The 57,671-nt window shown below is 40.8% G+C and carries 47 protein-coding genes, 1 other RNA gene and 1 pseudogene (1 of these 49 running past the window's edge); 39 read left to right on the plus strand and 10 right to left on the minus strand.

Annotated features, from left to right (window positions below; translation table 11 throughout):
* The 7 genes and pseudogenes from FTU03_RS10230 to FTU03_RS10260 all read left to right on the plus strand — a co-directional run.
* A pseudogene (locus FTU03_RS10230) lies at positions 1-107 on the plus strand (IS5/IS1182 family transposase); the annotation flags it as partial.
* Positions 108-339: 232 nt separating this feature from the next.
* On the plus strand, positions 340-1,758 hold the full coding sequence (locus tag FTU03_RS10235; protein WP_179992930.1) for a phosphomannomutase/phosphoglucomutase: 1,419 nt from the start codon (positions 340-342) through the stop codon (positions 1,756-1,758).
* 10 nt (positions 1,759-1,768) lie between these two features.
* The gene (gene argB, locus FTU03_RS10240) at positions 1,769-2,677 is read left to right on the plus strand and encodes an acetylglutamate kinase (protein ID WP_159123314.1); all 909 of its coding nucleotides are present in this window, start codon (positions 1,769-1,771) and stop codon (positions 2,675-2,677) included.
* Between the two features lie 268 nt (positions 2,678-2,945).
* The gene (locus FTU03_RS10245) at positions 2,946-3,794 is read left to right on the plus strand and encodes a class II glutamine amidotransferase (RefSeq protein ID WP_179992931.1); all 849 of its coding nucleotides are present in this window, start codon (positions 2,946-2,948) and stop codon (positions 3,792-3,794) included.
* Positions 3,795-4,088: 294 nt separating this feature from the next.
* Positions 4,089-4,544 carry a bacteriohemerythrin gene (locus tag FTU03_RS10250; RefSeq protein ID WP_004783243.1) on the plus strand — a complete coding sequence of 152 codons (456 nt, stop codon included), beginning with the start codon at positions 4,089-4,091 and terminating at the stop codon, positions 4,542-4,544.
* Positions 4,545-4,703: 159 nt separating this feature from the next.
* Positions 4,704-5,783, plus strand: a complete 1,080-nt coding sequence (locus FTU03_RS10255; protein ID WP_179992932.1) for a hypothetical protein — start codon at positions 4,704-4,706, stop codon at positions 5,781-5,783.
* Positions 5,783-6,112, plus strand: coding sequence for an RnfH family protein (locus FTU03_RS10260; RefSeq protein ID WP_005221123.1), 330 nt, complete (start codon positions 5,783-5,785; stop codon positions 6,110-6,112). The genes FTU03_RS10255 and FTU03_RS10260 overlap by 1 nt, the downstream gene beginning before the upstream one ends.
* 103 nt (positions 6,113-6,215) lie before the next feature.
* Here the strand turns inward: FTU03_RS10260 and FTU03_RS10265 are convergent, their stop codons facing one another.
* Positions 6,216-6,614, minus strand: coding sequence for an outer membrane protein assembly factor BamE (locus FTU03_RS10265; RefSeq protein ID WP_004783238.1), 399 nt, complete (start codon positions 6,612-6,614; stop codon positions 6,216-6,218).
* Positions 6,615-6,726: 112 nt separating this feature from the next.
* On the opposite strand from FTU03_RS10265, the gene fur reads away from it, so the two are divergent.
* Positions 6,727-7,164 (plus strand): ferric iron uptake transcriptional regulator, encoded by a 438-nt coding sequence (fur, locus tag FTU03_RS10270; RefSeq protein WP_004783237.1) that lies wholly within the window; start codon positions 6,727-6,729, stop codon positions 7,162-7,164.
* 66 nt (positions 7,165-7,230) lie between these two features.
* Here fur and FTU03_RS10275 read toward each other — a convergent pair whose 3' ends face one another.
* Both FTU03_RS10275 and FTU03_RS10280 read right to left on the minus strand, forming a co-directional pair.
* The gene (locus FTU03_RS10275; RefSeq protein WP_004783234.1) at positions 7,231-8,352 is read right to left on the minus strand and encodes a PilT/PilU family type 4a pilus ATPase; all 1,122 of its coding nucleotides are present in this window, start codon (positions 8,350-8,352) and stop codon (positions 7,231-7,233) included.
* Between the two features lie 27 nt (positions 8,353-8,379).
* On the minus strand, positions 8,380-9,417 hold the full coding sequence (locus FTU03_RS10280) for a type IV pilus twitching motility protein PilT (protein ID WP_004783232.1): 1,038 nt from the start codon (positions 9,415-9,417) through the stop codon (positions 8,380-8,382).
* 123 nt (positions 9,418-9,540) lie between these two features.
* Between FTU03_RS10280 and FTU03_RS10285 the strand changes: the two genes are divergently transcribed.
* Entirely contained in the window at positions 9,541-10,230 is a 690-nt protein-coding gene (locus FTU03_RS10285) for a YggS family pyridoxal phosphate-dependent enzyme (protein ID WP_179992933.1), read from the plus strand.
* 31 nt (positions 10,231-10,261) lie between these two features.
* Here the strand turns inward: FTU03_RS10285 and FTU03_RS10290 are convergent, their stop codons facing one another.
* From FTU03_RS10290 to FTU03_RS10300, 3 genes are read right to left on the minus strand one after another with little or no spacing between them, the layout of a single operon-like run.
* Complete coding sequence (locus FTU03_RS10290; RefSeq protein WP_179992934.1) at positions 10,262-11,368, minus strand: acyltransferase; 1,107 nt, start codon at positions 11,366-11,368, stop codon at positions 10,262-10,264.
* A gap of 3 nt (positions 11,369-11,371) precedes the next feature.
* Positions 11,372-14,983: an AAA family ATPase gene (locus tag FTU03_RS10295; protein WP_179992935.1), complete on the minus strand. Its 3,612-nt coding sequence runs from the start codon at positions 14,981-14,983 to the stop codon at positions 11,372-11,374.
* Between the two features lie 8 nt (positions 14,984-14,991).
* Complete coding sequence (locus tag FTU03_RS10300; RefSeq protein WP_179992936.1) at positions 14,992-16,245, minus strand: exonuclease SbcCD subunit D C-terminal domain-containing protein; 1,254 nt, start codon at positions 16,243-16,245, stop codon at positions 14,992-14,994.
* Positions 16,246-16,874: 629 nt separating this feature from the next.
* Here FTU03_RS10300 and FTU03_RS10305 point away from each other — a divergent pair.
* The gene (locus FTU03_RS10305) at positions 16,875-17,321 is read left to right on the plus strand and encodes an ABZJ_00895 family protein (protein ID WP_179992937.1); all 447 of its coding nucleotides are present in this window, start codon (positions 16,875-16,877) and stop codon (positions 17,319-17,321) included.
* Positions 17,322-17,516: 195 nt separating this feature from the next.
* Entirely contained in the window at positions 17,517-18,422 is a 906-nt protein-coding gene (locus tag FTU03_RS10310; RefSeq protein WP_179992938.1) for a TIGR01777 family oxidoreductase, read from the plus strand.
* Here FTU03_RS10310 and thiO read toward each other — a convergent pair.
* On the minus strand, positions 18,411-19,532 hold the full coding sequence (gene thiO / locus FTU03_RS10315; RefSeq protein ID WP_179992939.1) for a glycine oxidase ThiO: 1,122 nt from the start codon (positions 19,530-19,532) through the stop codon (positions 18,411-18,413). The two genes, FTU03_RS10310 and thiO, sit on opposite strands and share 12 nt — an antisense overlap.
* Before the next feature lie 20 nt (positions 19,533-19,552).
* Complete coding sequence (hemB, locus tag FTU03_RS10320; protein WP_175966866.1) at positions 19,553-20,566, minus strand: porphobilinogen synthase; 1,014 nt, start codon at positions 20,564-20,566, stop codon at positions 19,553-19,555.
* A gap of 105 nt (positions 20,567-20,671) precedes the next feature.
* Between hemB and FTU03_RS10325 the strand changes: the two genes are divergently transcribed.
* The 3 genes from FTU03_RS10325 (at position 20,672) to FTU03_RS10335 (ending at position 24,111) form a co-directional block, all read left to right on the plus strand.
* Entirely contained in the window at positions 20,672-21,169 is a 498-nt protein-coding gene (locus FTU03_RS10325; protein WP_034703122.1) for a thioesterase family protein, read from the plus strand.
* 263 nt (positions 21,170-21,432) lie between these two features.
* On the plus strand, positions 21,433-22,578 hold the full coding sequence (locus FTU03_RS10330; RefSeq protein ID WP_179992940.1) for an HlyD family efflux transporter periplasmic adaptor subunit: 1,146 nt from the start codon (positions 21,433-21,435) through the stop codon (positions 22,576-22,578).
* Positions 22,579-22,584: 6 nt separating this feature from the next.
* A complete protein-coding gene (locus tag FTU03_RS10335) occupies positions 22,585-24,111 on the plus strand; it encodes a DHA2 family efflux MFS transporter permease subunit (RefSeq protein ID WP_159123303.1) in 1,527 nt (508 codons plus the stop codon).
* A gap of 49 nt (positions 24,112-24,160) precedes the next feature.
* Here FTU03_RS10335 and glpK read toward each other — a convergent pair whose 3' ends face one another.
* Entirely contained in the window at positions 24,161-25,645 is a 1,485-nt protein-coding gene (gene glpK, locus FTU03_RS10340) for a glycerol kinase GlpK (protein ID WP_179992941.1), read from the minus strand.
* Positions 25,646-25,775: 130 nt separating this feature from the next.
* Between glpK and ssrA the strand changes: the two genes are divergently transcribed.
* From ssrA to codA, 21 genes are all read left to right on the plus strand, one after another.
* Positions 25,776-26,135: a transfer-messenger RNA gene (ssrA, locus tag FTU03_RS10345) on the plus strand.
* 183 nt (positions 26,136-26,318) lie between these two features.
* Complete coding sequence (locus FTU03_RS10350) at positions 26,319-27,455, plus strand: tyrosine-type recombinase/integrase (RefSeq protein WP_179992942.1); 1,137 nt, start codon at positions 26,319-26,321, stop codon at positions 27,453-27,455.
* A 254-nt stretch (positions 27,456-27,709) separates the two neighbouring features.
* A complete protein-coding gene (locus tag FTU03_RS10355) occupies positions 27,710-30,163 on the plus strand; it encodes a hypothetical protein (RefSeq protein ID WP_179992943.1) in 2,454 nt (817 codons plus the stop codon).
* Positions 30,164-30,606: 443 nt separating this feature from the next.
* Entirely contained in the window at positions 30,607-31,476 is an 870-nt protein-coding gene (locus tag FTU03_RS10360) for an inovirus-type Gp2 protein (RefSeq protein ID WP_179992944.1), read from the plus strand.
* Between the two features lie 105 nt (positions 31,477-31,581).
* Positions 31,582-31,860 (plus strand): hypothetical protein, encoded by a 279-nt coding sequence (locus tag FTU03_RS10365; protein WP_179992945.1) that lies wholly within the window; start codon positions 31,582-31,584, stop codon positions 31,858-31,860.
* Positions 31,861-31,882: 22 nt separating this feature from the next.
* Positions 31,883-32,914, plus strand: a complete 1,032-nt coding sequence (locus FTU03_RS10370; protein ID WP_179992946.1) for a DUF932 domain-containing protein — start codon at positions 31,883-31,885, stop codon at positions 32,912-32,914.
* Positions 32,915-33,089: 175 nt separating this feature from the next.
* Complete coding sequence (locus FTU03_RS10375) at positions 33,090-34,148, plus strand: YqaJ viral recombinase family protein (protein ID WP_179992947.1); 1,059 nt, start codon at positions 33,090-33,092, stop codon at positions 34,146-34,148.
* Between the two features lie 195 nt (positions 34,149-34,343).
* Positions 34,344-35,228 (plus strand): hydrolase or metal-binding protein, encoded by an 885-nt coding sequence (locus FTU03_RS10380; protein ID WP_179992948.1) that lies wholly within the window; start codon positions 34,344-34,346, stop codon positions 35,226-35,228.
* A gap of 79 nt (positions 35,229-35,307) precedes the next feature.
* Positions 35,308-35,538: an AlpA family transcriptional regulator gene (locus FTU03_RS10385; protein ID WP_004279307.1), complete on the plus strand. Its 231-nt coding sequence runs from the start codon at positions 35,308-35,310 to the stop codon at positions 35,536-35,538.
* Between the two features lie 72 nt (positions 35,539-35,610).
* Positions 35,611-36,195 (plus strand): bifunctional 2-polyprenyl-6-hydroxyphenol methylase/3-demethylubiquinol 3-O-methyltransferase UbiG, encoded by a 585-nt coding sequence (locus FTU03_RS10390; protein ID WP_039902002.1) that lies wholly within the window; start codon positions 35,611-35,613, stop codon positions 36,193-36,195.
* Positions 36,188-37,195 carry an HNH endonuclease domain-containing protein gene (locus tag FTU03_RS10395; protein WP_179992949.1) on the plus strand — a complete coding sequence of 336 codons (1,008 nt, stop codon included), beginning with the start codon at positions 36,188-36,190 and terminating at the stop codon, positions 37,193-37,195. Before FTU03_RS10390 ends, FTU03_RS10395 begins: the two co-directional genes overlap by 8 nt.
* A gap of 17 nt (positions 37,196-37,212) precedes the next feature.
* Positions 37,213-38,226 carry a competence protein CoiA family protein gene (locus FTU03_RS10400; protein ID WP_179992950.1) on the plus strand — a complete coding sequence of 338 codons (1,014 nt, stop codon included), beginning with the start codon at positions 37,213-37,215 and terminating at the stop codon, positions 38,224-38,226.
* A 102-nt stretch (positions 38,227-38,328) separates the two neighbouring features.
* On the plus strand, positions 38,329-40,782 hold the full coding sequence (locus FTU03_RS10405; RefSeq protein WP_179992951.1) for a type I restriction-modification system subunit M: 2,454 nt from the start codon (positions 38,329-38,331) through the stop codon (positions 40,780-40,782).
* The gene (locus tag FTU03_RS10410) at positions 40,782-42,125 is read left to right on the plus strand and encodes a restriction endonuclease subunit S (protein WP_218949859.1); all 1,344 of its coding nucleotides are present in this window, start codon (positions 40,782-40,784) and stop codon (positions 42,123-42,125) included. Before FTU03_RS10405 ends, FTU03_RS10410 begins: the two co-directional genes overlap by 1 nt.
* 34 nt (positions 42,126-42,159) lie before the next feature.
* Complete coding sequence (locus tag FTU03_RS10415) at positions 42,160-44,025, plus strand: DUF262 domain-containing protein (RefSeq protein WP_179992952.1); 1,866 nt, start codon at positions 42,160-42,162, stop codon at positions 44,023-44,025.
* Positions 44,022-47,114, plus strand: a complete 3,093-nt coding sequence (locus FTU03_RS10420; protein WP_179992953.1) for a type I restriction endonuclease subunit R — start codon at positions 44,022-44,024, stop codon at positions 47,112-47,114. The genes FTU03_RS10415 and FTU03_RS10420 overlap by 4 nt, the downstream gene beginning before the upstream one ends.
* Positions 47,111-47,815 carry a M48 family metallopeptidase gene (locus FTU03_RS10425; RefSeq protein WP_179992954.1) on the plus strand — a complete coding sequence of 235 codons (705 nt, stop codon included), beginning with the start codon at positions 47,111-47,113 and terminating at the stop codon, positions 47,813-47,815. The genes FTU03_RS10420 and FTU03_RS10425 overlap by 4 nt, the downstream gene beginning before the upstream one ends.
* Before the next feature lie 23 nt (positions 47,816-47,838).
* The gene (locus FTU03_RS10430) at positions 47,839-48,228 is read left to right on the plus strand and encodes a hypothetical protein (RefSeq protein WP_179992955.1); all 390 of its coding nucleotides are present in this window, start codon (positions 47,839-47,841) and stop codon (positions 48,226-48,228) included.
* A gap of 583 nt (positions 48,229-48,811) precedes the next feature.
* The gene (gene codB, locus FTU03_RS10435) at positions 48,812-50,086 is read left to right on the plus strand and encodes a cytosine permease (protein WP_004730473.1); all 1,275 of its coding nucleotides are present in this window, start codon (positions 48,812-48,814) and stop codon (positions 50,084-50,086) included.
* A 4-nt stretch (positions 50,087-50,090) separates the two neighbouring features.
* Complete coding sequence (locus tag FTU03_RS10440) at positions 50,091-51,302, plus strand: PucR family transcriptional regulator (RefSeq protein ID WP_179992956.1); 1,212 nt, start codon at positions 50,091-50,093, stop codon at positions 51,300-51,302.
* A gap of 20 nt (positions 51,303-51,322) precedes the next feature.
* Positions 51,323-52,588, plus strand: coding sequence for a cytosine deaminase (codA, locus tag FTU03_RS10445; protein ID WP_179992957.1), 1,266 nt, complete (start codon positions 51,323-51,325; stop codon positions 52,586-52,588).
* 124 nt (positions 52,589-52,712) lie between these two features.
* On the opposite strand, the gene FTU03_RS10450 is transcribed toward codA, so the two are convergent.
* Positions 52,713-53,444: a Fic family protein gene (locus FTU03_RS10450; RefSeq protein ID WP_179992958.1), complete on the minus strand. Its 732-nt coding sequence runs from the start codon at positions 53,442-53,444 to the stop codon at positions 52,713-52,715.
* Positions 53,445-53,837: 393 nt separating this feature from the next.
* Here FTU03_RS10450 and FTU03_RS10455 point away from each other — a divergent pair, with 393 nt between their 5' ends.
* The 4 genes in view from FTU03_RS10455 to FTU03_RS10470 are tightly spaced (at most 48 nt apart) and all read left to right on the plus strand, a layout consistent with a single transcriptional unit that may run on beyond the window.
* The gene (locus FTU03_RS10455; protein WP_114541535.1) at positions 53,838-54,194 is read left to right on the plus strand and encodes a cation efflux protein, CzcI-like; all 357 of its coding nucleotides are present in this window, start codon (positions 53,838-53,840) and stop codon (positions 54,192-54,194) included.
* A 48-nt stretch (positions 54,195-54,242) separates the two neighbouring features.
* Positions 54,243-55,571 (plus strand): TolC family protein, encoded by a 1,329-nt coding sequence (locus tag FTU03_RS10460; RefSeq protein ID WP_179992959.1) that lies wholly within the window; start codon positions 54,243-54,245, stop codon positions 55,569-55,571.
* Positions 55,555-56,805 (plus strand): efflux RND transporter periplasmic adaptor subunit, encoded by a 1,251-nt coding sequence (locus FTU03_RS10465; protein ID WP_179992960.1) that lies wholly within the window; start codon positions 55,555-55,557, stop codon positions 56,803-56,805. The genes FTU03_RS10460 and FTU03_RS10465 overlap by 17 nt, the downstream gene beginning before the upstream one ends.
* Positions 56,795-57,671 carry the start of an efflux RND transporter permease subunit gene (locus FTU03_RS10470; RefSeq protein ID WP_179992961.1) on the plus strand. Its footprint extends 2,288 nt past the window's final position, so the window shows 877 of its 3,165 coding nt (coding positions 1-877); its start codon is at positions 56,795-56,797; its stop codon lies beyond the right edge, outside the window. Before FTU03_RS10465 ends, FTU03_RS10470 begins: the two co-directional genes overlap by 11 nt.

Below are 57,671 nucleotides of genomic sequence, written 5' to 3' on the forward strand. Positions count from 1 at the left end.
TGAAAAGATTTAGAATACTAAGTGAACGCTATCGAAATAGACGGAAAAGATTCGGTTTACGCATTAACTTAATCGCTGCACTGGTAAACCGGATGAACTTGCAATAATGACTTTCGCAAGAGATCTAATGCAAGAAGTCATTTTTAGTCAGGTTTATTTATTTTACTAGTTATACAAATTAAATACATAAAAGATTAATAATTATACTTTTATAATTGATTGTCACATTCAATTCATATAAAAATACAGAGTCTTAAAACAAAAACAAATGTTTAAAGTCATGATGATTGCTTAATCATTATTTTATCTCCTTATATTCAATAGTGAAAAGAACAGTTTATGGGATCCATGAATCAACCCTTTCCGGCTCACATTTTTCGTGCCTACGATATCCGGGGTAAAGTCAGTTTACTCAGTACAGGTGTGATTGATGCTATTGCGCATGGTCTGGCTCAGCAATATCAAGCTGCGGGGCAGACTCGGGTTGCGATTGGCTATGATGCCCGCATCAGCAGTCCGGCTTTTGCTGAAACCATTCGCCGTATTTTTCAGGACTATGCTATTGAAGCTGCCATTATCGGCTGTTGTTCCAGTCCGATGTTGTATTACACAGCGCGTCAGTTTGATGGTAATGGTGTGATGGTCACGGCCAGCCATAATCCTAAAGAAGATAATGGAATTAAATGGATTATTGTAGGGGAGCCGCCTTGTCCCGAGATGATTCAGCAGGTCGCACAAAAAGCAAAACTTCATGTAAATAGTTCTTTATCGTGTTTGAATGATTTGCCTCACCAAATTATTCCCGAATTTTGTCTGCAATATCAGCAGGAAATGCTTGAAGATATTCAGTTGAAGCGCCCATTTAAAGTAGTGCTGGACGGTCTGAACGGTTCAGCAGGACGTTGTGCCAACTTGGTGCTGCAAAAACTAGGTTGTGAAGTTACCGCCTTACGTTGTGAAGCCAATGGGCATTTTCCGGATCATGCGCCTGATCCTTCTCAGGAAGCGCATTTACAAACCTTGCGTCAGGTTGTCATGCAACAGCAGGCGGATCTGGGTATTGCCCTAGATGGTGATGGGGACCGGTTGGTACTGGTGGATGAGCAGGGTGTCATTATTAGTGCTGATCAGCTTCTCTGTTTATTCGCAGAAATTTGTATGACTGGCACAAAAGCATGTCAGTTTGTTTATGACGTTAAATGTTCAACCCTGATTCGCGATACAGTTCAACGCCTGGGCGGAAAACCGGTGATGATTCGTACTGGTAGCTCATTCCTGCGAAAATATCTGGCGCAGTCCCAGCATCAGGCCATTTTTGGTGGTGAATATGCCGGGCATTATGTTTTTAATGACGGACGTGGCTGGGGCTATGATGACGGTCTTTATGCAGCGCTTCGGGTCATGGAATATCTGGATCAGAAAAGTATGACTTTAAGTAAGGCCTTGCGCGCTTATCCAAAACGTCATGGGACTGAAGATTTATATATTTCCACTCATCAGGTGCAGCCTGTTGAGCTTTTAAACTTTGTTGAGCAGCAATCTACGCAATTAAATGCACAAATCAGTAAAATTGACGGGATACGTCTTGATTTTGATGATGGTTTTGGCATCATTCGAGCATCCAATACGGGTGAATATTTCACGGTGCGCTTTGATGCCAATGATGCACAAGGCCTGAATGAAATTCGACATCTGTTTGTATCCATGTTGCGTGACCGTTATCCACAGATCGCTCAAGACATTTTAGATGCTCAATAAGGAGAGGCGAATGCCAAATCAGCATACAGGCATCGACAAAGCACAAATTTTGACTGAAGCTTTGCCGTATATCCAACGCTTTGCGGGTAAAACCCTGGTGGTAAAATACGGTGGCAACGCGATGACGGATCCTGAGCTAGAAAGCTCTTTTGCACGTGACATCGTTTTATTAAAAACAGTCGGTTTAAATCCGATTGTGGTACACGGCGGTGGTCCACAAGTCGATTCTATGCTGAAACAGCTAGGTCGTGAATCTGACCGTATTGATGGTATGCGCGTGACAGATCCGGCAACCATGGAAGTGGTCGAGATGGTTCTGGGCGGTAGCGTAAACAAATCAATTGTGAACCTGATCAACAAACATGGTGGCCGTGCAATTGGTTTAACCGGTAAAGATGGCAACCTGTTACGCGCCAAAAAGCTGTTAATGGAAAAGACGGCTGAAGACGGTTCAATCCAAAAAGTAGACCTGGGTATGGTCGGCGAAGTCGTTGGGGTGAAAACTGATGTGCTGGAAATGTTTACCAACAGTGATTTCATTCCAGTGATTGCACCACTCGGTGTCGATGAAGAAGGCAATACCTATAATATCAATGCGGATCTGGTTGCGGGTAAAGTGGCAGAAGCATTAGGGGCAGAAAAGCTGATTCTTCTGACCAATATTACGGGGGTGCTCGACGAAAATAAAAATCTGCTGACCGGTTTAACGACGCAGGAAGTTGATCGTCTGATCGAAACGGGTGTGATCTATGGTGGCATGATTCCTAAAGTCGGCTGTGCGCTTGATGCAGTAAAAGGCGGCGTGATCAGTGCACATATCGTGGATGGTCGTGTACCACATGCGAGCCTGTTAGAAATCTTTACTGATCATGGTGTAGGAACTTTAATTACCAATCGTTCTAATCCACATCGTCCATAAAGATAAATTGAATATCAAAGAGTCTCACTTGAGGCTCTTTTTTATTTCTTTTATTTTAAGATTTTGATCACTAGAAATATGAAAGTTAAATCTAAAGTATTTATTTTTAAGCTAAGTTTTGAAGCTTAAACTCCTTTTGCTAAATTAAATATAAAAAAATAGTTTATTAGCATTTTTAGCGCATAGCATTGCAATGATCGAGATTTGAAAAGGTTCAGCCTGTGATGCACAATAACCTTAAGAACACTCTGTGACCTGAATGAAGATTATGTGCCAGCTACTTGGAATGAATTGTGCGACACCAACAGATATTACCTTTTCATTTCGAGGTTTTTCTCAGCGGGCGGGGATTACCTCAGATCATTCTGATGGTTTTGGGATTGCTTTCTTTGAGGATAAGGCCTGCCGATTATTCGTTGATAATCAGTCTGCTGTTGAGTCACCGATTGCAGAACTAGTGCGCAATTATCCAATCAAATCCCGTAATGTAATTGCACATATCCGTAAAGCGACACAAGGCAAAATTAATCTGGAAAATTCGCATCCGTTTAGCCGTGAATTATGGGGACGACAATGGATCTTTGCTCATAATGGTGATTTAAAAGATTTTTTACCTGAGCTTTCTGGACGTTTTACGCCAGTCGGTAACACTGACAGTGAGCGTGCTTTCTGTTATTTGCTGGATCAGCTGGTGAAACATTTTGGTTATGATGAACCGAAGCTGGATCAGGTTTTTGATTTGTTGGCCGAGATTTCTCCATCCATTGCAGAGCATGGCACTTTTAATTTCTGTTTATCCAATGGTCAGGCTTTATTTACCTATGCAACGACTAAACTGCATTGGCTGGTTCGTAAATATCCATTTAAGCCAGCCCAACTGATTGATATCGAAGTTGAAGTTGATTTTAGCCAAGTCACCACGCCTGAAGATCGAGTCGCTGTGATTACCACAGAGCCGCTAACGCAGAATGAAGAATGGACAGCATTTCAGGAAGGTGAAATGATTTTGTTCAGAGATGGAGCCAAATATCGTTCCCAATTGACACATGTCGCCCGTCTGGAAAGAGAACGTTTGGATCCTTCGCTTAAAAGAGTGACTAAAGCAGATTTATATTAAATCTGGTTAAAATTCGATATTAGAAAACAGGACATCGCTCCTGTTTTTTTGAATTTGATATTTATTTTATAGTGAAATCATTAAAATAAATAAACCATGAAATATAAAATCGATCAAAAAATACTTTATTCTTGTAGTCGGGTTTAAAATATAATTGATTGGATAAACAATGATTTACATTAATTAAGTAGAAAATAAACTGAAAACCAACCGATTTACTTCATTTTTATTTAAATCAATTAGATATATGATCTTTTTCAAGCGATAAATCATTAATATCAATAGGTGGTCGTAATGAAAATGAAATGGGTTCCAGATTATAATACTGGTATCGATGTGATTGACGATCAGCACAAACGAATTCTCGATTATATCAATGAGATTGATGGAATTGATGCCAATACCGATCGTGCTCGTATTAAACAGATTCTAGAAAATATTATTGATTATACCCAGTCTCATTTTACCTTTGAAGAATCACTTCAGGAAGAAGCGGGTTATAAATATCGTGTGCCACATAAACGTGTGCATGACCTGTTTATTAAAAAGATTGAATCTTATCGTGACCGTTTTGAATTGGGCCAATCTATTGAAGCGGAATTACATGAAGTATTATCTAAATGGCTGATCAATCATATTCAGCATGATGATGCGGATTATGTCGGTGCGGTAAAAGAAAATATGATGGGAATCATTAAAGATAAAGAAAAGAAAAAGGGTAAAAACTGGTTTGCCCGTTTCTTCTCATAACTCGATTGTTGTTAAAATAAAGATAAATCGGGAAAATAAAAAATAAAGCTTAATAATAAATTTGCGCAGCAAATCACGGGCATGGTGGTTTGCTTTTTTGTTTTTGATTTTCATCGCCTCACAAGGCAAAATAGCGCTAGATTTTTATAGGAATACATCATGCAGGACAATGCTATGTCAAAATGGTTATCGCCTCTGATGGCTTTCTGTTTATCCTTTCTTATTATTGCGACACTCGCACCGATAACAGGTATTCAGATTGACCGTCAGCTTGATTTCTGGATGTTGTGGTTAGCGACCATGCTAATACTGGCCCTTCCAGTCTGTTATCTGGAAATTGCTCTGGCGAAACGCTCAAAAACCACTGCATTACAGGCATTGTCGAGCCTTACCCGTGAAGCTGATAGTTCTCAGCGCTGGCGGATCGTCGGCTGGCTGGCGGTTGTATTTATCCCATTCCTTGCGGGTGCGATGCTCAATCATGCTTCTAATGTGATTGCAGTTACCAATTTCGATGTTCAGCAGCCAGTGATTTTTGCGGTGCTGGCAATTGCTGCATTTGTCTTATCGCTGGTGCCACGTTTAATTCTGGTTGGGATTACCACGATCGGCGTACTTGCATCTTTGATCATGGCGAATGTGATGGGAACTGAATTACCGGCTTGGCAGGTAACACCCGTCCAATTCGTAGAGTGGGGCAATGCCACTGTATTGGCTTTGGTGGCGAGTGGTCTAGGTATGGGGCTGTATTGGCAATCAAGTCTGGCTGTCGTAAAACAGCAGGATGTTGCGACTAAAACAGCCTTACCGATTTGGGTGGCGCAGCTATTAGCGATCATCGCCTTTGGTTTCTTTGCAGTAAAAGCTGAAATCCCTGCATTTGCTTTAATCGCAGCCATTGTCGCAGCCGCTGCTTTGCTTATGCAAATGGCACGTGAGCAATTACAGCAACGTCAAATGAATATTATCATTCAGTGGGCGATTGTGATCGCTGCCACCTTGGTCTGGTTAATTCCAAATGTTGCTCCAATTTTCAATAATCTGCTGATTCTTTGGGGACTGGTGATCAGTCTGATTTATGCCTTGTTTGCTGGCTGGATCATGAAAATCAGTCATTTGCGTAAATCGATGAACTTCAGTTCAGAAGCGGTGTATAACATCTGGCGTATCGCAGTGCGCATCGTCTTGCCAGTTTCAATTATTCTGGCGATTGTTGCGGTATTAGGACAATTTTTCTGATGACTGAGGCAATGATCTGGGTGGCCTATGCTACCCCGGAACAACAGTTTCATATTGCCGTACCTTTCCAGCCCGGCATGACCGCATTGGATGCAATCGAGCAAAGCGGAATCCGTGCACAGGTGGAATTGCCTGAACCTCTGAATCTGGGTATTTTTGGCGCTAAGTTACAGGATCATACCCAGCCATTGGCAGCAGGGGACCGGGTAGAGATTTATCGTGCTTTAACCATTAATCCCAAGGATATCCGCCGTAAACGCGCTGAGAAGAATCCGGTAGGACGTTATGCCAAAGGTAACCGTTTCAAGCAAAATAAACGTTCCGATTAGTGGAATGTGGCTTTATTGAACAGATGGTCTGATTATTTGATAAATCAATCTATTTAATTAAAAAAACCCCTGATCATACAGGGGTTTTTTTATGCAAAAGCGATTATAGTGGTGGGGCATTTAAGATCGCTTCTTTGGAACCTGGTAGACCTGGTTGAGATTCTGGAATGGTTTCCAGACCTTCAATACGCTCTACGATACCAGACTGATTAAAGTAAATTTTTAGATGCTGGCCTTGGGCTGCTGGGATCTTGGCTTTTTTAGCATAGGTTCCTGGGGTATAGTTGTAGATGTAGTCCCAGCGTAGCGGATTGAGCGGATCAGATACTGTTGGACTACCGAGCAGGAAACGCACCTGTTGGTGGCTCATTCCTACCTGAATTTTAGAGGCTTGTGCTTGAGTTAAAGGTGTTCCTTGAGGAATATCAACTTTGTACACACCTAATGTCGAACAGCCGACAAGCAATGAAGTGACGAATAACGTCAGCATGATTTTTTGCATTTTGCTACACTATCCCAAATTAATTATGATGCATTTGATCCAAGGATAGATCATACTGCATCTAAACTTTGTTGCCTATTCCAACTTTGATTTTGTTGAGAGACCTTTTTACATGCCTATTTCAAACCAAGATTTACGAAAAGCTGGACTGAAAGTTACCCTTCCACGAATTAAAATATTAGAACTATTAGAAAACTCTAGACGGCATCACCTTAGCGCTGAAGACATTTATAAGACTTTACTCGAACAAGGGGAAGATGTGGGTCTTGCAACTGTGTATCGTGTGTTAACACAATTTGAGGCAGCAGGGATTATCGAGCGTCATAATTTTGAAAATAATCACTCAGTTTTTGAAATTATGCAGGAAGATCACCATGATCACTTGGTTTGTCAAAATTGCAACAAAGTCGTTGAATTTACAAATGATGTGATTGAACATGAACAGCACGAAGTTGCGAAGAAATTTGGTTTTGCATTGACTGGACATTCACTTAATCTTTACGGTTATTGTGACGCGCCTGAATGTCAGGAAGCTTACCGTAAGAAATAATTCAGCTTTAGGCTGAAATAAAAACAGGCTTTATTAAAAGCCTGTTTTTTTATGCTTTGAAAATGATCAGGTTTGACCATCAAAAGTAATATTGGAATGCGCACGTAATAAATGCTCGCCACCTTCTTCTGACAGTTTGATTTGCAGACGCAGGTCATTTGGTGAGTCGGCATGTTTTAGTGCATCTTTATAGCTAATCTGCTTAGCCTTATACAGGTCATATAATGCCTGGTCGAAGGTTTGCATGCCCAGTTCGCGTGAACGTTTCATCAAATCCTTGATTTCATGCACATCGCCTTTACGGATCAGATCCGCAATCAATGGTGAATTGATTAGGATTTCAATCGCTGCACGGCGGCCATTGCCATCAATGGTGGGAATTAGCTGCTGTGCCACAATGGCTTTCATGTTTAGGGATAGATCCATAAACAGCTGGCTGTGACGGTCGGCTTCGAAGAAGTGAATGATACGGTCGATGGCCTGGTTGGCGTTGTTGGCGTGCAGGGTCGCAAAAACCAGGTGACCGGTTTCCGCAAAGGCAATTGCATAGTCCATGGTTTCACGAGAACGGATTTCACCGATCAGAATCACATCTGGTGCCTGACGCAGGGTATTTTTCAATGCCACTTCAAAGGAGTCAGTATCAATACCGACTTCGCGTTGGGTAATGATACAACCCTTATGCTGGTGCACAAATTCGATCGGGTCTTCAATGGTAATGATATGACCTTTGGAATTTTCATTACGGTAGCCAATCAAAGAGGCGAGGGAAGTCGATTTACCCGTACCGGTTGCACCCACAAAAATAATGATGCCGCGTTTGGTCATCGCCAGTTCTTTTAGAATAGGCGGTAACTTCAGCTCATCCATAGTCGGAATGACGGTTTCAATACGGCGCAATACCATGCCTGGCTGATCGCGTTGCTGGAATGCGCTGACACGGAAACGTGCCGATTTGTCCGGGTTGCTGATGGCGAAGTTACACTCGCGTGTGTCCGCAAATTCCTTGCGCTGCTTCTCGGTCATGATTGAGTTAAGTAGCTGTCCCACAGCTGCACCCGGTAATTTTACCGAGCCAATCGGTACAATCTGACCATTAATTTTGATAGAGGGTTCAACATCGGCTGTAATGAACAGATCCGAGGCCTTTTTCTCTACCATGTAGTTGAGTAAGCCGTTAAAGTCCATGATAAAACCCCAAAAAATTAATTATTCTTATAAGAATGATTCAGGCTGTTTTGCTGCAGTACGGGCGACTTGCGGACTGATAATCCCTTTCGATACCAGCGTTTTCAGGCTTTGATCCAGCGTGGTCATGCCATAGTTGGCACCGGTTTGAATCGCAGAGTACATCTGTGCCACTTTGTTTTCACGGATCAGGTTACGGATCGCCGGAATACCGATCATGATTTCGTGTGCAGCCACACGCCCCCCCCCATTTTTCTTCAATAGGGTTTGCGAAATAACAGCTTGCAGCGATTCTGACAACATGGCACGCACCATGTCTTTTTCTTCAGCAGGGAACACGTCAATCACACGGTCAATGGTTTTTGCCGCTGAGGTGGTATGCAGGGTACCGAAGACCAAGTGACCGGTTTCCGCAGCAGTGAGTGCCAGACGGATGGTTTCAAGGTCACGCATCTCACCGACCAGAATAATATCCGGGTCTTCACGTAATGCAGAACGTAATGCTTCATTAAATCCATGCGTATCACGATGTACTTCACGCTGGTTGATCAGACATTTTTTTGATTGGTGTACAAATTCGATTGGATCTTCGACGGTCAGAATATGGTCATAGCGGTTGTCATTGATATAGTCCAGCATTGCCGCCAGCGTCGTTGATTTACCCGAACCGGTTGGTCCTGTCACCAGTACAATACCACGTGGATATTCACAGATATCTTTAAAGATCTGGCCCATACCTAGATCTTCAATGGTCAGTACTTTAGATGGAATGGTACGGAATACTGCGCCTGCACCGCGGTTCTGGTTAAATGCGTTCACACGGAAACGGGCTACGCCTGGAACTTCAAAAGAGAAGTCAGTTTCCAGATTTTCTTCATAATCACGGCGTTGCTTGTCATTCATGATGTCGTACACTAGTTTGTGTACTTCTTTATGTTCTAGTGCAGGCAGGTTGATGCGGCGTACTTCCCCGTCTACACGAATCATGGGTGGTAAACCTGCTGATAAGTGTAAATCCGACGCACCATTTTTAGCAGAAAAGGCTAACAGTTCTGTAATATCCATAAGGTCCCCGAGTTCATTAAAATGTTATTTATTTTGCTAGAATAATAAGGCTTTCCCACAGCTTAACCAACACTTAGTTGATGAGCAAGGGAAAAAAATCCGCACGAAATGAGAACCCCATCAATGAATATGCTGCAACAGTCACGAAATCAGGTTTTAGCTCAGATCCAGTCCACCTGCGCTCTGGCGGGGCGTGAGCCGGATTCGGTGCAACTTCTGGCCGTCTCCAAAACCCAGCCCAGCCCTGTGCTGGCAGAAATGTATCAGGCTGGTCAGCGTGCTTTTGGTGAAAACTATTTACAGGAAGCGCTGGAAAAAATCACGGCACTCAAAGACCTGGATATTGAGTGGCATTTTATTGGTCATGTGCAGCGCAACAAGACCAAACATCTGGCAGAAAATTTTGCCTGGGTGCATGGGGTGGATCGTCTGATTATTGCTGAACGTTTATCTAATCAGCGTAGTGATTCTCAAGCTGCGCTTAATATCTGTCTGCAAGTCAATATTGATGGGCAGGATAGCAAGGACGGTTGTCAGCCTGAGGAAGTGGCCGATCTAGTAGCACAGATCAGTCAATTACCGAATTTGCGCTTACGTGGTCTGATGGTCATTCCTGCGCCAGAAAATACTCAGGCTTTCGCAGATGCCAAAGCCTTGTTCGAGCAGGTCAAAAGCCATCATGCAAAACCTGAAGACTGGGATACTTTAAGTATGGGGATGTCTGCCGACATGACCGAGGCGATTGCAGCAGGTTCTACCATGGTACGTGTGGGAACTGCCTTGTTTGGCGCACGTCCTAAAAAAACGGACTGATTTATACTGACAATTGAGTTTTGGGAAAGCGTTATTGCAGAGTAGTTGATAACGCTTTTTTTCTTTGGGGTTCCAGCCATTTGGCCATGAACCAGGCAAAGAAAATTAAGCTGCACATGCTCATAAATAAAGATAAAACGGCACCCTCAAGACCATGATCAAGCGTTGCAGGAAAGCAGCCTAGAATAAAAAGCAGTAAAGGAAAATGGGTGACATAAAGTGTATAGGAGAAATTTGCAGACTGAGGCCAAACTGGTTGATATTGGCTTTGTTGATGTTGCAGCTGCACAATCCAGCAGACAAAGGCGAGCCCCATACACAGGTTAAATGGCACAAAATAATTTACACGATATAAGTCAGCCTGTTCAATGACATGAAACTGGTAAGCATCCGCACAGGCAATCATAAATGCTAGACCAAATAGGCCCAATTTAATGGGTTGTAGTCGACTTAAAAAACGCAGCTGGATCTGCCGGAATGAATTGGCAAAGGCAACTAGCCAGAGCAGGAAATAAAACAGAAACTGATAGTTCAGTAGAGAAAGCCCTAGAAGCAAGATAAAAAAGCCGATTTTAGCGATTTCAGAATTTTTTAAAAAAGGCAGAAATCCGGCCAGTACATAAAACCAGACTTCAAAGCTCAGGCTCCAGAGCGGCGCATTGGCAGATACCGTCGGTGTAATAAAGCCGTTTAGAAAGAATAAAGAACCTAAAAAATCCTGAGTGTCAATGTTATATGCAGTCCGAATCATCATGCCAAAACTGTTCTGGAACTCATGGCTATGTGAAGCAAAAAATGTAGGTGCTAGCGCATATAGAATCAGACTGAAAGCGGATGCAAACAGAAAGGGCGGTAAAATGCGCCGATAACGCTGCCGTATATACTGCCGCAGATTAAAATTTTCATGTTGTTGGATGTTGTTCTGGATCGAAGTCCCGATTAAATAGCCACTGAGCACAAAAAAGATCATCACAGCAGCCTGGCCTAATAGACGTACCCAGGAATATAGGCTCAGATCAAAAGGCGCGATAAAAGCCTGAAAACTATGACTGAATAGCACCACAATGGCACTGATACCCCGTAAGCTCTCAAGTTGTAAGCTGAAATAGGGCGAGAGCTTGTTCGGGATAGAGTTCATGCTTTAACCTATAATCTGAATGGTACTGGCACCGGCACCGACCGGTTTAACCTGAATCTGAACCGGAATCCGTTCATGCATCTCCTGTACATGTGAAATTAGCACCACTTTACGGCCCTGACTCTGCAAATGATCCAGTGCATTCATGACCATATGTAAGGAAGCCGGGTCTAAAGTACCAAAACCTTCATCAATAAATAGCGATTCTAGTTTCATTGAGCCGGAAGCCATATTGGCAATCGCCAAGGCCAGAGCCAGAGAGACCAGGAAGGTTTCACCGCCAGAGAGTGACAGGACAGGACGCACTTCGCTGTTCATATCCAGATCGATAATCGCCAGACTTAAACTGTCTGGAATCCGGTACAGCTGATAACGCGGAGCCAGGGGCTGTAATTGCTGATTGGCATATTCGACCAGAATATCCAGGTGATGTTCCTGCGCGATTTTCTGGAATTTGGTGCCTTCCTTATGGCCGATCAGGTCATAGATCCGACCCCAACGATATTCTTCAGCTTTGACCTGTTCAATCTGATGCTGGTAGCGTTGTAAGGTCGATTGGTTATTGGCATGTATTCTTAATTTGGTGGCAACCTCATTACAGGCATTTTCCTGTTCAGCTTTTTCCTGTGCCAGACTACTTAAGCGCAGTTCAACTTCTTCAAAGCTAAGTTCAGGCTTGGATTTCAAATGATACTGATATTGTTCTTCCAGAATGTCCCAAGCCGTTTTGGCATTTTCAACCACCTGATGTTGTGCCTGTAATTGCTGGCGAATTTGCTGATGCTGTTGCAAGTCAATATTCAGGCAATGCTGGATATGCTCGGCATCAAACGCAGGATGTATATTTTGCCAGTTCTGAATAGATTGCTGGCATTGCCTAATCTGCTGTTCTAGTTGCTGAATCTGGGTGATGAAACTCTGCTTTTTCAGTTCAGCCTGTTGTAAACGCTGATCATGCTGCTGGGTCATCAGACTCTGTGCCCGTAATTGTTCATCCAACGCCTGTTGTTGTTGCTCCAAACGGTCACGCCATTCTTGTGCCTTAGGATATGTCCGACCGGCATGGGTAAGGGTCAGATGGTTGAGCTGTTCACGTAGCGCTTTACCCATATTCAGCGCCGTATCCATCTTTTGCTGTAACTGTGCATCATATTGTTGATGCAGGCTGAGCTGATCACGTGTTTTTTCAATCTGCTGGTTTAAGCTTTGGATGTGAGTCTCTAGGGTTTTGAATTCCTGAGACTGTTTCTGACGTTGTTGCAGTTGTTGGGATAACTGCTGACAGCTTGATGAGGCATCAGTAATCCAGGATTTCTGCAAGGACTCAGGCAGTAGATTAAGAACCGGATGAATCATTTGTTCTAGCTGTAAATGCTGCTGCATGCTAAAAAGTAGCTGATCCCGCTGTTGCTGTTGCTGACGCCACTGTTTCCAGTCACTTTGCTGATTTTGCAGGGTCTGGACTAGCTGCTGTTGTTCTTGTTGAAGTTGAAGCACATGCTGACCAAGCTGTTGCTGCAAATGATCTGTACTCTGGCTTAAATCCAACAGCAAATCAAATTGCTGAAGGTCCTGATTCAACTGAATCTTCTGCTGTTGTAGTGTCGTATTGAGCTGACTGCTGCGTTGCTGATGTTGCTCAATTAAGGTTTGTAGTTGAGATTGCTGGATTTGTGCTTGCTGATATGCCTGAGTCAGTTGCTGTAGTTTTTTCTGAGCTTCCTGAAGCTGCTGATCATGTAATTGTTGCAAAGCATTTTCTAGCAGTTCCTGATGCTGTACAAAAGGATGCTCATGACTGCCACAGACCATACAAGGCTCATTTGGTTTCAGCTGTGCACGTAATTCCTGAACACTTTGTGCCTGTAATAAACGTTGCTGAGCCAGTACTTGTTGCAATTGTTCGAAGGCCTGTTCTGCTTCCTGACGTTGTTGCTGTAATTGAATCAGCTCAGTTTCTAGTTGCTTTAAACGATCATGATGGTTTTTTAAATCCCGGTTCAATTGTAGGCTTTCAGCTTCTAAGCCAGCCATTTGCTGTACGGTTCGCATTAAAGCTTCAAGCTTCGAATGCTGGGTACTGAGTTGCTGTTGTTGGGTCTGGAACTGTTGGATTTGCTGTTCAAGCTGGTCCAGATGAGTATAGCGCTGAGTGAGTTCCTGCAAGCTGGCAGATAAAGCCTGTTGCTGCTGTTCCAGTTCAGCCCGGCTAGATTGGAAAAGTGCCGGGTGCTGCCGCATGAATTTCTGGTGCAGTTCCTGATAATCCTGTAAGCGTTGCAGAGTCGCCTGGGGTTCGTCATCAAAAACCGCTAAAAAGCTCTGTTGTTCTAGTTGCTTTTGAATCTGCTGGTACTGAGCCTGAACCTGTTGTAACCGTTGCTCAGTCTGCACCAGTTGATTCTGAACAGGCTGAATCTTCTGGGTTCTATAGGTCTGCTGTTCAGCTGCAAGCTGTCTGTACTGATCGCCAATCGACAGCATTTCATGATCCAGCTTGAGTCCCTGATTCAGATAAGGTTTGATCTTCTGGAACTCTTGTTCATGCTGTTGTTGCTGTTGCTGAATGTGCTGCAACTTGTGCTGTTCGCTATCACGTTGCTGTTGAACTGCTGTGAATTCGGCAACAAAGTTTTGCTGCTCAGTCAGTAAATGGCTACGCTGCTTCTGAAACTGATGTTGCTGGACAAACTGTTCCCGAATCCGCTGAAACTGGTCCAGTTGATCTAATAACTGTTTTTGCGGTGCCATCTTCTGTTCAGCATCCAGCTGAACCGTATAGATTTCTTTTTTGGCCTGAATTTCAGTATAGAGATAATGCTGCTGACGATGCCATTTCAGGTCATTTTCCAGTACCTTTTCACTCTGGTTTAGATGCTCAACCGCTTGTTTTAAAGTAGTGTGTTGCTGCTGCAGAGCAGCAATATCTTCTTCAGATAACAGTTCCAGATGACCGATTAATTTTTCCAGATCAGCACGTTTCTGTTTCACTTCACTATGTTTTTCAAATGCTTTCTGGCTGACCAGACTGAAAATCTGAGAATTAGTCAGATATTCGAGTAAATCGGCACGTTCATTATCTTTGGCTTTTAAAAAGGCACCAACCTCAGACTGTGCTAATAGAACCGCACGGGTAAACTGCTCGAAACTCAAGCCGACCAGTTTTTCAATCAGCGGCGTGCATTCAGAAATTTTCTGATTCAACACGCGTTGATCATCCAGACAGGTAATAGCACGATCGACCTTTAAATTGCCATCCACTTTCTGCCGGGCACGACGAATTTCCCAACGTGCGGTATAACGTTTTTGGTCTAAGGCAATAAACTCAAGCTCGGCAAAACCCTGTACGCAACCACGGCGCAGAATATTTTTGGAATCCTTGATCGAGACATCCTGTCCACCTGCATCTTTCAGACTACCTGTGGCACCTTTTAAACGTGGAATTTCGTTATACAGCGCCAGGCACATGGCATCGAGCAGAGTAGATTTACCAGCACCGGTTTTTCCGGTAATCGCAATCAGTCCGGCATGTGCCAGAGGATTTGATTCAAAATCAATATGATGCGTACCAGCGAGAGAGGCGAGGTTATTTAGGCTCAGACGGATAATTTTCATGGCTGATCCTAAGCTTGTTGTTTTTGTGCAAGTTCATGTTGGGCTTCGACCAATAACTGCTGAAAATCCTGCTGCACCGAATGATCCTGGCTATAGCCCATTTTTTCCCAGATATTGAAAAACAGTGTTTCTGGTGTTGGAGGTGCCAAGTCAATTTTAGAGCTATCGGTCTGATCTTCTGCTTGTCGTTGATAAATCCGGCTGATGCGTAGCAGACGATAACGATTTGGCGGCAGTGCCTGTTCAATCTGCTGACGTAAATCTACCGGTGGCGGTGCATCGGTAGTATATTCAATTTCCAGAAAATGTCGTGCTGCCAGATGCTCAATTTCCCCAGTCGGCAGTGCTTTTACATTGCTGAGCAAATTTTCCAGATTTTCTCGAATTCTAAATAGCTCGACAGTACGAGGAACTTTCAGCGCTTCAAACTGAAAACGCTGTTCAGCATTTTGCTCAGGATCGATTCTGACTTCAACGACCTGATGCGAATAGTTGATCTCACTAAAGGATAAGGGAATCGGGGAGCCACTATAGCGGATATGCGGCTGACCGACTTTCTGCGGTTTATGCAGATGTCCCAGAGCGACATAGTCAATGACTTCATCAAATAACGCCGTTGAGAGAGCTTCTTCATTGCCGACAATAATGGGGCGTTCGGAATCGGAAGTTTCACCGCCTTGCATATGTGCATGTGACATAAGAATCAGTGCCTGATGTGGCTGCTTACGTGCTTTGGCTTCGGCAATCAACTGTTGGTGCAGATAGCTGATGGCATTCTGGCTATTATGGGTATGTTCATTAATACCGGTAATTTCGGCACTGCGCAAATAAGGTAGAGTTAGGCACCAGGCAATAATCTCTTGCTGCTGGTCATAAATCGGAACCAGCAAACGATCCAGATCAAGAGTATTGTCCGCAGTCCGGCCGACAATACCCACCGCTTTGGCATTGAATTTAGTGAGTAAAGGCTGAACCTGTTCAATTCGATAACCTGAATCATGGTTGCCGGCAATCATCAGGGTTTGCATATGCGGTGCCAGTTCATGGGCATCGGCAAGGAATTGATAAAGCTGTCTTTGGGCACTGGAAGCGGGATTGATGACATCAAAAATATCACCGGCAATCAGTAGGGCATGTGGCTGTTTTTCCTTGATTTGTTCAAGGAGCCAATTCAGGAATTGTGCATGTTCAAATTCACGGTCATGGTTATGGAAAAACTGTCCCAAATGCCAATCAGAAGTATGTAGAAAATGAACTGCCATGTATACTCACCTTTATTTTTGCCTTCCTACTATAGAAAAAAGCCCAGCTAAAAATCTACTTGAAAAAAATATTTTGATCTATTTCATTGCTATACATCATTAAAACTATTTTCAGCGTAGTTTTGAATATTAGAATAATATCTATGAAATCAATAAAATATGATGTTTATATATAAAGTATTGAATACAGCGTTTTTATTTTAAATTTTACTTCAGGCATTTTTCATAGCATCTGGGTAGCAGAACCAATATTTTTTATAAAAATTGCTAAAAACAGACTTGAAAAAATGCAGCCGATCATTATTTTATGCTGCATAAGAAGCTGATAAAAATTTGCAGGCGAATTGCTAAAAACGGTTCGTCCAAAAAATAAAAACCGACGATTCGAGTGATGATGAAATCGTCGGTCAAAGATTTGTGTATAGTGAAAATTTTGGCTGCTATTCAAAATTTTCTAAAACACTGGACTTATTGCTTTAGCAAAGAGAACGAAAATTTGTGGATGCCAGTCCAAATTTCCGAACCTTGTACCCTATATAACGTCAGCATCTCGCTTTAGGTTGACAATAAAATGAAAAAAAAATTAATTTTTTTTATACTAGTTGATTAATTGTCCTTGAGTCCTACTAATGGTGCCTCTAACTCGCTATTTTCTCTGGTTTTTCTTCCTATGCTTTATTTTTACCTGCATTTGCGGGGTCGTGGCGGCGTTAATGCCGACTGGCATGGGCGCAGTATTAACCATTGTGCCTTATCTGGTGGCGATGATCTGGGTACTGTTTAAATTTTTAAAAAAGGAACAACGGGCGCCCACTCAGGTAGAGCGTAAAAAATTCACCTTGGGATTTAGCCTGATTTATTGGGGCTATAATCTGGTATTTTTAATTCTAGGGATTGCTATTGCGACGCGTTCCAATCCGAATGCCTGGCAGGACTTTTTACTATATCTGCAACAGCCCCAATTTATGAGTATTGTCGTGATCATGTTCCTGCTCATCGCGATTCCGCTTTATCTGCTGACCTACTGGTTTTATGGCAAACAGGCACAGCGTATGGCAGCAAAAATGTTTGGCTAAGATTTCGACTCTTTATATCAAAATCGTTGAGATTAAATTCAAGATGCTAAATCAGGCTATATAGAAAATTAGAAGTTTTCTGTATGGCATGATGAGACAATTTTGCATTCATCGACCCATATCACTTTCCCGAATATTCTGATTCATAAGTGACGTATAATTTGAGCAATACAATAATAATGGCACAGAATAACCATGTATAAACCTGTAGTCCTCATGACAGGCGCCAGCGGTTTTATTGGCAGCCATCTGGTGAAATTTTTACTGGCTCGTGATTATGCGGTAATCGGCCTGACCCGGCAGAAAAAATTGCGAGAAGAGCATCCTGATTTTCACTGGATTAATAATCTGGAAGAATTGAAAAATCATCAGATTGACTATGTGATTAATCTGGCAGGTGAAAGTATCGGTCAGGGTCGCTGGACAGCCGCCCGCAAAAAGAAATTGCTGGACAGTCGGCTAAATACCACCAGGCAGTTATATGACTATCTAGAGAAAAATCAGATTAAGCCCAAACGTATTATTTCGACTTCAGCGGTCGGCTACTATGGAATCGATCCGCAAGAACACTGGGAGACGGTGTGTACTGAACAAAGTCCACCACAATCCATTTTTATGTCAGAACTGTGTGAGAAATGGGAAAAACTGGCCTTGTCCTATACCGGGCAGGACACCAAAATTGTTCGCTTTGCTGTGGTGTTTGGTCAAGGAGGCGGGATTCTTCCGCAGATGTTATTGCCAATTAAGCTGAATATATTTGGCCGGATTGGTCATGGGCGTCAGCCGGTGACCTGGGTACATCTACAGGATGTCATGCGGGCGATCGAATTTCTGATGCAGCAGCCGACCCAGCAACAGGTATTTAATGTGGTGGCACCTGAAAAAGTCAGTCAGGCGCAATTTGTCCGGATCGCAGCACAGGTGCTGAAGCGTAAACCTTTATTACCGTTACCAGCTTGCAGTATGAAAATGATGCTAGGTGAACAGTCACAACTGATTCTGAATGGTCAATATGTCCAGCCCAAAGCTTTGCAGGAAGCCGGATTTGAATTTAGCTATCCGACCCTGAAAGAAGCCTTGATTGAAATTTTAAACCGTTAAAGAGTGCGGCTGTAAACGCTGTACCGGACTATAAGGCTGTGGATCTACGATGGTCGGTTGTTCCAGGATTAACTGAGACAGCAATTTTCCAGAAGCAGCACCCATACATAAGCCATTACGGAACTGGCCAAAATTGGTCCAGAGATTGTTCAGATGCGGAATTTTGCCGATATAGGGAATGCCATCCGGGGAGCTTGGTCGTAGACCAGCCCACTGTTTCACAATTGGGAAATCAGCCAGCTCCGGTACCATTTCCAGGCAGGCTTCCAAAATATCCTGACGGATTTCAGCAGAAGGCGAAGTATCAAAACCGACCTGACGCATGCTGGAACCACACAGTACATGACCATCACGACGTGGAATTAGATACATGACCTTGTTCATGCACATGGTTGGTAGCCAGTTTTCTGGTGTTTTAAAGAGCAACATCTGGCCTTGAACCGGATGAACTGGAATGTCCAGACCGAGCTGTTCAGACCAGCGTGCAGACCATGCACCGGTGGCAATGACGAACTGATCTGCTTTAAAGCTCAGGCCATTTTTAGTGGAAACACTGTGTACATGATCTTGCTGGATATTTAGCTGACTAATATTGCAATGCTCTTGCCAAGTGACACGCGGATGCTGTTTAAGGTAAGCAATAATGGACTGTAACAGTCGCGGATTGCGGATATTGGAAAGTTCTGGAAAATAGATCGCCTGTTTAAATTTCGGATCTACTTTGGAATTGATTTGCTGGATTTGAGACTGATTCAGATATTCGGCATGTTGCTGTGGATCCTGATATTGCTCGGCATAGTGTAATCCAATCTCAAAATCAGATTCATCAAAAATCAGCATACCGGTTTCGTGAATCTGGAAATCAATGCCAGTCACCGGTTGCAGTTTCTGGTTCCATTCCTGATACAACGGTTTGGTATGGCGGGCGAGGGCATTAACGGCATTAGGATAACGCCAAGGATACATTGGGGAGAGGATACCACCTCCGGCCCAAGAGGCTGCCTGTCCAGCCGCTTGCTGATCGAAAATCGTAATAGAACATCCCTGTTCAAGCAATTCCAGAGCTGACATCAAACCGGTGATGCCCGCTCCGATAATGGCGATATGCATTGCGCCAAGGTCCTTCTATTTTATTTCATGTCTTTCAGTTTGAGCGCCGCTTCTTCCGCAAAGTAGGTCCAGATACCATCTGCACCGGCACGGCGGCAGCACATCAGGGACTCAAGAATCACGCTATCAGATAACCAGCCATTCTGAATCGCAGCAGCCAGCATGGCATATTCGCCACTAACCTGATAAATAAAGGTAGGTACACCGAAGGTATCTTTGACTTCACGAACCACATCCAGATAAGGCATACCCGGTTTAACGATGACCATATCTGCACCTTCCTGGATATCCAGTGCAATTTCATGCAATGCTTCAGCACGGTTACCGAAATCCATTTGGTAATTGTATTTATTGCCGCCTTTCAGGTTGCTGGCAGAACCAACCGCATCACGGAATGGACCGTAGAAACTAGACGCATATTTGGCTGAATAAGCCATAATAGAGGTATAGATATGGCCATTCTGTTCAAAGGCCTGACGAATTGCACCGATGCGGCCATCCATCATGTCACTTGGCGCGACAATATCAGCACCGGCTTCGGCATGGCTTAAAGTCTGCTTGATCAGTGCTTCAACCGTTTCATCATTCAGCACGTAACCGGTTTCATCAATGATGCCATCCTGGCCATGCGTGGTATAAGGGTCTAGCGCGCCATCAGTGATCAGCACCATTTCCGGTAATTCTTTTTTCAGCAGGCGAACGGTCTTCTGTACCAAGCCATCTTCATGCCAAGCGGCTTCTGCAGTCAGACTTTTATCTTCTTGTGGTGTGACTGGGAACAGCGCCAGCTTATTGACACCCAGTTCCAGCAAACGTTCTGATTTTTTTAACAACAAGTCAGCAGACAGGCGCTGCACATTTGGCATACTTGGAATGTCTTGGGTCTGATTTTGTCCCGGCAGCACAAATACTGGATAAATCAAGTGATCAGCACTGAGATGGGTTTCACGTACCATAGAACGTAAATGCTCATTTTTACGAATACGACGCATGCGAGTTGCAGGAAACGCGGGACGATTGAACGTATAGGTCATAAAAATCTCAGTAATCAGTATTAAACTAGGCCCCTATTGTAGCCCTATCTGAATTTTTTGGGCATAAATTAGCGGTTTTTTATTGTTGTAGCTTCGGGCAGACTTATGACTAAGACAGAAAGAAATTGGACAGGTAATATACATTTAGGTGCAAAAGTGGATATTGAAGTGGTCTTAAACCAGCTGGTACACGCTTTTAATACCTCTCCTTTTTTTAAGCATAATGGCATGACCATGCGAGTGGTCGATGGTCAGATCGAAGCATATGTTGAAATGCAGGATTTCATGATTGGCAATGTGGCATTTCAGATTCTGCATGGTGGTCTTGCAGCGACCATACTCGACAGTATTGGCGGAATTGTGGCGATGGGTGAGCTGTATAAGAAAGCCGAACCGGAAACTATTGCCGATACGATTAAAAAGGTATCACGTCTGGCGACGGTAGATATGCGCGTGGATTATCTGGCACCCGGTCGTGGTAAATATTTTATTGCCCGTGCAGAAACCTTACGTTTGGGGCGTAAGGGCTGCACCATGCGCATGACCATGGTCAACGATGATGACAAGCCGATTGCCACAGCGATTGCTTCATATGCCTATTAATTAAGTTTATCTCCTCGATCCTGGCTCACTTCGGGCCCGAACTAAGCCCTTATTCCTGGAATAGGGGCTTAGTTTTTTAAACTTCCGAGTAATATTTTTTTGCATATTTTCTAATTTTTATTATTAGAATGCATGAAAATTAAATTAATACGGCTTTCTCATTTTACCCATTGATCAATAAACGGGATATGAATCTATACATTCATGTCAGTGCTGGTCAGTGTGGCTGCGTGACCAAGTCTGTTGGATTTAGGAAAAAATCAATGACAGATGTACAAGACACCCTGCCAGAAAACGCATCAGATACAACTTCGGATCAAGCTTTAAAAAATAAACGTAAAAAAGCCCTGAGTATTGTTGCCCTCCTTATGGTGATTGCACTGGTGCTGTTTCTGGTGTGGAAATTCTTTCTGAACAATTCAGTCAGTACTGAAAATGCTTATGTCGGTGCTGAAACGGCTTCTATCACGTCTATGGTGAGTGGCCAGGTTGCTGAAGTACTTGTCCATGATACCCAAGCGGTCAAACAGGGCGATATCCTGGCCAAAATCGATGACCGTGATGCCAAAATTGCAGTGGCTCAGGCACGTGCAGAACTGACCAAAGCCAAGCGCCAGTACAAACAGACTGCGGCCAATAGCGGGGCTTTAAGCTCACAGATTGGGGTTAGTGATGATGCAATTCGCAGTGCCGAAGCCCAGCTGGCTCAGGCTCAGGCAGCCTTACATAAAGCACAAGATGAATATACGCGTCGTGAAAAACTCAGTGCGAGCGGTGCAGTGTCTAAAGAAGAACTCAGTACAGCACAATCTGCATTGGATACGGCCAAAGCTGGCGTAGCTTCTGCTGAAGCGGGTCTGGCACAAGCAAGATCCAGCCAGAAAGCCGCACAAAGCAATTTAGCGGCGAATGAAGCCTTGATTCAAGGCGCGAATGAAAATTCGACTCCTGATGTACTTGTGGCTGAAGCCAAACTGAAACAGGCCGAGCTAGACTTAGAACGTACTGTAATTAAAGCACCTTTTGATGGGGTGGTTTCACGCCGTTCAATTCAGGTGGGTCAACGTGTTGCGCCAGGTACAATGCTGATGATGGTCGTACCAGTAGATCAGCTCTATGTTGATGCCAATTTCAAAGAAAGCCAGCTGGAAAAAGTCCGTGTCGGGCAGAAAGCTGAACTGACGTCTGATCTGTATGGTAAATCGGTGAAATATCACGGCACTGTGGTTGGCTTCTCTGGCGGTACAGGTTCAGCGTTTGCTCTGATTCCGGCTCAGAATGCCACAGGCAACTGGATCAAGGTGGTACAGCGTTTGCCAGTGCGTATTCAGCTGGATCCGAAAGAGCTGGCTGAGCATCCGCTACGTGTGGGTCTGTCGATGGAAGCTGAAATCCACTTCAAGAAGTAATTCCCGATGAATAAATATGTTCCATATGGGAATCTGACTGGCGGCAAGCTGATGCTGGCGGCCTTTGTGCTGGCATTGGCCAATTTCATGGTCGTGCTGGACATGACCATTGCCAATGTCTCGGTGCCGCATATTACCGGTAGTCTGGCAGTGTCCAGCTCGCAAGGTACTTGGGTTATTACGTCTTATGCAGTCGCAGAAGCGATCTGTGTACCTTTGACAGGATGGCTGGCGGGTCGCTTTGGTAGCGTGCGCCTGTTTGGTGTCTGCCTGCTGGGTTTTACCATTTTTTCGATTCTATGCGGGATTTCTACCAGTCTGGAAATGCTGGTGTTTTGCCGGATCGGGCAGGGGTTGTTCGGTGGCCCAATCATGCCGCTAAGCCAGACTTTATTACTGCGAATTTTCCCACCTGAAAAACAATCCCAAGCGATGGGGATGTGGGCAATGACCACCGTTGTCGGTCCAATTCTCGGTCCAATTCTCGGCGGTACGATTAGTGATAACCTGTCTTGGCACTGGATTTTCTTTATTAATATCCCGGTGGGTTTGTTCTGCGGTCTGGCTGCATTGAAGCTATTAAAACCAGCAGAAACTGAAACCAATGCTTTGAAGATTGATAAAGGTGGTTTATTCCTGCTGATTCTGTGGATTGGTGCGCTGCAGTTGATGCTGGATCTTGGTCATGAACATGACTGGTTTAGCAGCTCCTTTATCAGCACATTGGCGGTGCTTGCCATAGTTGGTTTAATCATCTTTACCATCTGGGAACTGACTGAACGGCATCCGATCGTAGATATCCGGATTTTCCGATATCGCGGATTTACCTTTGCTGTGCTGTCATTGGCCTTTGCCTTCGGTGCCTTCTTTTCCAGTATTGTTCTCATTCCGCAATGGGTGCAGATTAATCTCGGTTATACCGCAACTTGGGCAGGTTATCTGACCGCGACCATGGGTTTTGGTAGCCTGTTGATGTCACCGATTGTGGCGAAGATGGCGACTAAATATGACCAGCGCATTCTGGCCAGTTTTGGTTTAACCTTGCTCGCCGTTGTGACTTTGATGCGGGCATTCTGGACTACGGATGCTGATTTTATGGCATTGGCCTGGCCACAGATTCTGCAAGGTTTTGCGGTGCCATTCTTCTTCATTCCACTCTCCAATATGGCATTGGCCTCAGTCCAGCCTCAGGAAATGGCTTCAGCGGCTGGTTTGATGAACTTTCTGCGGACCATGGCTGGAGCGATCGGAGCTTCAATTGCAGTCACGATCTGGGATGATCATAGTAAAGTGGCCCGCAGTGAGCTGGTCGGTAAACTGAATGTCGAAGAAACTCAGAATACCTTAATGGCACAGGGCATGAGTTCGGACAGTGCCTTGGGTTATATTTCCAGTCTGGTGGATAAAGAAGCATTAACGCTGTCTGCTAATCACCTATTTTTGATTTTGGCGATGGTTTTTATTTTTGCTGCTTTAATCGTCTGGTTGGCACCACGACCCAAAGCGGGTGTGGGTGGAATGCCATCACATTAATATTTTCCAACATAAAAAACCGCTAACTATTTAGCGGTTTTTTTCGATCTTATAAATCTGATTTGGCCCGTTTCAAAGCATTTTGCCATTTGGCTAAATGTGCTTCACGTTCATCATTCTGCATTTTTGGTTCAAAGGCTCGGTCTAACTGCCAGGACTGAGAGATTTCATCAAGGCTGGAAAATACGCCAGATTTTAAACCAGCCATCGCTGCTGCACCCCAAGCGGTGGATTCCAGCATTTTTGGACGCATGACAGGAACATTTAGCAGGTCAGCCTGGAACTGCATCAGCATATCATTACAGCTGGCGCCACCATCGACGCGTAGTTCTTTTAAAGGATGGGCAATATCCGATTGCATCGCAGTCAATACATCGGAGACCTGAAAGGCAATCGATTCCAGCGCGGCGCGGGCAATATGGGCCTTATTGGTTCCTCGTGACATGCCACAAAGCAGGGCACGGGCTTCACTATCCCAATGCGGTGCACCCAATCCGGTAAAAGCAGGAACTAAGACCACGCCGTCAGTATCTTCAACTTTACAGGCCAACTTCTCTATATCACTGCTTTTTTGAATGATGCCAAGCCCATCACGTAGCCATTGCACCACTGCACCGGCCATAAAAACACTACCTTCTAAGGCATAACTGGTCTGTTCCTGTACCTGCCAGGCGAGGGTAGAAAGCAATTTATTCTGGCTGAGCTGAATGTCATGGCCGGTATTAAATAGCATAAAACAGCCAGTGCCATAGGTATTTTTTGCCATACCGGGTTCGAAACAAGACTGGCCAAACAAGGCAGATTGCTGATCACCCAGAATGCCGATAATGGGAATGGTGGCTCCTAACAAACCCGGTGCTGTATCTGCAATATGACAATCGGAACTGATGATTCGTGGCAGGACTGAAGCAGGGATATTAAATAGGTCTAGTAGTTCCTCATCCCAGCGTTGAGTATGCAGATTCATCAACATGGTACGGGACGCATTACTGGCTTCGATGATATGCTCAGCCCCTTGGGTCAGGTTCCAGATCAGCCAGCTATCAATAGTGCCAAAAGCGACATGACCTTGTTCTGCAAGTTCACGTAAGCCATCCACATGTTCCAATAACCAGACCAGCTTGCCAGCACTGAAATAAGGATCAATCCGTAGCCCGGTTTTTTGTTGTACCTGATCCATCTGGCCTTGCTGTATCAGCTGATTACACCAGTCTGTTGCACGACGATCCTGCCAGATAATCGCTGGTGCAAGAGGCTTCCCATTACGACAATCCCATACCACAGTCGTTTCACGCTGGTTGGTCAGGCCAATCGCTTTAATGTCTTTCGCCAGAATCCGGGCAGTAGCAAGCGCCTGTTGTACCACTGCAATTTGCGAGCTCCAGATTTCCTGTGCATCCTGTTCGACCCAGCCGGAATGTGGGGTCTGGATATGGGTTTCGCGTTGAGCTGTTGCCTGAATCTGTCCGTGTTCATTAAAGATGATTGCACGGCTAGATGTCGTTCCCTGGTCGAGTGCCAATAAATAGCTCATAATTTTTTTAAATGCTGACTTGAATTATGAAATATTAGCGCAATTATGTAATCAGGCGCATTCAAAAGTGTATTTGTGTAGAAAATGCATCGTATTTTTTGCCAGTTATGCTATGATGAGCTTGTACTTTGGGGATGTTCTTGGCTTCGACGCCGATGATGAAACTCATAGATGCATGCCGAGAGCGCATTTTCTCTCGTAAATAAAATTTGCATTTAAATAGTCGCAAACGACGAAACTTACGCTCTAGCAGCCTAAGGGCTGCTTGTCCGCATCTCTGAATACTTGTGGTTAGAGATCCCGACTGAAGCGAACGCACACAAGTCCGTATAGAGTCAAGCCTCGGGGCTTTATACCAAATCTAGAGGATCGCACCTTGAACCCTGTTCGTCGGGTCTCTTGGTGTTAAAACAATAGACGATATCTAAGCATGTAGTATTCTCGAGCGTAGTGTTGGCGGACGCGGGTTCAACTCCCGCCATCTCCACCAAAATTCTTTCCGAAGTAATCCATCGGAATCTAAAAAAGCCTTTAAACTCAATGTTTAAAGGCTTTTTTATTGGCTGTATTGTCCGACCCTATCCTAAGCTGTTTGACCCTATTTTTGCTTTATGAGGGTCAAAATTGGGACAATTTGACCCACTAAATAAGTTTAATTATGTGGAACAAAGATATGTCGCTTACCGATATGCTGTGTAAAAAAGCATTACCGCAGGAAAAACAGTACCGCCTTTCTGATATTAATGGTCTGTCTTTACGAATCGATCCGAATGGCAAAAAATATTGGTCTCTCAGATACACGGAAAATGGACAAAGGAAGTCCAAAGCATTAGGTATCTATCCTGAGCTAAGCTTAAAGCGTGCAAGGGAGATCGCGCTTGATCTGAGATATAAACTCAAAAATACAACTGAGGTCGAGCAGGAGCAGCCTTATTTTAGGGAAGTCGCAGAGGATTGGTTCAATAATCAAAAAGAAACCTGGTCATCCAAACATATTAGTAATGTTCGAGCTTCCTTGGATGAGCTTTATATTGCTCTTGCTAATAAGCGTATTAATCAAATTCAGGCACCTGAGATTCTGCAGATCATTAAGAAGATTGAAGCTAGAGGCTCGCTTGAAATTGCAAAACGTACCTTATCTCGTTGCGGTATGGTCATGAAGTATGCAATTGCCCATGGATACCGCTATGACAATCCGGCAGGTGATTTAGTTTATGCCCTCAAGAATAAACGGGTCAAAAACCTGGCTTCGCTTACTGCATCTGAAATGCCTGAATTTTTAAGAACGGTAAGAGCATACCCAAGTGATGCTCAGACACATCATGCCATCATTCTGATTATGCTGACAGGTGTTCGAGTTAGTGAGTTACTACAAGCACGCTGGGAAGAGTTTGATCTGGAAGGACGTAAGTGGGATATCCCAGAAGAACGTATGAAGAACCGTCTTCCGCATCGCGTACCATTGACGGATATGATGATTACTGAGCTAAAGGCTTTGAGGCTTACTCATAATCAGGAATTGTTATTTCCACATCGTTTGAATAACAAAGAATCAATGCGTAGTGAGTCTATTTTAGCTGTGATCAAACGTTCAGGCTATGCGGGACGAATGACCACACATGGTTTTAGATCTTTATTCAGTACTATCGTAAATGAATCGAATCTGTTTAATCCAGATGCCATTGAGCGCCAACTTGCTCATGTGCCTCAAAATAGAATTCGATCAGCATATAACCGAGCGCAATATTGGGATGAGCGAGTGAGAATGATGGAGTGGTATGAGAGGAAAGTGAAGGATTGGCTGAATTAAATGACTAAAAAAATCACAAAAACCACGCTTTTTAGCGTGGTTTTTTTTCATCGTTATAACTGAAACCTGAGTACATATAATATCTTAATAGTTTTTGAATAGGGGGTTAAGTTTTATAATATAGGGTTTAAAAGTATGTAAATAGGGTATAACAGTTTTTTTCTTTGAATGAGAGGGAGGCGGAAAGCTTGAAATATGAGGGGTAGAAGTGTTAATTTTTAACTATTATCTAAAAATACTAGAATATTTTAATTATGAATGAATCAAATCTTCAAATTTTTAGGGAGCTCCCCGAAATTGGGCAATTAGAAAAACTGACTAATAAAGAAATTTTTGGATTTTTGAAACGTTACTATACGGATAGCTATCGGCTTGTAAGTGCTCAAAAAAAGAAAATTCAAAAAGGGATATTTCGGGAAACTATCGAAACCTTAGAAAAACTTTATGAGCGTTTGGAGTTAGTTGAAGAATTTATTGGTTATGACAAGGTAGACTGGGAAGATGCTTGTTCTTCAAAAAATGAGGCGAAAAAAAAGCAGATAGTTGGGTTTTATGATGGTCTAGTAGTAGATGTTGCACTTATGAAACTAGCAACTCCATATTACAAGTTGCCAGAAAAAATTCATGCTTTCATTAATTTTCTAGATAAAGAGAGAGCGTGTATCTTCAGAAGTGAGTTTCAATCTGACAAATGGAAAATTGAAGACTTTCCTCATGAGGATGCCTTTGAAACGATTGCTCAATATAAGCAGTATTTAAAAGAGCAAAAGAACTACAAATTTAATTTCGATCAAGATAAAGGCGATGAGATTGCGCGTGAAATTTTGGATGTGCTACCTGGCGTTAAGAAAATTAGACAAGCGCTTGTGTTGCTAAAATTTCAGGTACAGGATTTTTCTGATAATGAGATTGAAAATCTAATTCAAACTGGGGAAGTAGATCATATATTAGCTAAAACTCCAGTTGGAAGAAAATTACAACTCCTGTTAGATGACTTGAACACCCTTAAGCTGGGAACTGATTTACCTTGGTTATCTGTCCTTATAAAAGGTGAGATAGAGCTGAATGGTGAAGTTCGATTAATGCTTGGATTTATTCTAGACAGTTCAACATATAAAATAGATACCAATCAAATCAAGGAGTCATTACATCGTGAGTTAAAGATATATTTTCGTAGTAGTGAGATTGCTCCTTTTATTTGGTGGGAAGTTATTGCGATTGATCAAATTTTTGATCACTTAGGTGTAAAAGAAATAAAAGAATTCAAACTCCCTAATCGCAAAAAATTAGCTCTTATGTTGAAGTGGTTTGTGGGATTGTTTTATGGAATGGGAAGGATTATTAGTCCTGATAATCATACTGCTGAGAGTGAACTAGTTGATACGCCTATACGTCTAATTACAAGAAAAGCTGATGGTCGTTTAAAAGATCAAAATGATAAGAAAAAGTCAAAAAGACAAAAAAAGGATGATCTAGAGAAAAAGTCATATGACTTTAACTCAGTCTGGGAGGACACCGGTTTAGTTAAATATGCTCCTGAACATGCGAAATCCATTCATCAATTTTATGGAAAGTTACAACACTCTGAAGAATTAGAGAGCTGGCAAATAAAAATATTGCAAAGAGTCAATTTGTTTCTAACTTATTTGGAGGGTGGATCTATTGATAATTTAGCTACGAGACTGTCGATTAACTCTAATCCTTCTAAATGGCCAAGTCTGGTCAGGATGTATTTAGCTCTGTTAGATAAAAGTAGGGACATTGATTTTTCTGGGTTAGCTAATTGGACTATCTATAATACTTCATTGCTTCAGAGAAATTTAAGTAGGTCATCTTTAAAACACCAGTTATATGATAGAAATCTGGCTGAGATGACGGATCTAATAGCACAAGAGCTAGAGATAGTGAAGCAACGCAATATTTCAATTCCCCAAAGCAAACTATGTTACATGGAGAAGTTGGCACAAAAGAACGCGATATCAGCAAGGCATTATTTAAAAAATAGTTTTAAAGAAACTACAGTTCTATTGCGTTTTAAAATTGATAACAGTGAAAGTCGATTGGATATTAGTAGCTTAAAAATCATTATTACTCAGTTTTTAAAAAAAGCTAAACGCGCTCCAAAGAGTATAGGAGCACATTTAGATGCTTATATTGGATACTTTGTTCTTCTTGAGGGGAGATATTACTCTATTGACTGTACGGCTATTTTTTACCTTCGTGCAGAGGCTGTTGTAGAAGATATAAAATTTGAATTCGAGAACTATTGGAGGAAATTCACTAAGAGGTATACTGCTAAACAAAAAGATACCCTGGAATTCCCGGACTTGAGAGTAATTCCTAATTTGTGGTTTAAAGAAGGTGGATCTCAGTATTTTGTTGTAAATAAAAGAGACAAGCTTATTCCACAGCTGATAAATGATCTGGTGAATTTCTATACTGCATATGAATATTTCAGTGGATATAAAAATACAGGACATAGCAATCATAAAAGACCAGAGCTATTTTTAAGAGGCAGAATTAGAAAAGACATGACCAAAAAAACGGATGAAAAAAACACTCCACATAGTGAAGTGAGCACATCTGAAAATAAAGAAAGCGTAAATGAAATCAATGGTAATTCATCTCAAGAGGATATAAATAAGCAAGCTGATATTCAAGAGAATAGAGTAGAAAGAATAGCCCATTCTCTACAATCCCTAGTTTAAAGTAGTTTGATAAGTTTATGATATTAAGGTTGATGTTTAGGCAAAAAGTTATGGCTACATAGTCTGATGAGAAAACTCGTATACGGGTTGGGGATATATTCGGGAAAGGCTATTCAAGTAAATTCCTTCGTTTGTCTTCCTAAATACTTACCGCATAACTTTTTTTATCCAAAGATATCGGTAGTGAATTAATAATTAAGAGATTCAGCAAATTTGATCATTGAAGTCTACTCAATTAGGTGAGTATCAGAAGGGAAATCTAGAGGCTAGAGCTCAATGTTTGCAGGTTAATTAAGATTATTAAATACAACTAAATATACCTATATGGAGACTAATCATTAGACTATTCATAGAGTTGTATACCTAATTAGATTCAACCTAAAAATTATATTCATACAGTTTAACCCTCTCATATGGAGCTATTTCCAGAGTGAGTATTGAACATGAGTAAGTCAATTAATGAATCTAAATTAACCATTCAACTTGAAGTCGTCACTGAGCTATGGATTAGAGCTCATCGTAGACCGCATGATTTCTATTTAGAATTTGCTGAGCTTCTGACGGAATTAGATCAAGTGTACATACGGTCTTACGACTACTTCGGATATATCAATGCATGGTGTAATTGGTTGGAACAGAATGATATTCGTGGTCTAAAGTTAAATGAACTTATTGAAGAACTTAAAAGACAATCATTTGTTGAGTATCAGCGATATTTTAAGAGTTATCAATCTGAACATCGAAGAGCTTTAAGACGTCATCGTGAAAATGAGACAAGGAATATTCGATCACTAGAAAGGAAAGCTAGGAGTGCTGTAGAGCGTTATTCAAAGACCGAGGTTGTTCGTATTGATTTGGGCTACATTAAAAAATATCAACACTTGATCAACATTACTGATTTTTATGAGGATATGAAAGAGCTAAGAGTACAGATGAGCAAGCGGGAAAAGCCATTTAACGCCCTAATAGATTTTGGTTGGGCATTAGAGCAAGGAGTGGATAAAGGCTATCACTGTCACTTGGTACTGTTTTTTAATGGGCACGTTAAGCAGGATGGATGGGGTATTGCTCATCAAGTCGGAAAGGAATGGCAGAAAATCACAGGCAAGCTAGGATACTTTTTTAACTGTCATGATCCTGAGCAGATCCAAGAGTACACGGAATTGGGTATTTTAGGTATTGGTCGAATTCACAGAAATAATCCTACTGAAGTAGAAAAGATGATTAATGCTGTACGCTATTTAGTACGACCTGAAAAAGACGCACAACATCTGCGTGTGAAATGTAAAACCAAGATGCGCACATTTCAATGAGTTGAAAATAATCTCAAATATACATTATCTAGATGAAAACGAGGTTTTTTAACTTTGCAAGGCTTGCCAATCGGTGAGCCTTTGTCATTTCTAGAGGTATATATTATGAGTTTAAATTGTCCTTATTGCCTATCGGATCAGATCATTCAGGTTGTCAATCATCAGGTGAATGGTTCTGATTCTACAGGTCTAGCAGCATCAGCTTCGTTCGCAACCATCGGTGCATCCATTTCAAAGAGTTTGCCACTGCCTGTATCACCACTGCTTGGTGGACTTGCAGGTGCAGTGATTGGTGGCCTATTCAGCAGCGTGTTTGATGAGCCTAAAAAGCCAATCACCATGACCTACTATCACTGTAATCAATGTCAGCAAAACTTTCGTTGAATCATCATAGGAGATAAGAACGATGGCACATCAAATCGAACAAATCGCCTATGTTGGCGAAACCCCTTGGCATGGTCTCGGTAATCAGCTGAGTCCGAATCAACCACTGGAAGTCTGGGCACAGCAAGCCGGGATGGACTGGCGGATTGAATCCTCCAATGTCAGCTACATGGCACAGAATGAACGTGGCCAAAGCATCATCATGCCATTTGAAGAGCAGCGTGTCTTGTATCGTTCAGATACCCATGCACCTTTATCTGTGGTCAGTCAGCGTTATCAGGAAGTTCAGCCTAAAGAGATTCTGGAGTTTTATCGGGATCTGACTGAACAATCAGGCTTTGAGCTAGAAACTGCGGGGGTGCTGAAAGGTGGGAAGAAGTTCTGGGCTTTGGCACGTACCGGGCAAAGTACCGCTTTAAAGTCTAAGGATGTCAGTAATGGTTATATCCTGCTGGCTACTGCGTGTGACGGCACTCTGGCAACGACAGCACAGTTCACCAGTATCCGGGTGGTCTGTAACAACACTTTGGCGATTGCCTTACGTGGGCAGAGCAGTAGTGCAGGTGTAGTAAAAGTGCCACATAGCACCAAGTTCGATGCAGAGAAAGTGAAACAGCAATTGGGTGTTTCAGTTCGTGCTTGGGATGAGCACATGTATGAGATGAAACAGCTCACGCAGCGTAAGGTGAGTCAACAGGAAGCCAAAGCTTACTTTGATGCCGTGTTTAATAATAGTACCATGTCAATTTCCGATCCTGAAGAAAACATCATTCAATTCTATCGCAATGTCGCGCAGCAAGTTCAGGAGAAAAAGCCTGAACCGAATGGTCGTGCCATGAATAAAGCTTTGGAGATGTTTAATGGGCAAGGACGCGGTGCTGACCTGTCATCCGCCAAAGACACTGCTTATGGCTTACTGTGTTCGATCACGGAATTTGTGGATCATGAACGACGTGCCATGAGTACAGATCACCGTCTTGATTCAGCTTGGTTCGGTGCAGGTGCGGGTGTAAAACAACGAGGATTAGAGCAAGCACTTGCTTTGATCGCCTGAGATTAACTGACTCACTTATGTCGAAATCAAGTTACCCCAAACAAATGCTAGTCAGAGCACTCATGTAACCCCTATCAATTAAAACAGCAAATAAATCGCCATACCCGACCTCGTGTCGGGTATGGCTTTTTTATGCATTTCTTTTACAGAGATCAGAATTAATAAGGATAATTCCATGAATCAAATTGTACCTATTTCCCATCAGCCTACGACTGTAGGATCTAAGATCGTAGTCAATCCAACCATTACTACCAAACGCTCAACAGCAGCCAAGCGACTGGTCAACACCAAAGGGATGGAATATCAGGACTGGCTCGAAGTTCGTAAACAAGGTATCGGTAGCAGTGATGCCGCGACTGCCTGTGGTCTCAATCCCTATATGTCGATGCTGGAACTCTGGCTAATCAAAACAGGTCGTCAGACTCAATCCATTGAAGATGAAAGTTCAGGTGTAGCACCGCTGTATTGGGGTAAGCAGCTGGAACCTTTGGTGGCAGAGTTCTATAGCATGCACACCCATAACAAGGTGCGACGGATCAATGCTGTATTACAGCACCCTGATCCTGATAAGCATTTCATGTTAGCAAATTTGGATTACTCTGTTGTAGGAAGCGACGAAGTTCAGATTCTTGAATGCAAAACAGCAGGTGAGCATGGAGCAAAATTGTGGCGTGATGGTGTGCCTTTATACGTGCTGTGTCAGGTACAACATCAACTGGCGGTGACTGGTAAACAGGCAGCGCATGTTTGTGTCTTGATCTGTGGACATGAAACCAAGATCTTCAAAGTGACACGGTCTGAATCCGTGATTGAGCATATTGTTCAAGCAGAACGATATTTCTGGGAATGTGTAGAAAACGATACTCCGCCATCAGTCGATGCCAGTGAATCCGCAGCTAAAGCGATTCAACAGCTCTATCCAGCGCATGTACCTTTAACCATAGAGGATCTCTCGCAAAATGAAAATGCCAATTTGATGTTCGACCAGCTCATCAAAATGAAGGAAGAGATTCAGCATCAGCAGGAACGCTTTGACCAGCTTAAACATGAAATCCAGATGATGATGCAAGACAAGGAAAGGGCAGTCTTTGCACATGGCTCAGTAGTCTGGAAGAAAGTCAAGGATTCTATCAGCCTCAATACCAAAGCATTGCTTCAGCACCAGCCTGAACTCATCGAGCTTTATCCACTTGAAAAGCAGGGCAGTCGTCGATTTAACATCTATACCGACTAAGCCCTATCTACAGCACTAAATCAAAAATTCACAAAAATCGCTCCCCGCTCTCTACCCTTCGGTAGAGAGCAAATCGGTCGCGATTTCTGTAGCACTTTATCTGGCTCTACATTCTTTGGGTCACTTATTTGGTCCTTGTTCCGACCTACATACATAGACCCAAATTTGTAACGTAATACATTAAGGAATATCAACATGATTAAAGGTTTAGCAATTACCCCTCCAATATTGGGGCGTATCAGTATCGGTCGTATGATCGAAAAGAATGGCAAGCGATTGCCTGAAAAGGATGACCAGTTCACCATTACTTCTCAGATTCAAAGCAAAGAAGGCTGGGTCAAACATCCATTAGATGATCAGCTTCGAGCGAATACTCCCAATCAAAAGCTACGTTCAATCCCGGTCAGAATGATCTTTAATGATCCTGACTTAAACCTACGTGCTGAATACACTTTGTTTGATCGCCAGATTGGACGACCTGTCTGTGTCGGTAATGGAGAAACCTGTCAACGTTTAACCAACCAAGGCGTGGAGAAACATCCCTGTCCATCCCCTGATTTATGTCCATTGGCTCAAGGAGGCAACCGCAAGCCTTACGGGCGTTTGCATGTGAACTTGGATGAATCGGATGAGTTTGGCACCTTCATCTTCAGAACTACAGGCTTTAACAGTATTCGGACTTTGGCTGCACGGCTGAATTATTACCATGCGGCATCCAATGGTTTGTTGTCATGCCTGCCATTGCAGCTGATATTGCGGGGCAAGAGTACGACACAGAGTTATCGTCAGCCGGTGTATTACGTGGATCTAACTTTAAGGGAGGGGATTAGCTTGAATGAAGCCATTATTCAGGCGAAGCAAATTGATGAGCAGAGCAAGCAGGCTGGGTTTTATCAGGAGGCTTTAGACTTTACCGCAAGGAAGGGTTTTGGGAATGGAAGGATGGATGTAGACATGGAGGAAGGTTTGAATGTAATTGAGGAGTTTTATCAGCCTGTTGAAGGCCAGCAGATTGAGGAAAAGCACACTGAATTTAATATTCAGCAGGGATTGAAAGGATCAGTGACGGCTTTGAATTAAATCGAACAGGGTAAAACCTTACGAGATTGCCGTATCTCATGAGCGAGTTGCTCGAAATCATGAGATAGGAGTAAACGTCATGAATGCATTTGTAGGTCAAACTTTTCAAATGAATCAACTGATCAGTATCAAGCAAGTCATGGAATTTGTTGGAGTGGGGCGTTCTACCATCTATGAGATGATGGATGAAAACTCACCTTATTACGATCCTTCATTCCCAAAGAAAGTTAAAATTACTCAAAATCGTATCGGCTGGTCAGCTTATGAGATCCATCAATGGATTGAAAGTAAGTTGGCGAGTCGAGAGTAAGGGATGCTCTTAGCTCCCTTATTTTTTTGTTTTCTTGTAGACTGAAAGTGTCTTTTAGCCTAAGTGTCCGTAATGAAAACAATAGACTACTACAATAAGCATGCAGAAGAATTTATAGCTTCAACTGTTAAGGTTGAAATGGAAAGCCTTTACGCACCATTTTTAAGGTATTTACCGGAACAGGGGTCTATTTTGGATTTAGGCTGTGGTTCGGGGCGTGATTCCTTCGCTTTTAAAAATAAAGGTTATCAAGTTGAGGCAATAGATTATTCTGCCGAGCTGGTTAAAAAGGCCAAGGAATTGACCGGCATTGAAGTACGTCAACAAAGTTTCTATGAATTAAATGAGAGTGAGAAGTACGATGGTATTTGGGCCTGTGCTTCTCTTTTACACTGTGACAGAGATCGTTTGCCTGAAGTGATGGGGCGCATATTCAAAGCACTAAAGCCAAATGGTGTATGTTACATGTCTTTTAAATATGGCAATACAGACCGTGAGAAAGACGGGCGTAGCTTTACTGATTTAGATGAAGCGCAAGCTCGAGAATTATTGTATCAGTTGGAGGGGGCTAAGGTATTACAACAATGGAACACTGAAGATAAACGTCCAGATCGTGATGAAAAGTGGTTAAATCTACTTTGGAAAAAGCATGCCTGATTTTATTCCTACAGCGCAGGAGCAGCTTAAGTTCCTTAAAAATATTCAGCTCATCCTACAGTCAGGTAGTTTTAGCAGTACCTATAAGTTTGCATTGCTCATTAGCCTGAGTCGATTAGCCATTGAAAAGGGACAAGATTCAGGAGAAGGCCTAGCACTTGAATATACAGATATTGCTGAAAAGTTTATCGAACTGTATTGGAAACAGGCTGTGCCATATACTTTCAATGACGAAGGGCAGCTTATTTTAAATCAGAACAACGGTAAGCAAGCAGCGATTGTAAATCGAATCATTGAGCTAAGGCAGATTTATTCATCTCTTGGATTATTAAGACGAGATTCAGCTGTTTGGTCGAAGTTAGTTAAAGATGTGGCTCGTACTGTAAAAGAGATGCCAGTCCGTTACCTGCAAAACATGAATGGTCAAAATTTTGAGTTTTTATATCAGCTAGATCAGTGTGGAAAGCAACTCATTCTTCCTCCTAAAGTAATGTATTGCTTGCGACAATTCAGCGAGATCATTGAAGAGCTCTGTCAGAAACGTTGGATCGATTATATCCGTAAGAACAGTAGTAATACCCCTATTTTGAATCAACTACCTAATCTTGAACAATTTATGTTTGAGCCGAGTCGGAGCCAGTTAAATGCAGTGGCAAACGTATTGGTTGAACTACAGGCCTGTAAATGCTTCTACTGCAATAAGCCAATGAGAAAAGGCAGTTATGCAGTCGATCATTTTATTCCTTGGTCAATGTATCCATCGGACACAGGACATAACTTTGTGCTTGCAGATTCAAGTTGTAATTCTAAGAAAAGTAATTTGCTTGCATCAAATGAGTTCCTCTATAAGTGGCAAGAACGGAACGAAGAACATAATTTGATTATTGTGGATCGAATTTCTGTGCTGGGGTTCCTGACAGATAAAGAGCGGTCGCATAAGGTGGCGGAGTGGGCTTATAGTCAAGGGAAAGAAAATAATTATTTAATGTGGATGGGTTGAATTTATAGGGGGGAGGAATGGCACGTTATCAATATGCAAAAAATGAGAATGGCGAAATCGTTAAGGCGGTTGATCTAGTCGGACAAGAAGTAAAGGCTGAATATACTTGTCTTGGTTGTGACAATCTATTAATTGCTAAGGTAAATGGAAAAATCAAGAAGCCCCATTTTGCTCATAAAACTGTACTAGAGTGTAATGGTGAAACTTACTTACACCGATTGGGTAAACGTGCTTTTTTTGAAACTTATCAAAAATGTTTAGTTGAAAATGAACCGTTTTATATTACCTTCCATGTGCCCAAGAAGTGCCAAAAATTTAAAAGAACAATTCGAAAGCACTGTGATCTAGGTTATACGGAGAAACGATTTGATCTAACGAGTTATTTTTCACAAATACAAGTCGAAAAGAAGCATGATCAGTTTATTCCTGATCTTTTGTTGAGTCGTCAAACTAATAGTGAGGACAGCATTTATATTGAAATTGCTGTGACTCATTTTCTGAGTGAAAAAAAGGAAAGCTCAGGTAAACGGATTATTGAAATACCATTAGATTGCGAAGAGGATGTTGAAAAAATCTATAAGGCCGATTTACAACAAAATGATGCTCTATTTATTGGATTCAATCAGGAAAGTGCACCTATAGTTGATGCTGACTGTAAATGTATGCACAAAAGGTATTTCTTATTTATTGTTTGGGATTCTGGCAAAGCTTGGTTAGGCTTAGAATATTTGTCAGATATTAAAGCTAAATTAGCCAAGTACCAAAGTAAAATCGAATATAGCAATATTATTGAAACTGATCTGCAATTTGAAAATTCAAATGTACTGATGGGATATGCCCATGGGGATATGTTCATTTCTCAGTTAAAACTTGCGGTTGAAAAGAAAGTACCCGTGAAGAGCTGCTTTTTATGCAAATATAGCGGAGATAATTATAATTATACCGAGGGATTGCCCATTTACTGTAAAGCTAAAAAAATCGCATGTAATTCAAATCAGGCAGCGGAATGTGATTGGTATCGCTTAGCCTGAAATAATTTAACTTCATTCTGAAAGCTCATAAATTGATCGAATGTTTTCCATTTATTTAGCTATGATTCAACTCAATATTTAAACAAATTTATTTGGTCAGTCATGGCGATTAAAAAAACAGAACTATATTCTTCTCTTTGGGCTAGTTGTGATGAATTACGTGGTGGTATGGATGCGAGTCAATATAAAGATTATGTCCTTACCATGCTGTTTTTAAAGTATATATCAGATCGTTTTAGCAATGATGACTTTGCCATTATTGAGATCCCCGAAGATGCAACATTCGATAAAATTAGTGAGCTTAAAGGGAATAAAGAAATTGGTGATAAGCTCAATATCATTATTCGAAAAATTGCCGAAGCTAATAACCTGCGTGGTGTAATTGATGTTGCCGACTTTAACGATGAAGACAAGTTAGGCAAAGGCAAAGATATGATTGACCGATTAACCAAGTTAATTGGTCTTTTTGAAGGATTGAACTTAGCTGATAATCGTGCGGATGGAGATGATCTACTTGGTGATGCGTATGAGTATTTAATGCGCCACTTTGCAACTGAGTCGGGTAAATCAAAAGGACAATTCTATACACCAGCCGAAGTTTCTCGCGTAGTTGCAAAAATCGTGGGGATTAAAAAAGACACACCTAAAAATGCCACGGTTTACGATCCAACCTGTGGTTCAGGCTCATTATTATTAAAAGCATCTGATGAAGCTGAAAGAGGCTTAACCATCTACGGCCAAGAGATGGATAATGCAACATCTGCATTAGCCCGTATGAACATGATTCTACATGGTGATGTGGGTGAAGGTGCCAAAATTACCCAAGGCAATACTTTATCTTCACCTGAATATAAAGATGAAGCTGGTCAGCTGATGACCTTTGATTTTGCTGTTGCTAACCCTCCATTTTCTAGTAAGAACTGGACGAATGGTTTAACACCAAACAGTGACGAATTTGATCGCTTTGTATGGGGTGTTCCACCAGAGAAAAATGGTGACTTTGCTTTTTTACTTCATATTTTAAAAAGTTTAAAAAGCACAGGTAAAGCGGCGGTTATTTTGCCACATGGAGTTTTATTCCGAGGCAATGCTGAAGCACGTATTCGTGAAAACCTCATTAAACAAGGTTACATCAAAGGCATTATTGGTTTACCTGCTAACTTGTTCTATGGCACAGGTATTCCAGCTTCAATTATTGTGATTGATAAAGCTGCTGCTAAACCTATTCAGTTTAATGAAGAAGGTGAAGTGACTGAAGGTCAAAGCATCTTCATGATTGATGCAAGTAAAGGCTTTATCAAAGATGGCAACAAGAACCGCTTGCGCCATCAAGATATTCACAAAATTGTTGATGTGTTCAATAAAGAACTCATTATTGAAGGCTATAGCCGTAAAGTTAAAATTAAAACAATCGTAGCCAATGAATATAACCTGAATATTCCTCGTTACATCGATTCGAGTGAAGCCGAAGATTTACACGACCTCAGTGCGCACCTCAAAGGTGGTATTCCAAAGCGTGATATTGATGAACTGCAAAACTATTGGGATGTTTTACCAAATGTTCGGGCCAGCTTATTTGAGAAAGATCGTGAAGGTTATGGGCGTTGTTTAGTCGCTGCCAATGCTGTGAAGAAAACCATTTTAGAGCATGCTGAATTTAAAACCTTTGCTGTTGAAAGTTTAAAGCCATTTACACAGTGGTTTGAGCGTAGTGCATTTAAGGCAATTGAAAAAGATCAAAAGCCAAAAGACATTATGCTAGCTGTCAGTGAAGACTTATTGCAAAGTTATGCTGATGTGAAGCTATTGTCGAAATATGACATCTACCAAATCTTTATGGAATATTGGGATGAAGTATTACAGGACGATGTTTCTGTCATTACTCAAGACGACTGGGCAGGTGCAAAGCTTATTCGTAATTTAACGGCTGAAAAGGACAGCAAGCTAAAAGAAGTGCCTGATTTAGTGATTGGGAAAATCAAGTATAAAGCTGAGGTGATTCCACCGCATTTAATTGTGGCGAAGTATTTTGCCACTGAACAAGCGACTTTAGATGCAAAACAGGCAGAGCTAGATATTGCAACGCAAGAGTTAGAAAGCTTTATTGAAGAGCATACAGCCGAGGAAGGTTTATTGCTTGAAGCGTTAAATGATAAAGACAAAGTGACTTTGGCAACGGTGAAAGCTCGCTCGAAACTTGCTGTTGATGCTGAAGAAAAGCAAGTGTTAAAAAATGCTCAAAAGTTGTTTGAAGCTGAAGTGACTTTGAAGAAAAAGGTCAAAGAGTTGCAAGAAGCGTTAGACCTTAAAGTATTTACTAAGTACCCGACTTTAACTCATGATGAAGTAAAAGATTTGGTGGTCGTAGATAAATGGTTTGCGACTTTAATTAGCAGTATTGAAGCTGAGATTGAGCGTGTGACGCAGCAGTTGGCAAATCGTGTAAAAGAGCTGAATGAGCGTTATGCAGAGCCATTACCGCAAATAACCCAAAATGTTGAAGCTTTAAGTTTAAAAGTGGCTGAACATTTAAAAGCAATGGGTTTGGAGTGGTAATGATGACTCAAAGTAATTTAATGGTTATGCACGAAGATCAGATTCCTGAAGGTTACAAGAAAACTGAAATCGGATTATTTCCTAAAGAGTGGAATATTATTTCTTTAGGTGAGTTATCTATTATTTCCCGTTTAGCTGGTGCTGAATATACAACAATGTGGGTTGAGGATGATAAAGGGGAAATTATAGCTTTACGAGGTTTTAATATTGGTAAAAACACCATTAATTTAAGAGATGTGGTACGAATTACATCGAAACTTTCAAAAAAACTTATTAGATCAAAGCTATGTGAATATGATGTTGTTTATCCATGTGTTGGGACAATTGGAAATGCTGCGGTTATTTATGAAAATGACAAGTATCATATCCAACAAAATATTGCACGTATTACACCTAAGAGAGGCAGATTAAATTCTGAGTATCTTGCAAGTTATCTAATTAGTGAGTTGGCTCATAAAGAGGTTGCGAGATTTAATGCTACATCTAGTCAGCCTAATGTCTTGGTAAGCAGTCTAAGACAGTATCGAGTTCCATGCCCAAATACTTTAGAAGAACAAGAGAAGATAGCAAAAGTTCTTTCTGACACCGATGTTTTTATCACTGAACTTGAAAAACTCATTGAGAAAAAACAAGCGATAAAAACCGCAACCATGCAACAGCTTTTAACAGGTAAAACGCGGTTGCCTGAATTTGCTCTGCGTGCAGATGGTACGCCTAAAGGTTATAAAGAAACTGAGTTAGGGAAGATTCCTGAGGATTGGGAAGTAAAAAAAATCGGAGAATTTACTGATTGTACGGCTGGAGGTACACCAAGTACATCCGTTAAATCTTATTGGGGTGGACAACATCCTTGGATGAGTTCAGGAGAATTACATTTAAAACGAGTGTGCGATGTTAAAGAAAGAATAACTGATGCAGGCTTGAAATATAGTAGTACAAAGTATGTTCCGAGTGATTCCGTTTTAATGGGGCTAGCTGGTCAGGGTAAAACTAGAGGTACTGTCGCAATTTCTAAAATCAAATTATGTACTAATCAATCCATAGCTTCTATTTTCCCAAGTGAAGAACATAATACTGAATACTTGTATTACAACTTAGATTCACGTTATGAGGAATTAAGGGGGCTTTCAACAGGTGATGGAGGAAGAGGTGGATTGAATTTGAGTATTATTCGTAAATTAGCGATTCCATTTCCATCGTTAAATGAACAAAACAAGATTGCACTAGTCTTGTCTGATCTAGATCGAGAGTTAGAACTGATTTCTATTAAATTGGCTAAATTAAATAAAATTAAGCAAGGCATGATGCAAGAGCTTTTAACGGGTAAAACTCGTTTAGTTTAAGTGCGGTTAAAAAATATTAAAAAGAGGGGGAGCTATGGGGTATAGCACATTATCAATTCGCGAAGTGACTCGACAAATAGAGCAAAACAAAGTTTTTTTACCAGCCTTACAACGTAAGTTTGTATGGAAAAAAGAACAAATTGAACGTCTATTTGATTCCATTATGCGTGGTTATCCCATCGGGGCTTTTCTATTTTGGGAACTTGACGCCAAAGTTGCAAAAGACTATGTGTTCTATGAGTTTTTAAAAGACTATGATGAACGAACTCCCTACAACCGTCGTAAAGAAGGAGCTTTTAGTCATGAGCAAATCATTGGAGTGCTTGATGGACAGCAACGACTAAGCTCAATGTATATTGGTTTTAACGGATTTCACAAAACCAAAAACAGCTATGCATGGAAATCTAACCCAAATGCTTACCCTGAAAAGCGTTTATATTTAGATTTATTGAATTTACCTTATGTGACTGAGTCGGGTGAAATCAAACTCAATGAAGCGGAAAATTACCCATTCAGCTTTTTGACAGAGAAAGAAAGTCAAAAGTTAGAACGTAAAATTGAGGATCAAATTAAACCGTGTTACTGGTTTAAAGTTGGAGATTCTTTGTATTGGGATAAAGATGAAGATATTGGGGTTTACTATCAGACATTAGCATCTCAAATACAAAGTGTGTACCAAGACCAAAAAACATTTTTAGACGCATGGGAACAGCATCTGACACAAGTGTTATTGGGATTGAAAACATTACATGCACGATTACATGATGAAAAGCTGATTAGCTACTTTCAGGTACGTGAAAATGATTTAGAAAATATTCTTAAAATTTTCGTACGTGTGAACAGTGGTGGAACGATACTCAGTAAAACAGACTTATTGTTTTCAACTGTGGTGGCAACGTGGTCAGATGGTCGAGATAAAATTGAAAAGCTCAATAAAGATATCAATCAATTCGGTAAGGGCTTTAAATTCGGTAATGAATTTCTTATGCGTGCTTGCTTATATCTCACAGATGTAGATGTGAAATATAAAGTAAATTCTTTTAAAGCCGAAAATGTAGAAAAAATTAAAAACAGTTGGGAAAAAATTCAGACAGCCGTTAATCAGACAGTACGTATCTTGGATGAGTTCGGTTATTCAGGTGAACATTTACCTTCCCAAAATGCACTGTTACCAATCGTATATCACTTATATAAAGGTGGTCAGGTTGATGACACTAGTAAAAAACAAATGATTAAATATTTGGTTCATGCCAATGTGAAGCAAATATTTGGTAGTTCTCAAGAATCAGTTTTACAAGATTTGAGGAGAACATTACGCAGTAAAAACGAAGATGGTACATATTTTTTAAAACAATCTCAGTTTGATTTTGAAGTTTTGAAAACTACAAAACTTTCAGGCGGAAAATCGCTCCTTGTCACCGATGAGAATATTGAGGATGTCTTAAATCGTGAATATGGCGCAATAACCTTTAATATTCTAGTGTTACTGAATCCTGACTTTAGATTGCGTGATGTCAGTTTTGCACAGGATCATATCCATCCGAAGTCAAAATTTAGTAAAACAGAAATGTCTAAGGCAGGAATACCAGCCGAACTGCATCAAAAATATATTGATTTAAAAGATACTTTACCAAATTTACAGTTACTAAATGGTCGTTGGAATTCAGGCAAAAATGATAAGGCTTTAGTGGAATGGTTTGCTGAACAATCTAAAGCTGACCAAGAAGCAATTAGGTCAACAGGCTTATACCCAACTGATGTCTCATTAGCATTTTCAGATTTTTTAGTATTCCATAACCAAAGAAAAGCGTTATTAAAAGATCAGCTTTATAAAGTTCTTGATATTAAACCCATGACGCAAAACATAGTTCAAAGTGTAGAAGTTGGAGAAGAGGTATGAGTGATGTTGGCCAATTGGAAAGAATCACACAAAACCGTATCGTTCAATTATTTACAAATGATTTAAATTATCGGTATTTAGGAAATTTACATGACCTAAATAATAAAAATATTCGTGAACAAGATTTAAAAGCATGGTTGAAAAAACGTGGTGTTAATGATGTGCTTATTCAAAAAGCCTTTCGTCAGTTGGATATAGCATCAGCATTGGGTGAAGGTAGAAAGCTCTACTATGCTAATAAAGATGTTTATGAATTATTGCGCTACGGTGTTAAAGACAAAGAAGGGCAAGGTGAGCAAAAGCAAACGGTTTGGCTCATTGATTGGCAGAATCCTGAAGCTAATGATTTTGCTATTGCTGAAGAAGTGTCTGTACAGGGCGAATATAAAAAACGTCCCGATGTCGTGTTATACGTTAATGGCATTGCTTTAGGTGTGATTGAGCTTAAACGCTCTACAGTGGGGTTAACTGAGGGAATTCGACAAAATCTAGACAATCAAGATAAGAAATTCATTCGTGATTTCTTTACTACCATGCAATTAGTCATGGCGGGGAATGATTCCCAAGGTCTACGTTATGGCACAATCGAAACACCTGAAAAATATTATCTTGAATGGAAAGAGGAAGTCGAGAATCCATATGCGCCCAAATTGGATTTACATCTGAGTTTGATGTGCAATAAAAAAAGGTTTTTACAGCTAATTCATGACTTTATTGTATTTGATTCAGGTGTTAAAAAGACCTGTCGCCATAATCAGTTCTTTGGTATTGAAGCAGCAAAACAACGTATTGCTCAACGGGAAGGCGGTATTATCTGGCATACTCAAGGTTCTGGCAAAAGTCTCACCATGGTATGGCTAGCTAAATGGATTCGAGAGAATGTTATCAATAGCCGTGTTCTGATTGTCACAGATCGTACTGAGCTTGATGAGCAAATTGAGAAAGTATTTAGTGGTGTTGAAGAAATAATTTATCGTACACGTAGTGGTGCAGATCTGATTCATACACTTAATACAATCAATCCATCACTTATTTGTTCGTTGGTACATAAATTTGGTCGCCATGTTGACGATGAAGAAGATGATGGAGAATCATCGGCTGAATTTATCGAAGAGATGAAAAAAGCATTGCCACATAATTTTAAAGCAAAAGGTGATCTCTTTATTTTTGTCGATGAGTGTCACAGAACACAGTCTGGCAAACTCCACGAAGCGATGAAGCAGATATTACCTGAAGCCATGTTTATTGGTTTTACAGGTACACCATTGATGAAAAAGGATAAGAAAAAATCCATTGAAGTCTTTGGTTCTTATATCCATACCTATAAATTCAATGAAGCAGTAGAGGATGGTGTTGTTCTGGATATTCGCTATGAAGCAAGAGATATAGATCAGCGAGTAAAATCACCCAAAAAGGTAGATGAATGGTTCGAAGCCAAAACTCGAAAACTCTCTGCTTTAGGAAAAACTCTTCTTAAACAGAAATGGGGCACTATGCAAAAAGTTCTCTCAAGTCGTTCAAGACAAGAGCAAATCGTTGCTGATATTTTAATGGATATGGATACTCGACCACGCCTAATGGATGGCCGAGGTAATGCGATGCTTGTGTGTTCAAGTGTCTATCAAGCATGTACAGCCTACAAATTATTTAATGACACAGATTTAAAAGGCAAAGTTGCAATTGTCACAAGCTATCAACCTACGGCAGCCAGTATCAAAGGTGAAGAATCAGGTGCAGGTTCAACTGAAAAACTAGCTAAGTATGATATCTACCGTCAGATGTTAGCCGATTATTTTGAAAAGCCCGTAGATCAAGTGGGCGGTTTGGTTGAAGAGTTTGAAAAACAAGTAAAAGAAAAATTTATTAAAGAGCCAGGTCAAATGCGACTGCTGATTGTGGTTGATAAATTATTAACTGGCTTTGATGCACCATCTGCAACTTATCTCTATATTGATAAAACAATGGCAGACCATAACTTGTTTCAAGCGATTTGTCGTGTCAATCGTCTAGATTCTGACGATAAGGAATATGGCTATATTGTTGATTATAAAGATCTATTTAATTCAATTGACAAGACTATTAAAGATTATACATCGGAAGCTTTAGATGGTTATGACAAAGAAGATGTTGATGGGTTGTTGAAAGATCGTATTCAGGCTGCAAGACTCGATTTAGATACTGCTTTAGAGATGGTCAAGGCACTTTGTGAGCCTGTACCTGCACCAAGACTGAGTCAAAATTATCAGCATTATTTCTGTGGAGAGTCTGGTTTAAACTCTGAAGAAATTAAAGAGAAAGAGGCACTGCGTTTAAGTTTATATAGATCGATTAATAAGCTTTTACGTAGCTATGCCAATATCGCAAGCGAGCTGACTGATGCTGGATATACAGGGCAGGAAATTCAATCTATAGAGAAAGATGTGAAGTTCTTTGAAAACCTAAGTAAGGAAATCAAAGCTCATAGTGGTGATGCTGTCGACATGAAAGTATATGAGCCGGCAATGCGTCAATTGCTTGACATGTACATTGAAGCTGAAAGTAGTGAAGAAGTTGTTAAATTTGAAGAGTTCGGCTTAATTGATTTGGTTCTTCGAGGTGATGAGGTGTTTAAGGGGGTACCAGAGAGTATTCGTAGAAATCCAGAATCTATGGCGGAAGCAATTGAAAACAACGTTAGAAAAAAAATCGTAGAGGAAAATCCAGTCAATCCGGCCTACTATGATCAGATGTCGGTTCTGCTCGACGAAATTATTGAATTAAGACGAAAGAAAGCGATTGAATATAAAGAGTATTTAGAAAAGATTCGCGATGTTGCTAGTAAAGTCACTCGACCAACGGGTAGAACTAACTATCCAGAAGAGATTAATACAGCAGGTAAGCAAGCCCTGTATGATAACTTTGGCAAAGATATTGAGCTGACCATCAAGCTTGATCAAGCCATTCAATCTAATAAGTTGGCAGCCTGGGTCGGAGATCATGCAAAAGAAAGAATTTTACTTAGGGAGCTGAGTCATGCTTTGGAAACTAAAGATAGAGATGTTCTAATAGCATATATAGAGTTGGCTAAATTACATCAGGAATATCATTGAGCGAAACGCTAAAAATTGGTTCTATTTATATAGAAATTCATCGTAAAGATGTAAAAAATCTAAATATCACAGTACATCCTCCATTGGGGGATGTACGTGTTTCTGCACCTTTAAGTATGTCTGAAACAGCAGTGCGAATGGCAATCATCGGGCGATTAGCCTGGATCAAAAAGCAACAGGCAGATTTTAATGAGCAAAGAAGACAATCTAAGCGTGAAATGATGAGTGGTGAGAGTCACTACTTATGGGGTAAACATTATCGTTTGAATGTAATAGAGCGTCATGGAAAGCATGTCATTAAGAAGCATGGTCACTGGTTGGATCTTTATGTAAGCCCTAACTCGACCGTAGAAAATCGTCGTAAAGTCATTGAAGAATTTTACCGTAGCGAGCTAAAGATAGCTTTAGATGAATTGTTGGTTGAATGGCAAGAGAAAATGCAAGTTACGATTTCTGCCTATGGTATTCGAAAGATGAAAACAAAATGGGGAAGTTGTAATACTGATACGGCTCGAACATTATTTAATCTTGAGTTAGCTAAAAAACCTTATGAATGTTTGGAATATATTGTAGTGCATGAATTGGTGCATTTATTCGTCCGTACTCACAATGATGAATTTTTAGCTTACATGAACCAATATTTACCAGACTGGAAGCAGCGAAAAGCTCTTCTGCGTGATCAACCATTAACTGACCTATAGTTTTATTTTATTGATGTTAGAAAATGAGATATTTAAGCTGTAAAGAAATATATGATGCAATAAAGGAACAGGGTATCAAACAAACGAATACTAGAGAATATGCTTATGAATTTCAATTGAAGAATGGGCAGTACATCTATGTGAAACGTTTATTAGATACTCAAAAGCGAAATCCAGAACCCTCTAGATTGATGATTCATCCTGCATTTGTTGTATTAAAAGATGATCTTCAAGAATTGGAAAATATCGAATTTAATTTTGCCCAGCAAGGTAATATGAATTCCGCATTTGCTCAATTTCCTAAAAGTAGTCAATCACGATGTGATGAAAATCCAACTGAATACGGTATTGGTGTAAATTTTCACGATAAAAGAAGTTTATTAAAATTAATTGTCTTTATTGAAAGCGTATAAAATCAAGAAGGTGCTCATTTGAGCACCTTCTTGATTTGGGTTTTTCAGGGTTAATGCACAATTCAAATTTAGAGATTTTTCATTGGTTTAAATAGTGAGTTCAATTGCCACCATCTCTTCTTCAAGCTATTTAAAAACTATGTATTAATAAATAAGTGAAATTTTTGCTATGAAAATGGGGAACAGGTTTTCACATCTTTGTGCAAAAAATCCACTTACTGCCAAGAAAAAAGCGTTTACGAAAGAGAAAAAATGACATCTGACATACAAGAGCGTCGAAATGAGTAAGATCAAACAAAATAGAAAAACAACCCGAAATTTTACATTTGTAATAGTCTCCTTATCTGTCCGTTAATATCGGTATGTTCTGTAATATTTACAGTTTCTAAAATGCACAAAATAAAATCACTGAATGTTATTAAAGCACAGTAATTTACCCATTTACTCTGTATGAAAAGTAAAAACATGTGCAAATTGCCCATATTTAACAATTTAACCTACATAAATTTAAGCGTTAAAAAAGCGGCATAGCTCTTGCAATACAGCACTCAAGAATTTTAATTGAATAGTAGGAGTGTTGAATATGAGCGCGCATGCAGAGTCGCCTTTAACAGAAACACCACTTTCACAACGTAAAGGCTTTTTCCCAATAGCCTTAGTGTTATTTAGTTTTACTTTTTTCACAGGAACTATGTTCGCAGGTGGAAAAATTGGGGTGGCTTTTGAGTTCACTGATATTTTGTGGATTGTAGCCATAGGCAACTTGCTATTAGGAGCTTATGCCGCGACCTTGGGATTTATTTCTGCACGTAGTGGCTTAAATACAGTTCTAATGGGACGTTTCTGCTTTGGCAACTGGGGCAGTAAATTATCAGACTTTATTTTAGGTTTTGCTGAATTAGGCTGGTTTGCTTGGGGAACAGCAACTCTGGCGATTTCACTTGGAAAAATATTAGGATTTTCTGACAGTTTACTCATTCCTTTGATGGTGCTATTTGGACTCGGTTTTTCCATTACAGCAATTGTTGGCTTTAAAGGACTTGAATATCTATCCCGTGTATCGATTCCTTTAATGTTTATTTTGCTCGTTACTTCTATTGTCTTGGCGACCAAAGAAATTGGTGGATGGACTGGTTTAACTAGTGTTCAACCGACAGAAACACTCACATTGGCAACAGCCATTACCATGGTATTTGGTACCTTTGCTAGTGGTGCAACACAAATTACCAATTGGACGCGCATGTCTAAGAGCGGAAAAATCGCGATTTGGGCATGTCTAGTGAGCTTTGTAATTGGTAATGGTCTAATGGTCCTAGCAGGCGCTTGGATGGCAATCGTTTATCAACAACCCGATATTGTAGAGGTCTTAGTCTTACAAGGGTTATCTATTGCTGCAGTAGTGATGCTTTGCCTGAACTTATGGACGATCCAAGGCCCAGCAATCTATAGTGTTTCAACTGCTGCTTGCCATATGGTAAGAAGTGAACGCCGTAAAACTATGGTGCTTGTAGCTGCTGTTGCGGGGATCATTTTAGCTGCTGCTGGTATGTATGAGCTATTGATTCCGTTCCTATTACTCCTTGGCGCAATTATTCCTCCACTTGGTGGTGTGATCATGGCGGATTACTGGATTCGTCATAAAGGAAAATATCCATTATTAGCTGAAGCAAATATTCCTAATTTTAACTGGATTGGTTTGATTGCTTATTTCACAGGCGCAATTGTTGCCTATGTATCACCATGGATTGCACCTATTGTGGGTATTGTGGTGGCATGTACCACTTATAGTGTGTTGAATTATTTATTCCCATTACGTCAGGAATCATCTGTCTTAAATATAGTAGATGCAGTGGAGTAATGCGATGAATATGACCGTTCAAGATATCCTGAATCTACCTTCACTTTACCCACTAAAATTATGTGGTGGAACAGAAAATATTCATCGGCCTGTCCGCTGGTTCTATGTAGCAGAAAATGAAGGAATCGCTGAATGGATTGAGGGTGGAGAGATTGTATTTGTTACGGGAATCAACTATACCCGTGATGAAAATAATCTCTTAGGTTTACTTGAACAGGCATATGAACGAAATGTAGCTGCGCTTGTCATTATGACAGGTCAGGAATATATCCATGAAATTCCACCTAAACTTATTTCACGCGCAAATGAGCTTGGTTTACCGTTAATTGAGCAACCTTACAGTTTGAAGATGGTTGAAGTTACGCATGCGATTGGTACACAGCTAGTTCAGTTTTCTCAAGTCAAAAAATCGAGTGAAGATGTAATCTCTCAATTACTGACAGGGGATTTTCCATCGGTAGAGACAATTCAACTTCGTGCCAAACAGTTAAAAATTAACTTACTTGGACGTCATGTGATTACAGTACTGCGCTTACACAATATTCATGCCTTGTTTCATACCGATACTGATGCTGTGCATGAAAATCATTTTTTCAGAATTAAACAACAGTGTTATGAAGCCTTGGAAAAATGGTCCAAACAGTGGAAGCAGAAAATTCCAGTCATCCGTCAGGGGGATCAGTTTAGTTTGGTACTCAACCTTGATGATCATGATATCGATGCGTGGAAAAAATCACTCATAGAAGTGATCGATCAAATGAGTCAACTTGATAATAACCTTAAGGTCTTTGCAGGGTTATCAAATGAAGTGAATTCTGCAGTGGCATTTCAACGAGGATTTTGGGAAGCATCCCAAGCTCAGGAAATTGCTTTTGAAATGCAGATGAAAAATAGTATTTGCCAATATCGTGATTTGGGGGTGCTAAAACTTTTAAAAGCGATTCCGAACAAAAGCGTATTGCAGCAATTCATGCATGAAACCTTGGGTATTCTCATTAGCGATAAAAAGCATCCATTTGTACTACTCGAAACGTTAGATGCCTGGCTTAAAGAAAATGGCAACTTAAATGATACAGCCAAACGACTTGGTATCCATAGAAACACCTTAAACCAACGGATTCAAAAAATTGAATCACTGACAAATCAGGTCTTAACTGAGGCAAATTTCCGTCTAAATGCTTCAATGGCATTACTGATCTGGCACATGAGTCATTAATTATTTTAAAAGGAACCAACATGAAAATTATCAATGCAGTTTTACGTCAACAAGAAGGGCTATTTAGTATTACTTACAACAATGGCATCTTTGAAGCCATTGAAAAACAGGCTAGTCTCATTCAAACAGTTGATGTAGATACTATCGATGCACAACAACAATTAGTCATGGCTCCTTTAGTTGATCCACACATTCATTTAGATGCTGTACTCACTGCGGGTGAGCCTGAGTGGAATATGTCAGGTACACTCTTTGAAGGGATTGAACGTTGGGGGCAACGTAAAGCCACGATCACTTTTGAAGATACTAAACTACGTGCTTTAAAAACGCTAGATATGCTCATTGAGCATGGTATTCAACATGTGCGTACACATGTCGATGTCACTGATCCAAGCTTAACTGCAATGCGAGCTATGCTTGAAGTTAAAGAAGAAATCAAAGATAAAGTGAATTTGCAGATTGTAGCATTTCCACAAGAAGGTATTGAGTCATTTAAAAATGGTCGTGCTTTAATGGAGGAAGCCGTAAAGCTTGGTGCTGATGTAGTTGGTGGCATTCCACATTTTGAATATACCCGTGAAAAAGGTGTAAGTTCAGTTCATTTCTTGATGGATTTAGCTGAAAAATATAACTGTCTGGTGGATGTACACTGTGATGAGATTGATGATCCAGCATCTCGGTTTTTGGAAGTTCTGGCAGACGAAGCACACGTACGAGGTATGGGGGAGCGTGTAACAGCTAGCCATACTACCGCGATGGGATCTTATGACAATGCTTATTGTTACAAGTTATTCCGCTTACTAAAACGTTCTAAAATTAACTTTATTTCGTGCCCTACAGAAAGTATTCATTTGCAAGGAAGATTTGATAACTATCCAAAGCGTCGAGGTTTGACACGTGTACCAGAAATTGACCGTGCAGGTATGAATATTTGTTTTGCTCAGGATTCAATTCGTGATCCTTGGTATCCAGTAGGAAACGGTAATATTATTCGTATTCTTGATGCTGGCTTACATATTTGTCATATGCTGGGTTATGAAGACTTACAACGTTGCTTGGATTTTGTTTTAGATAATTCAGCCAAGACTTTATGTTTAGGGGATCAATACGGGATTGAGGTCGGCCGTCCTGCCAGTTTTATAATTATGCCGGCTAAAAATGATTATGAAGTTGTTGCTAATCAAGTAAAAGCTATTTTAAGTGTGCGTAATGGTAAAATTATTATGCAAAGACAACAGGAGCGAGTGAGCTTACTTAAAGTTGGAAATCTAGCTACGCCTGCATAACTAAATAAAAAATTAAAAAACCGATGTTTATACATCGGTTTTTTTTCAATGTTATAGAGCTAATTTACTAAAGTTTTAAAAGCTAAGGGCTTTGTTGCACAAAGCTTTGATAGACAGAGTTCGCCTAAATTCCTAAAACAACCTGATATGGTTTAAATCCTTCTAGTACAGCATCGGAAACTAATTGGATAAAAGCTTCAGTTTTTCCGTAAGCCATCCATTGATCAAGAACCTCATAGTAAGCCAAACGATTTTCTACTGTAATCACACCAGGTGGATAACCAGCTTTAAGCAATTCGAGATTCATCAATAGACGTGACGTGCGACCATTGCCATCAATGAATGGATGGATGCCTACAAAATCTGCATGTACTTTAGCTGCACGTTCAATGGGATGAAGCTTATGTGCCTCTGAATTGTACCAATCAACTAGCTGAGCCATTTTGTCATTGAGCAATGTATAGTCCGGTGGTGTAGTTGTAGCACCAGAGATTAGGACATTTTGTTGACGATAGCGGCCAGCATTATCATCATCAATATTCTTTAAGATAAGCTGATGGATATTACGAATTTGCCATTCAGAAAAAGGTTCTTCCTTTCTAATAATGTCTTCAACGTAATAAATGGCATTTCTATGGTTAATTGCTTCGAAGTGCTCTCGTAAAGCTTTTCCACCGACAGTTATGCCTTCTAACACAACTTTGGTTTCTAATAGAGTAAGTGTATTGCCTTCAATAGCATTGGAATGATAAGTCCATCGTACAATAAGGTCTTCCTGTAAATTTTTTACTATTGCAGGTGATAGGGGGCGATGCTGATCTAATTTATTTTTTAAATCATCAATAATTTCAAACATTACCTTGTCCCTGAATATATCTAAAAGAATGATACATCAAAAAAAGAAAATCAAAGAAATGATATGTTATGGTATATCATTTTATAGTGTGCTCGATGTTGGTATAATCAGTATGCCACTTCAAATCCTGAATTCGGATTTGAACAAGATTTTAAAGTGAATTCAATGCACTAAATCTAAATTGGGTCAATAAATTTTTTTTATTTAATAAAATATCTTTAGAATGAATAAGTTAAGATTTGAGTTCAATTGATGCCACCTAAAATTATTAGGATTAATAAAAAAACAATTATTGACCTTAGAGTTACTCCCAGGTTTATAATGCTATAAAAATTTATTACTTATCCTCATATGCGTTCAATGACATGGATCACAGTCTTAGTGGGATTGTTCATGTTCCAAAGCCTTTGGAATGTGGCGGCTGCTTTTTGTGTCCATGAAGAAAGCATTTCCGTGGTTCAAAACTATCACTTTGGACATCATACAAATGCTTTATGTGTGAGCGAGACACAAAAACATGGTCATCAAGCACCTGAAAAACAGAATAATGATTTAGACTGGGTAGAGAATCACCAGGATCATCTTCCATCGATGATCCAATTGATTTTAGAACAACGTCAAGTTTCTTTTATACAAACGCTGTTTTCATATACTGTTAGACCAGAGTATTTTTGGAATAATGATTACAGTTCGCCTGACTTAAGTTCAAAAAGCCCGCCTCCCGAACTTTCCCCGCTAATGGTGGGGTAGCCTTAAATATTCCCACCACTTTCAAATTTAATTTAGTGGGAAACATCTATGTCTTTTCAAAATATGACTTTTACAAGTCAATGCGTAGCGATTGGGCTCTTGCTGTTTGGCATTCAAAATACTAGCGCATCTGCAAATGAAATCTCGAATTTTCAAGATGCTCTAGCCAAAGTTCAGCAATATCAATCACAATTCGAACTTCAGCAACAGCGTCAGCAACTTGCGATATTAAATACTCAAAACAGCAGTCTTTGGCAAAATCCAACTTTCTCGATTGAACAAAACGGTTTTAGTTCTAGTCAGGAACAAGAACTGAGTGTTGGTATCAGTCAACCACTTGATCTCTTTGGTCAACGTAAGTTAAACCAAGAAATAGCATCAATTTCAAAACAGCAGCTTCAACTTAAAGAGCAACTCTGGCAAGCACAGAGTGAAATGGTGGTGAAGTATGCTTGGGCACAATATCTGTTATCTGAAACTGAAACATCCCTTTTTGCTAAGCAGATGAAAGTGAGTCAAGCGAATCTAGACAGCGCTAACAAACGTTATCAAGCGGGCAGTATTGCATTAGTAGATTATGAACGTGCTCAGATTGACCATTTAGAAATTCAAAGACAATATCAACAAGCTTTACTTGCACTGCAAGCATCGCAACGACAATTGTCTAATTTATGGGGAGAGTCCCAACCTTCCTTAAGTGTTCAATCAAACAAAGTGGTTTGGCCAAGCGAGATCGAGCGTTCAGTTGAAAAAAATATCCAACACGGTTGGCTCGAAAAACTGTATGCCTTAAATATGCAACAATCTCAGCAAAAGGTTGAAAGTTTAAAGATAAAAAACCGTCCTCAACCCACGTTGAATCTTGGCATGGCTCAGACTAAGTCATCTCAAGCTTCGGATGAAACTACTTTAGTATTAGGGGTGGAAGTTCCTTTAAATATTTTTAATCGTCAACAATATGTTATTCCCATGGCTGAGCGCCAACAGCAGTTATTGACTCAAATTCAACAAAGAGAGTTAAAACAACAAATTCTTGATATTGCAAACCGTTTGAATGAGTTGAAAGGCTTGCGTCAACAATATGATGCTATTAATACGCAAATACAGCTTTCTGAAAAAGTCCAGTCTCGAACTTTACAGGGTTTTCAGGCAGGTAAATTCTCTGTCACGGATATACAACAGATATCTTTACAGTTGCAAAATTTACGTGTGGCACAACTGCAAATACTCAAACAAGCTTGGCAGATCGGTCTCAGTGTTGAGGCTTTAAGTTTAGGCACAAGTTATGAAGAGATCAGCCAATCTAATGCTTATAGCCAACTCAATAAAAAAGCCTTTGTAGAAACTCAAAATCTGCTGAATGGGCAGGGAGAATAAAGTGAAAAAATATCAATTTGGAAAAATCTCTCAACCCATTTTAATCAGTGTATTGATCGGCTTAACGGCTTTAATCAGCGTATGGATCTGGTTGGGTAATCAAAATGAAAAAAATGATGAGCATGGGCATGATGGTGAAGATGAACAGCATGATGATCATGCTAAAGAAAGTAAAGAAGATCAGCATAGTGAAGAAGGCGAAATAGAGCTTACAGCGCAACAGATGGTGGAACATGGCCTTAAAGTTGAAACAGTCACACAGGGGGAGATAAACAGCTTTGTAACACTCCCTGGAAAATTGGTGGTGAATACGGATCAACAAGCGCATATTTCACCGAATTTTAGTGGTCATGTTGAGCAAGTTAATGTGGCACTTGGTCAGTATGTGGAACGTGGTCAAACGCTTGCAGTACTTTCCGTCCCTGAATTAATTGATCAACAAGCGAGTTTGAGCATTGCGCAGTCAAGTTTGCGTTTGGCACAGCAAGAATACGAACGAGAACAACAGTTATGGTCACAAGGTATTTCGGCAAAGCAAGATTTGCAGCGTGCTGAAAATACCTATCGCCAAGCCCAAATTACAGTGCAATCTCAGCAAGCCCGTCTACACGCTCTAGGTTCAACTGGGCAAAATGGACGTTTTGTTATTCGCGCACCCATTCCAGGCATGATCAGTCAAAAAGACATTGTGGTAGGTGAAAATGTCCAACTGGCGGATCAGCTTTTTGTGATTGAAAATCTAAAAGACCTTTGGTTGGAATTTAATCTACCAAATACCTCAAATATTCAGCTTCAAGCGGGGCAAATTTTAAATTTTAAAACCAATGGTTCTGATCAAAATTACCAAGCAAAAGTGCAAACGCTGAATTCACAGGCAGATTTACAAACTGGACGTTTACAAGTGCGTGCCAAAGTCACCACACAAGCGGATGTACTGCGTCCAAATGTTTTGGTAAATGTTTTTGTGACTGATGCACAAGCAAAAACAGCGTTAAGAGTTCAGAAAAAAGCCTTACAGCAGGTTGAAGGAAAACCTGTGGTATTTGTGATTGAGTCTGAAGAAAAGGGACAGGTTCATCTTAAAGCACAGCTAATAGAAGTGGGCGTGAGCAGTCAGGATGGGCAATGGCTAGAAGTCATTTCTGGATTAACTGAAGGGCAGAAATACATTGCTGATGGCAGTTTTTTATTAAAGTCTGAATTAGAAAAAGATGAGGCCGGTCATGAGCATTAATCAAGATTTACCTCATCCTGAAGGATTATTTGAGCGCATTATTCAGTTTGCAATTCAAAATGCTATTTGGGTGATGCTGTTTGTCTGCACATGGATTGCGGTGGGTATTTATAGTTATCAGAAGTTGCCAATTGATGCTGTTCCTGACATTACCAATACCCAAGTACAGATCAATACCCAAGCCAATGGTTTTACAGCACTTGAAGTAGAACAACGGATTACCTATCCGATTGAAAATGCCATGGCAGGTATTCCAGATTTGGAGCTAACACGTTCAATCTCCCGCTATGGATTATCCCAAGTCACTGTTGTATTTAAAGATGGAACCGATATCTATTGGGCACGTCAACAAATTAACCAGCGTGTGCAAGAGGTACAGGCAGAACTACCCAATCAAGTTTCACCTACTATGTCACCTGTATCGACTGGTTTAGGGGAAATCTATCAATGGGTCGTTAAAGCTGAACCAAATGCAAAAAAAGCAGATGGTTCTACTTATACAGCGATGGATTTAAGAGAAATTCAGGATTGGATTGTTCGACCGCAACTGCAACGAGTTAAAGGTGTTGCTGAGGTTAATAGTATTGGTGGCTATAATAAAACCTATCTCGTTTCGCCCGATCTAAGTCGTATGCAGCAGTTGAATGTTGGTTTAGATCAATTACAGCAAGCCTTGACACTGAATAATGAAAATCGTGGTGCAGGGTTCATTGAGGAAAATGGTCAGCAACTCACGGTTCGTGTGCCGGGTACCTTGAATAATATCAGTGATATTGAAAACACCATGATTGCAAGTCCGAACGGTAGTCCAATCCGTGTGGGTGATATTGCTCAAGTATCCATTGGTCATGACTTAAGAACAGGTG

The organism is Acinetobacter sp. YH12046 (assembly GCF_013419905.1).
In the GTDB taxonomy this organism is placed as follows: Bacteria; Pseudomonadota; Gammaproteobacteria; order Pseudomonadales; family Moraxellaceae; genus Acinetobacter.

Coding starts and splice junctions, on each gene's coding strand:
- FTU03_RS10460 (WP_179992959.1), top strand. CDS start 54,243: ATGTCTTTTCAAAATATGACTTTTACAAGTCAATGCGTAGCGATTGGG.
- FTU03_RS10405 (WP_179992951.1), top strand. CDS start 38,329: ATGGCGATTAAAAAAACAGAACTATATTCTTCTCTTTGGGCTAGTTGT.
- FTU03_RS10360 (WP_179992944.1), top strand. CDS start 30,607: ATGAGTAAGTCAATTAATGAATCTAAATTAACCATTCAACTTGAAGTC.
- FTU03_RS10375 (WP_179992947.1), top strand. CDS start 33,090: ATGAATCAAATTGTACCTATTTCCCATCAGCCTACGACTGTAGGATCT.
- fur (WP_004783237.1), top strand. CDS start 6,727: ATGCCTATTTCAAACCAAGATTTACGAAAAGCTGGACTGAAAGTTACC.
- FTU03_RS10420 (WP_179992953.1), top strand. CDS start 44,022: ATGAGTGATGTTGGCCAATTGGAAAGAATCACACAAAACCGTATCGTT.
- FTU03_RS10260 (WP_005221123.1), top strand. CDS start 5,783: ATGACTGAGGCAATGATCTGGGTGGCCTATGCTACCCCGGAACAACAG.
- FTU03_RS10400 (WP_179992950.1), top strand. CDS start 37,213: ATGGCACGTTATCAATATGCAAAAAATGAGAATGGCGAAATCGTTAAG.
- argB (WP_159123314.1), top strand. CDS start 1,769: ATGCCAAATCAGCATACAGGCATCGACAAAGCACAAATTTTGACTGAA.
- FTU03_RS10350 (WP_179992942.1), top strand. CDS start 26,319: ATGTCGCTTACCGATATGCTGTGTAAAAAAGCATTACCGCAGGAAAAA.
- FTU03_RS10285 (WP_179992933.1), top strand. CDS start 9,541: ATGAATATGCTGCAACAGTCACGAAATCAGGTTTTAGCTCAGATCCAG.
- FTU03_RS10335 (WP_159123303.1), top strand. CDS start 22,585: ATGAATAAATATGTTCCATATGGGAATCTGACTGGCGGCAAGCTGATG.
- FTU03_RS10295 (WP_179992935.1), bottom strand. CDS start 14,983: ATGAAAATTATCCGTCTGAGCCTAAATAACCTCGCCTCTCTCGCTGGT.
- FTU03_RS10370 (WP_179992946.1), top strand. CDS start 31,883: ATGGCACATCAAATCGAACAAATCGCCTATGTTGGCGAAACCCCTTGG.
- FTU03_RS10385 (WP_004279307.1), top strand. CDS start 35,308: ATGAATGCATTTGTAGGTCAAACTTTTCAAATGAATCAACTGATCAGT.
- FTU03_RS10310 (WP_179992938.1), top strand. CDS start 17,517: ATGTATAAACCTGTAGTCCTCATGACAGGCGCCAGCGGTTTTATTGGC.
- FTU03_RS10305 (WP_179992937.1), top strand. CDS start 16,875: ATGGTGCCTCTAACTCGCTATTTTCTCTGGTTTTTCTTCCTATGCTTT.
- codB (WP_004730473.1), top strand. CDS start 48,812: ATGAGCGCGCATGCAGAGTCGCCTTTAACAGAAACACCACTTTCACAA.
- FTU03_RS10440 (WP_179992956.1), top strand. CDS start 50,091: ATGAATATGACCGTTCAAGATATCCTGAATCTACCTTCACTTTACCCA.
- codA (WP_179992957.1), top strand. CDS start 51,323: ATGAAAATTATCAATGCAGTTTTACGTCAACAAGAAGGGCTATTTAGT.
- FTU03_RS10265 (WP_004783238.1), bottom strand. CDS start 6,614: ATGCAAAAAATCATGCTGACGTTATTCGTCACTTCATTGCTTGTCGGC.
- FTU03_RS10325 (WP_034703122.1), top strand. CDS start 20,672: ATGACTAAGACAGAAAGAAATTGGACAGGTAATATACATTTAGGTGCA.
- FTU03_RS10275 (WP_004783234.1), bottom strand. CDS start 8,352: ATGGACTTTAACGGCTTACTCAACTACATGGTAGAGAAAAAGGCCTCG.
- FTU03_RS10245 (WP_179992931.1), top strand. CDS start 2,946: ATGTGCCAGCTACTTGGAATGAATTGTGCGACACCAACAGATATTACC.
- glpK (WP_179992941.1), bottom strand. CDS start 25,645: ATGAGCTATTTATTGGCACTCGACCAGGGAACGACATCTAGCCGTGCA.
- thiO (WP_179992939.1), bottom strand. CDS start 19,532: ATGCATATCGCCATTATCGGAGCGGGCATCACCGGTTTGATGTCAGCT.
- FTU03_RS10455 (WP_114541535.1), top strand. CDS start 53,838: ATGTTCCAAAGCCTTTGGAATGTGGCGGCTGCTTTTTGTGTCCATGAA.
- FTU03_RS10290 (WP_179992934.1), bottom strand. CDS start 11,368: ATGAACTCTATCCCGAACAAGCTCTCGCCCTATTTCAGCTTACAACTT.
- FTU03_RS10365 (WP_179992945.1), top strand. CDS start 31,582: ATGAGTTTAAATTGTCCTTATTGCCTATCGGATCAGATCATTCAGGTT.
- FTU03_RS10355 (WP_179992943.1), top strand. CDS start 27,710: ATGAATGAATCAAATCTTCAAATTTTTAGGGAGCTCCCCGAAATTGGG.
- FTU03_RS10415 (WP_179992952.1), top strand. CDS start 42,160: ATGGGGTATAGCACATTATCAATTCGCGAAGTGACTCGACAAATAGAG.
- FTU03_RS10280 (WP_004783232.1), bottom strand. CDS start 9,417: ATGGATATTACAGAACTGTTAGCCTTTTCTGCTAAAAATGGTGCGTCG.
- hemB (WP_175966866.1), bottom strand. CDS start 20,566: ATGACCTATACGTTCAATCGTCCCGCGTTTCCTGCAACTCGCATGCGT.
- FTU03_RS10410 (WP_218949859.1), top strand. CDS start 40,782: ATGATGACTCAAAGTAATTTAATGGTTATGCACGAAGATCAGATTCCT.
- FTU03_RS10390 (WP_039902002.1), top strand. CDS start 35,611: ATGAAAACAATAGACTACTACAATAAGCATGCAGAAGAATTTATAGCT.
- FTU03_RS10395 (WP_179992949.1), top strand. CDS start 36,188: ATGCCTGATTTTATTCCTACAGCGCAGGAGCAGCTTAAGTTCCTTAAA.
- FTU03_RS10300 (WP_179992936.1), bottom strand. CDS start 16,245: ATGGCAGTTCATTTTCTACATACTTCTGATTGGCATTTGGGACAGTTT.
- FTU03_RS10255 (WP_179992932.1), top strand. CDS start 4,704: ATGCAGGACAATGCTATGTCAAAATGGTTATCGCCTCTGATGGCTTTC.
- FTU03_RS10330 (WP_179992940.1), top strand. CDS start 21,433: ATGACAGATGTACAAGACACCCTGCCAGAAAACGCATCAGATACAACT.
- FTU03_RS10430 (WP_179992955.1), top strand. CDS start 47,839: ATGAGATATTTAAGCTGTAAAGAAATATATGATGCAATAAAGGAACAG.
- FTU03_RS10250 (WP_004783243.1), top strand. CDS start 4,089: ATGAAAATGAAATGGGTTCCAGATTATAATACTGGTATCGATGTGATT.
- FTU03_RS10380 (WP_179992948.1), top strand. CDS start 34,344: ATGATTAAAGGTTTAGCAATTACCCCTCCAATATTGGGGCGTATCAGT.
- FTU03_RS10465 (WP_179992960.1), top strand. CDS start 55,555: ATGGGCAGGGAGAATAAAGTGAAAAAATATCAATTTGGAAAAATCTCT.
- FTU03_RS10235 (WP_179992930.1), top strand. CDS start 340: ATGGGATCCATGAATCAACCCTTTCCGGCTCACATTTTTCGTGCCTAC.
- FTU03_RS10450 (WP_179992958.1), bottom strand. CDS start 53,444: ATGTTTGAAATTATTGATGATTTAAAAAATAAATTAGATCAGCATCGC.